At 59.6% G+C, this 57,051-nt stretch carries 51 protein-coding genes, 1 other RNA gene and 1 pseudogene (2 of these 53 cut by a window edge); 25 read left to right on the forward strand and 28 right to left on the reverse strand.

The features are described from left to right. Window positions 1–621 carry the 5' end (the start) of an ABC transporter transmembrane domain-containing protein gene (locus tag ACZRN6_RS01320; RefSeq protein ID WP_464007041.1) on the reverse strand. Its footprint begins 1,149 nt before the window's first position, so 621 of the gene's 1,770 nt are visible here — the first part of the coding sequence; its start codon is at window positions 619–621; its stop codon lies beyond the left edge, outside the window. A 256-nt stretch (window positions 622–877) separates the two neighbouring features. Here ACZRN6_RS01320 and ACZRN6_RS01325 point away from each other — a divergent pair, with 256 nt between their 5' ends. Continuing rightward, window positions 878–1,051, forward strand: coding sequence for a PA1571 family protein (locus tag ACZRN6_RS01325; protein WP_176438723.1), 174 nt, complete (start codon window positions 878–880; stop codon window positions 1,049–1,051). A 51-nt stretch (window positions 1,052–1,102) separates the two neighbouring features. Here ACZRN6_RS01325 and pdxB read toward each other — a convergent pair whose 3' ends face one another. Continuing rightward, window positions 1,103–2,245 (reverse strand): 4-phosphoerythronate dehydrogenase PdxB, encoded by a 1,143-nt coding sequence (gene pdxB, locus ACZRN6_RS01330; RefSeq protein ID WP_464007042.1) that lies wholly within the window; start codon window positions 2,243–2,245, stop codon window positions 1,103–1,105. Window positions 2,246–2,557: 312 nt separating this feature from the next. Between pdxB and ACZRN6_RS01335 the strand changes: the two genes are divergently transcribed. Beyond that, window positions 2,558–3,946, forward strand: coding sequence for an MATE family efflux transporter (locus ACZRN6_RS01335; RefSeq protein WP_464007043.1), 1,389 nt, complete (start codon window positions 2,558–2,560; stop codon window positions 3,944–3,946). Here the strand turns inward: ACZRN6_RS01335 and tusA are convergent. Both tusA and rlmM read right to left on the reverse strand, forming a co-directional pair. Beyond that, entirely contained in the window at window positions 3,943–4,194 is a 252-nt protein-coding gene (gene tusA, locus ACZRN6_RS01340) for a sulfurtransferase TusA (RefSeq protein WP_322143964.1), read from the reverse strand. The two genes, ACZRN6_RS01335 and tusA, sit on opposite strands and share 4 nt — an antisense overlap. Window positions 4,195–4,302: 108 nt before the next feature. Continuing rightward, window positions 4,303–5,376 carry a 23S rRNA (cytidine(2498)-2'-O)-methyltransferase RlmM gene (gene rlmM, locus ACZRN6_RS01345; protein WP_322143963.1) on the reverse strand — a complete coding sequence of 358 codons (1,074 nt, stop codon included), beginning with the start codon at window positions 5,374–5,376 and terminating at the stop codon, window positions 4,303–4,305. A gap of 191 nt (window positions 5,377–5,567) precedes the next feature. Here rlmM and acnA point away from each other — a divergent pair, with 191 nt between their 5' ends. Both acnA and ACZRN6_RS01355 read left to right on the forward strand, forming a co-directional pair. Continuing rightward, a complete protein-coding gene (gene acnA, locus ACZRN6_RS01350) occupies window positions 5,568–8,309 on the forward strand; it encodes an aconitate hydratase AcnA (protein WP_464007044.1) in 2,742 nt (913 codons plus the stop codon). A 111-nt stretch (window positions 8,310–8,420) separates the two neighbouring features. Then, complete coding sequence (locus ACZRN6_RS01355; RefSeq protein WP_464007045.1) at window positions 8,421–9,209, forward strand: lysostaphin resistance A-like protein; 789 nt, start codon at window positions 8,421–8,423, stop codon at window positions 9,207–9,209. 63 nt (window positions 9,210–9,272) lie between these two features. Here the strand turns inward: ACZRN6_RS01355 and ACZRN6_RS01360 are convergent, their stop codons facing one another. The 9 genes from ACZRN6_RS01360 to ACZRN6_RS01400 form a co-directional block, all read right to left on the reverse strand. Next, window positions 9,273–10,382: a glycosyltransferase family 4 protein gene (locus tag ACZRN6_RS01360; RefSeq protein ID WP_322143960.1), complete on the reverse strand. Its 1,110-nt coding sequence runs from the start codon at window positions 10,380–10,382 to the stop codon at window positions 9,273–9,275. After that, window positions 10,379–11,014, reverse strand: coding sequence for an acetyltransferase (locus ACZRN6_RS01365; protein ID WP_464007046.1), 636 nt, complete (start codon window positions 11,012–11,014; stop codon window positions 10,379–10,381). Before ACZRN6_RS01365 ends, ACZRN6_RS01360 begins: the two co-directional genes overlap by 4 nt. Window positions 11,015–11,025: 11 nt before the next feature. Further along, complete coding sequence (locus ACZRN6_RS01370; protein WP_464007047.1) at window positions 11,026–12,657, reverse strand: glycosyltransferase; 1,632 nt, start codon at window positions 12,655–12,657, stop codon at window positions 11,026–11,028. Continuing rightward, a complete protein-coding gene (locus ACZRN6_RS01375; protein WP_322143957.1) occupies window positions 12,654–14,837 on the reverse strand; it encodes a glycosyltransferase family protein in 2,184 nt (727 codons plus the stop codon). Before ACZRN6_RS01375 ends, ACZRN6_RS01370 begins: the two co-directional genes overlap by 4 nt. Before the next feature lie 98 nt (window positions 14,838–14,935). Then, window positions 14,936–15,688, reverse strand: coding sequence for an ABC transporter ATP-binding protein (locus ACZRN6_RS01380; RefSeq protein WP_322143956.1), 753 nt, complete (start codon window positions 15,686–15,688; stop codon window positions 14,936–14,938). Further along, window positions 15,685–16,467: an ABC transporter permease gene (locus ACZRN6_RS01385; RefSeq protein WP_322143955.1), complete on the reverse strand. Its 783-nt coding sequence runs from the start codon at window positions 16,465–16,467 to the stop codon at window positions 15,685–15,687. The genes ACZRN6_RS01380 and ACZRN6_RS01385 overlap by 4 nt, the downstream gene beginning before the upstream one ends. A 105-nt stretch (window positions 16,468–16,572) precedes the next feature. Then, window positions 16,573–17,658 carry a DegT/DnrJ/EryC1/StrS family aminotransferase gene (locus tag ACZRN6_RS01390; RefSeq protein WP_322143954.1) on the reverse strand — a complete coding sequence of 362 codons (1,086 nt, stop codon included), beginning with the start codon at window positions 17,656–17,658 and terminating at the stop codon, window positions 16,573–16,575. A gap of 12 nt (window positions 17,659–17,670) precedes the next feature. Beyond that, window positions 17,671–18,765, reverse strand: a complete 1,095-nt coding sequence (gene gmd, locus ACZRN6_RS01395) for a GDP-mannose 4,6-dehydratase (RefSeq protein ID WP_322143953.1) — start codon at window positions 18,763–18,765, stop codon at window positions 17,671–17,673. 137 nt (window positions 18,766–18,902) lie between these two features. After that, the gene (locus ACZRN6_RS01400; RefSeq protein WP_464007048.1) at window positions 18,903–20,345 is read right to left on the reverse strand and encodes a mannose-1-phosphate guanylyltransferase/mannose-6-phosphate isomerase; all 1,443 of its coding nucleotides are present in this window, start codon (window positions 20,343–20,345) and stop codon (window positions 18,903–18,905) included. 458 nt (window positions 20,346–20,803) lie between these two features. On the opposite strand from ACZRN6_RS01400, the gene ACZRN6_RS01405 reads away from it, so the two are divergent. Further along, on the forward strand, window positions 20,804–22,369 hold the full coding sequence (locus ACZRN6_RS01405; RefSeq protein WP_322143951.1) for a methyl-accepting chemotaxis protein: 1,566 nt from the start codon (window positions 20,804–20,806) through the stop codon (window positions 22,367–22,369). 84 nt (window positions 22,370–22,453) lie between these two features. Here ACZRN6_RS01405 and ACZRN6_RS01410 read toward each other — a convergent pair whose 3' ends face one another. Continuing rightward, on the reverse strand, window positions 22,454–23,146 hold the full coding sequence (locus ACZRN6_RS01410; protein ID WP_322143950.1) for an alpha/beta family hydrolase: 693 nt from the start codon (window positions 23,144–23,146) through the stop codon (window positions 22,454–22,456). Window positions 23,147–23,225: 79 nt separating this feature from the next. On the opposite strand from ACZRN6_RS01410, the gene ccoN (ACZRN6_RS01415) reads away from it, so the two are divergent. The 14 genes from ccoN (ACZRN6_RS01415) (at window position 23,226) to hemN (ending at window position 37,334) form a co-directional block, all read left to right on the forward strand. Further along, a complete protein-coding gene (ccoN, locus tag ACZRN6_RS01415; RefSeq protein WP_464007049.1) occupies window positions 23,226–24,650 on the forward strand; it encodes a cytochrome-c oxidase, cbb3-type subunit I in 1,425 nt (474 codons plus the stop codon). Window positions 24,651–24,660: 10 nt separating this feature from the next. Next, window positions 24,661–25,269 carry a cytochrome-c oxidase, cbb3-type subunit II gene (ccoO, locus tag ACZRN6_RS01420; RefSeq protein ID WP_010176375.1) on the forward strand — a complete coding sequence of 203 codons (609 nt, stop codon included), beginning with the start codon at window positions 24,661–24,663 and terminating at the stop codon, window positions 25,267–25,269. A gap of 3 nt (window positions 25,270–25,272) precedes the next feature. After that, window positions 25,273–25,479 (forward strand): cbb3-type cytochrome oxidase subunit 3, encoded by a 207-nt coding sequence (locus ACZRN6_RS01425; RefSeq protein ID WP_003219012.1) that lies wholly within the window; start codon window positions 25,273–25,275, stop codon window positions 25,477–25,479. Further along, a complete protein-coding gene (gene ccoP / locus ACZRN6_RS01430) occupies window positions 25,476–26,423 on the forward strand; it encodes a cytochrome-c oxidase, cbb3-type subunit III (RefSeq protein ID WP_464007050.1) in 948 nt (315 codons plus the stop codon). Before ACZRN6_RS01425 ends, ccoP (ACZRN6_RS01430) begins: the two co-directional genes overlap by 4 nt. 472 nt (window positions 26,424–26,895) lie before the next feature. Continuing rightward, window positions 26,896–28,338, forward strand: a complete 1,443-nt coding sequence (gene ccoN, locus ACZRN6_RS01435; protein ID WP_226475124.1) for a cytochrome-c oxidase, cbb3-type subunit I — start codon at window positions 26,896–26,898, stop codon at window positions 28,336–28,338. Beyond that, on the forward strand, window positions 28,338–28,946 hold the full coding sequence (gene ccoO / locus ACZRN6_RS01440) for a cytochrome-c oxidase, cbb3-type subunit II (RefSeq protein WP_464007051.1): 609 nt from the start codon (window positions 28,338–28,340) through the stop codon (window positions 28,944–28,946). Before ccoN (ACZRN6_RS01435) ends, ccoO (ACZRN6_RS01440) begins: the two co-directional genes overlap by 1 nt. A 5-nt stretch (window positions 28,947–28,951) precedes the next feature. After that, window positions 28,952–29,137, forward strand: a complete 186-nt coding sequence (locus tag ACZRN6_RS01445) for a CcoQ/FixQ family Cbb3-type cytochrome c oxidase assembly chaperone (protein WP_008437575.1) — start codon at window positions 28,952–28,954, stop codon at window positions 29,135–29,137. Continuing rightward, window positions 29,134–30,111 (forward strand): cytochrome-c oxidase, cbb3-type subunit III, encoded by a 978-nt coding sequence (ccoP, locus tag ACZRN6_RS01450; RefSeq protein ID WP_464007052.1) that lies wholly within the window; start codon window positions 29,134–29,136, stop codon window positions 30,109–30,111. The genes ACZRN6_RS01445 and ccoP (ACZRN6_RS01450) overlap by 4 nt, the downstream gene beginning before the upstream one ends. 286 nt (window positions 30,112–30,397) lie before the next feature. After that, the gene (gene ccoG / locus ACZRN6_RS01455; RefSeq protein ID WP_464007053.1) at window positions 30,398–31,813 is read left to right on the forward strand and encodes a cytochrome c oxidase accessory protein CcoG; all 1,416 of its coding nucleotides are present in this window, start codon (window positions 30,398–30,400) and stop codon (window positions 31,811–31,813) included. 14 nt (window positions 31,814–31,827) lie between these two features. Next, complete coding sequence (locus tag ACZRN6_RS01460) at window positions 31,828–32,367, forward strand: FixH family protein (protein WP_322143945.1); 540 nt, start codon at window positions 31,828–31,830, stop codon at window positions 32,365–32,367. A 113-nt stretch (window positions 32,368–32,480) separates the two neighbouring features. Then, a complete protein-coding gene (locus tag ACZRN6_RS01465; RefSeq protein ID WP_322143944.1) occupies window positions 32,481–34,931 on the forward strand; it encodes a heavy metal translocating P-type ATPase in 2,451 nt (816 codons plus the stop codon). Window positions 34,932–34,953: 22 nt separating this feature from the next. Further along, a complete protein-coding gene (ccoS, locus tag ACZRN6_RS01470) occupies window positions 34,954–35,172 on the forward strand; it encodes a cbb3-type cytochrome oxidase assembly protein CcoS (protein ID WP_322143943.1) in 219 nt (72 codons plus the stop codon). Continuing rightward, entirely contained in the window at window positions 35,165–35,848 is a 684-nt protein-coding gene (locus ACZRN6_RS01475) for a sulfite exporter TauE/SafE family protein (RefSeq protein ID WP_464007054.1), read from the forward strand. The genes ccoS and ACZRN6_RS01475 overlap by 8 nt, the downstream gene beginning before the upstream one ends. A gap of 103 nt (window positions 35,849–35,951) precedes the next feature. After that, window positions 35,952–37,334 carry an oxygen-independent coproporphyrinogen III oxidase gene (gene hemN, locus ACZRN6_RS01480; RefSeq protein ID WP_322143941.1) on the forward strand — a complete coding sequence of 461 codons (1,383 nt, stop codon included), beginning with the start codon at window positions 35,952–35,954 and terminating at the stop codon, window positions 37,332–37,334. A gap of 5 nt (window positions 37,335–37,339) precedes the next feature. Here hemN and ACZRN6_RS01485 read toward each other — a convergent pair whose 3' ends face one another. Continuing rightward, window positions 37,340–37,816, reverse strand: a complete 477-nt coding sequence (locus ACZRN6_RS01485; RefSeq protein WP_322143940.1) for a hypothetical protein — start codon at window positions 37,814–37,816, stop codon at window positions 37,340–37,342. 154 nt (window positions 37,817–37,970) lie between these two features. On the opposite strand from ACZRN6_RS01485, the gene fnr reads away from it, so the two are divergent. Continuing rightward, entirely contained in the window at window positions 37,971–38,705 is a 735-nt protein-coding gene (gene fnr, locus ACZRN6_RS01490) for a fumarate/nitrate reduction transcriptional regulator Fnr (RefSeq protein ID WP_003219044.1), read from the forward strand. A gap of 80 nt (window positions 38,706–38,785) precedes the next feature. After that, entirely contained in the window at window positions 38,786–39,334 is a 549-nt protein-coding gene (locus ACZRN6_RS01495) for an adenine phosphoribosyltransferase (protein ID WP_177045721.1), read from the forward strand. A 112-nt stretch (window positions 39,335–39,446) separates the two neighbouring features. Here the strand turns inward: ACZRN6_RS01495 and ACZRN6_RS01500 are convergent, their stop codons facing one another. The 5 genes from ACZRN6_RS01500 to dnaX form a co-directional block, all read right to left on the reverse strand. Then, the gene (locus tag ACZRN6_RS01500; RefSeq protein WP_464007055.1) at window positions 39,447–40,595 is read right to left on the reverse strand and encodes an acyl-CoA dehydrogenase family protein; all 1,149 of its coding nucleotides are present in this window, start codon (window positions 40,593–40,595) and stop codon (window positions 39,447–39,449) included. A 209-nt stretch (window positions 40,596–40,804) separates the two neighbouring features. Continuing rightward, entirely contained in the window at window positions 40,805–41,407 is a 603-nt protein-coding gene (gene recR / locus ACZRN6_RS01505; protein WP_322143938.1) for a recombination mediator RecR, read from the reverse strand. A gap of 65 nt (window positions 41,408–41,472) precedes the next feature. Continuing rightward, the gene (locus ACZRN6_RS01510) at window positions 41,473–42,507 is read right to left on the reverse strand and encodes an NADP-dependent oxidoreductase (RefSeq protein WP_322143937.1); all 1,035 of its coding nucleotides are present in this window, start codon (window positions 42,505–42,507) and stop codon (window positions 41,473–41,475) included. Window positions 42,508–42,774: 267 nt separating this feature from the next. Continuing rightward, on the reverse strand, window positions 42,775–43,113 hold the full coding sequence (locus ACZRN6_RS01515; RefSeq protein WP_322143936.1) for a YbaB/EbfC family nucleoid-associated protein: 339 nt from the start codon (window positions 43,111–43,113) through the stop codon (window positions 42,775–42,777). 46 nt (window positions 43,114–43,159) lie between these two features. Beyond that, entirely contained in the window at window positions 43,160–45,217 is a 2,058-nt protein-coding gene (dnaX, locus tag ACZRN6_RS01520) for a DNA polymerase III subunit gamma/tau (protein WP_322143935.1), read from the reverse strand. Between the two features lie 133 nt (window positions 45,218–45,350). Between dnaX and ACZRN6_RS01525 the strand changes: the two genes are divergently transcribed. Next, on the forward strand, window positions 45,351–46,100 hold the full coding sequence (locus tag ACZRN6_RS01525) for a substrate-binding periplasmic protein (protein WP_464007056.1): 750 nt from the start codon (window positions 45,351–45,353) through the stop codon (window positions 46,098–46,100). Between the two features lie 72 nt (window positions 46,101–46,172). Here the strand turns inward: ACZRN6_RS01525 and ACZRN6_RS01530 are convergent, their stop codons facing one another. The 3 genes and pseudogenes from ACZRN6_RS01530 to ACZRN6_RS01540 form a co-directional block, all read right to left on the reverse strand. Then, a complete protein-coding gene (locus tag ACZRN6_RS01530) occupies window positions 46,173–47,864 on the reverse strand; it encodes a putative bifunctional diguanylate cyclase/phosphodiesterase (RefSeq protein WP_322143933.1) in 1,692 nt (563 codons plus the stop codon). 18 nt (window positions 47,865–47,882) lie between these two features. Then, window positions 47,883–49,124 carry a methyl-accepting chemotaxis protein gene (locus ACZRN6_RS01535; protein WP_464007163.1) on the reverse strand — a complete coding sequence of 414 codons (1,242 nt, stop codon included), beginning with the start codon at window positions 49,122–49,124 and terminating at the stop codon, window positions 47,883–47,885. Next, a pseudogene (locus tag ACZRN6_RS01540) lies at window positions 49,122–49,715 on the reverse strand (PAS domain-containing protein); the annotation flags it as partial. The gene ACZRN6_RS01535 and the pseudogene ACZRN6_RS01540, both read right to left, overlap by 3 nt. A 192-nt stretch (window positions 49,716–49,907) precedes the next feature. On the opposite strand from ACZRN6_RS01540, the gene ACZRN6_RS01545 reads away from it, so the two are divergent. Then, a complete protein-coding gene (locus ACZRN6_RS01545) occupies window positions 49,908–50,222 on the forward strand; it encodes a helix-turn-helix domain-containing protein (protein ID WP_003219061.1) in 315 nt (104 codons plus the stop codon). A gap of 147 nt (window positions 50,223–50,369) precedes the next feature. Continuing rightward, a complete protein-coding gene (locus ACZRN6_RS01550) occupies window positions 50,370–50,741 on the forward strand; it encodes a VOC family protein (RefSeq protein WP_464007057.1) in 372 nt (123 codons plus the stop codon). On the opposite strand, the gene ACZRN6_RS01555 is transcribed toward ACZRN6_RS01550, so the two are convergent. Further along, on the reverse strand, window positions 50,655–51,623 hold the full coding sequence (locus tag ACZRN6_RS01555; protein WP_464007058.1) for a DMT family transporter: 969 nt from the start codon (window positions 51,621–51,623) through the stop codon (window positions 50,655–50,657). The genes ACZRN6_RS01550 and ACZRN6_RS01555 overlap by 87 nt on opposite strands. A gap of 97 nt (window positions 51,624–51,720) precedes the next feature. Here ACZRN6_RS01555 and ACZRN6_RS01560 point away from each other — a divergent pair, with 97 nt between their 5' ends. Beyond that, on the forward strand, window positions 51,721–52,584 hold the full coding sequence (locus tag ACZRN6_RS01560; protein WP_322143930.1) for a LysR family transcriptional regulator: 864 nt from the start codon (window positions 51,721–51,723) through the stop codon (window positions 52,582–52,584). 201 nt (window positions 52,585–52,785) lie between these two features. Here the strand turns inward: ACZRN6_RS01560 and ffs are convergent. The 4 genes from ffs to zipA form a co-directional block, all read right to left on the reverse strand. Then, window positions 52,786–52,882: signal recognition particle sRNA small type (gene ffs, locus ACZRN6_RS01565), an RNA gene on the reverse strand. A 210-nt stretch (window positions 52,883–53,092) separates the two neighbouring features. Continuing rightward, complete coding sequence (locus ACZRN6_RS01570; protein ID WP_322143929.1) at window positions 53,093–54,256, reverse strand: zinc-binding metallopeptidase family protein; 1,164 nt, start codon at window positions 54,254–54,256, stop codon at window positions 53,093–53,095. A gap of 138 nt (window positions 54,257–54,394) precedes the next feature. Next, window positions 54,395–56,764, reverse strand: coding sequence for an NAD-dependent DNA ligase LigA (gene ligA, locus ACZRN6_RS01575; protein ID WP_464007059.1), 2,370 nt, complete (start codon window positions 56,762–56,764; stop codon window positions 54,395–54,397). Window positions 56,765–56,851: 87 nt separating this feature from the next. Next, window positions 56,852–57,051, reverse strand: partial view of a cell division protein ZipA gene (gene zipA / locus ACZRN6_RS01580; RefSeq protein WP_322143927.1) — the final stretch only. The gene runs 652 nt beyond the window's last position; 200 of the gene's 852 nt are visible here — the last part of the coding sequence; its start codon lies off the right edge, out of view — the gene reads right to left on this strand; the stop codon is at window positions 56,852–56,854.

The raw sequence follows: 57,051 nt of genomic DNA on the forward strand, positions 1-57,051 counted from the left end.
TGTCTCGGACACATAGCTGCCCACGTCGGCGATACGGTCCTGGCTCAAGCGCGACAAGCTCCGTACCCGGCGGCCGAAGATTAAAATCGGCGCCAGCACCAAGGGCAAGGCTACGACGACAATGCTGGTGAGCTTGGGGTTGGTGATGAATAGCAGCACAATCCCGCCGATCACCATCAAACCGTTGCGCAGGAACAGCGACAACGAGGAGCCGATGACTGATTGCAACAAGGTGCTGTCGGTGGTCAGGCGCGACTGGATTTCCGAGCTGCGGTTGTTTTCGTAAAAGCCCGGGTGCAGGTAAATCAAGTGATTGAAGACTTGCCGCCGGATGTCCGCCACCACCCGCTCGCCGATCCACGACACCAGGTAGAAGCGCGCAAAAGTACCCGCGGCCAGGCCCAGCACCAATACCATGAACAGCCCGATAGACTGATTGAGCAAATGCGGCGACCGGGTCATGAACCCCTGGTCCACCAGCAGGCGAATGCCTTGCCCCATGGACAAGGTGATGCCGGCGGTGACGATCAACGCCAACAATGCCCCCAAGGCCTGCCAGCGGTAGGGAGAGATGAAGCGGCTGGCCAGGCGGATCGCGCGGCGTTGGCGGGCTGAGAACATGAAAGGTTTCACCTGAGGTGTTGGAGACGGGAGCCTACACAGCTACATGGGGGGAACTTGGATGAATCACAATGAGTCAGGTTAATTATGCTTGCCGAACCTGGCACCTAGAGGCTATCGGTCTAAAGCCCGGCTGGAAATTTGTATCGGTTTCTGCTGGACTGGGCATTCGATCCGCCGACCGTGTATGGAGTTGTAACAACGCGGTCACGCGGGGATTTTAGAGTAGGTACACAACCTGATGAGGAGACGGGCCATGTCCTTGCAAAACAGCAGCAACGCCAAAATTGAAGTGATCCGCCAACCGCAGCAGTTGCCATGCTCATACATCGACGCTCAAGGCCGCGAAGTGCAAATCACCGAAGAAATGATCCAGAGCGCATGCGCCGAACTGGAGCAGAAATTGGTCAAGCCCGCCAAGCAAGGCTGATTCGCCCACGCTCTTTTAAACCCGGCCTTGATGGCCGGGTTTTTTATGGGCTCAGATTGCTTGTGCGCCCAAGGCCGCGACGATGCTCGACAGCGCGGCAGACTCACCGTTGATCCGCACCTTCAAGCCATCGATCTCACGCCGCTGCGGGTAGTGTTTGCGCAGCAGGTCGAATGCCTTGCGCTGCTCATCCACAGTTCCTACCAGGCTGCGGCGAAAATCCGCATCATCCCGGCGCGGGTCGTACACGCTGCGGCACAGGGTCGCCAAGGCCCAGGCCGGATCGGTATTGGCATTGAAGCTGACTTCGGCAAGCCAGGGTGCCGGGAGCAGGTCGCTCAACTGAACAGTAGGGTCCTGACCAAGATGCCGGCAAAACGCCTGATAGATCTGCGCCGTGCCGCGTTGCTTGCCGTCCAGACTGTAGCCGGCGATATGCGGTGTGGCCAGTACACACAAGTCGGCCAGGTCGACGTCCACCTGAGGCTCGCCTTCCCACACATCCAGCACGGCCTGCAAGTCTTCGCGTTCCAGCAGCACGTCCCTGAGGGCGGCGTTGTCCACCACCGGGCCACGGCTGGCGTTGATCAGCCAGGCGCCGGCCTTGAGCTGGTTGAGGCGCTCACGGTCAAACAAGTGCCAGGTCGAGCCGTTACCGGATTTGTTCAACGGCGTGTGCAGGCTGATCACATCGCACTGCTCGACGATCTGCTCCAGGCTGACGTAATCGCCGTCCTCGGCGATCTGCCGGGGCGGGTCGCACACCAGCACATTCCAGCCCAAAGCCTTGAGCACCTTGACCAGTCGCCCGCCGACTTCACCGGCGCCCACCACGCCGTAGGTGCGCTGGGCCAGGTCGGCGCCTTCGATCTCTGCCAGGGTCAGCAGGCTACCCAGTACATAGTCGACCACGCCGCGGGCATTGCAGCCGGGAGCACTGGACCACTGGATGCCGGCGCGCTGGAAGTAATCGAGGTCGAGGTGGTCGGTGCCGATGGTGCAGGTACCGACAAACCGGACTGGCGTGCCTTCGAGCAAGGCCCGGTTGACGTTGGTCACCGAGCGCACCAGCAGCACATCGGCCTGCTCGAGGGTCGCGCGGTCGATGGAGCGGCCCGGAACCCGGCGAATCTCGCCAAATCCTTCGAAGAATGCATCGAGCAGCGGGATATTTTCGTCGGCAACAATCAGCATGGCAGGCTCCTTTTCGCGGATCAGCAGTGTACAGCGGTTTTCCGTGTGGCGAGGGAGCTTGCTCCCGCTGGAGTGCGGAGCGCTCCCGAATGCAGCGCCGTGTTTTTTTCAGGTACACAGCGGTTGCCCGTTTTGGGGCTGCTGCGCAGCCCAGCGGGAGCAAGCTCCCTCGCCACAGCAAGCTCGCTCGCTACAAGAAGCAATTTGTGCACTGTGAAGCGCTTACAAATCCACAACACAGGTTTTTTCCTGACCAACACGTCAGGGCGTAGAATGCGCCGTCCTGCGCTCCCCCTTATCGGACATCTGTACGTGAACACTGCCGCAACCACCACCGCCCTCTCCCGCCCCGCCCGCGTCAGCCTTGAGGTACGCAACCTGCTGACCCTTGCGCTGCCGATCATGATCGGGCAACTGGCGACTACCGCCATGGGTTTTGTCGATGCGGTGATGGCCGGGCGTGTCAGCTCCCGGGACCTGGCGGCGGTGGCCCTGGGCAACTCCATCTGGATCCCGGTGTACCTGCTGATGACCGGCACCCTGCTGGCCACCACGCCAAAGGTCGCCCAGCGCTTTGGCGCCGGCACCCACGGCGAAATCGGCCCGCTGGTGCGCCAGTCGATGTGGCTGGCGCTGGTGGTGGGGATTACCGCGCTGCTGTTGCTGATCAGCGCCGAACCGATCCTGCACCTGATGAACGTCGATCCCGAGCTGATCAAGCCGTGCATGGGCTACCTGCACGGCATCGCCTCGGGTATGCCGGCGATCGCGCTGTATTACGTGCTGCGCTGCTTCAGCGACGGCCTGGGCCGCACACGGCCAAGCATGGTCATGGGCCTGTGCGGGCTGGCGCTGAATATTCCGCTGAACTATGTGTTCATCTACGGCCACTTCGGCGTGCCGGCCATGGGCGGCATCGGTTGTGGCTGGGCCACGTCGATCGTGATGTGGGTGATGATGCTCGGCCTGGCTGCCTGGACCCGCTGGGCGCCGGTGTATCAGAGCAGCGAGCTGTTCAAGCGCTTCGACTGGCCGCAGTGGTCGGTGATCAAGCGCGTATTGGGCATTGGCTTGCCGATCGGGATTGCGGTGTTTGCCGAATCGAGCATCTTCGCGGTAATCGCGCTGCTGATCGGCAGCCTCGGCGCCACGGTGGTGGCCGGGCACCAGATTGCGCTGAACTTCAGCTCGCTGGTGTTCATGATCCCCTACTCCCTGAGCATGGCCGTGACCGTGCGCGTCGGCCAGGCCCTGGGCCGTGGCGAACCGCGTGAAGCGCGCTTCGCCGCCGGTGTGGGGATGGGCACCGCGCTGGTTTACGCCTGCCTGTCCTGCAGCCTGATGCTGCTGTTTCGCGAACACATCGCCACCCTCTACACCTCAGACCCACTGGTGATCCAGGTGGCGGCGATGCTGATTGTGTTTGCGGCGCTGTTTCAGTTTTCGGACGCGATCCAGGTCACGGCTGCCGGCGCGTTGCGCGGTTACCAGGACACACGGGTGACCATGGTGCTGACGCTGTTTGCGTATTGGGGCGTGGGCTTGCCGGTGGGCTATGCACTGGGGCTGACCGACTGGCTGGGCCAGGCCCGCGGCCCGAGCGGGTTGTGGCAGGGGTTGATCGTGGGCCTGAGCTGTGCGGCAGCGATGCTGGTGATCCGCCTGGTGCGCAGTGCACGCAAGCGGAATCGCCGGGCTTAAGCCGTCTTCTTGCGGATCCAGTACAGGTAAGTGCCTGCCTGTTCCTGCTGGTCGACCAGTTCATGGTCAAGGAACACGCAGAACTTGGGGATATCGCGACGGGTCGACGGATCCGTCGCAATCACCTTGAGCAAGCCACCGGGCGCCAGGTCACGGATGTGCTGGTGCAGCATCATCACCGGTTCCGGGCAGTTGAGGCCGGTGGCGTCGAGGACAGCATCGACGGGTAAATCAGGGGTCAGGCTCATGGTTTACTCCTAAACAGGCCGGCATTTTAACGGTAACGCGGGGCGCCAGGTAGCCAGCGGCGCCCTCTGGTTTTTCGCGAGCCAGCTCGCTCCTACCTGAAGCAGCGTTTACCGGGCCTTTGGCTTCTTAACATCCAACCGGCGCAAATGGCAGGTCACTTCTTCACGGTCGTGGTACAGCTGTTTGCAGCCGATCTCTACCCGGATGCCTCGCTCCTTGAAGCCTTCCGCGATGCGTTCGAGCAAGCGCTTCACTTCGGCATAACGCTGCTTCATCGGCAGTTTCAGGTTGACCACCGCCTCACGGCAATGTCCCTCGCCAATCCAGGTTTCCAGCAGGGCTGCGTTGCGCGCCGGTTTCTCGACGATGTCGCACACCATCCAGTCTACCGGCTGCTTGGGGGTGTAGATGAAACCGTCGGCCATCAGGTGCTGCACCAGGCCGGTGTCCATCAGGCTTTCGGCCATCGGGCCGTTGTCGATGGCGGTCACCAGCATGCCACGGTTGACCAACTGCCAGGTCCAGCCGCCGGGCGCCGCGCCGAGGTCGACGCCGGTCATGTCACTGTGCAGGCGCTCGTCCCACTGGTCACGAGGGATAAAGTGGTGCCAGGCCTCTTCCAGTTTCAAGGTCGAGCGGCTTGGCGCGTCACGCGGGAATTTAAGGCGCGGAATGCCCATCGGCCACATCGCCGAGTTGTTCGACTCGGCCAGGCCCATGAACACTTCGCGGCCACTCTTGAAGGTCAGCAACAGGCGCGGTTTGGTAGCGTCTTCCACCAGCTTGCCGGCAGCCATCAGCGCCTTGCGCAGGTGCACTTCGAATTTCTTGCAGAAGTTCGACAGTTCTTTGCCATCGTTGGTGTCGACCATTTCCAGCCACAGGCTGCCGCACACCGGGAAATCGCGCAGGTGCGCCAGGATCACGCTGATTCGGTCGGTTTCCGGCAAATCGATGAACACCCCACGCGCCCACTGCCTTGGGAAGATCAGCTCGGCAAAGCGTTGGCCGCGCATCAGGCGCTGGGCGCCGTCTTCTTCGGTGCACACGAATTCGGCGCAGGCGCTGCCGGTCTTGGCCTTGGCGTAGCCCGAAACGTTCAGGCGTGCGGCGTGTTCCGCGATCTCGGAACAGACTTCGCCTTCAAAACCCGGGCGGCAGTGCATAAAAAGGGTGTTCATCAACTCTCCTGGATCACGGGCTTGCTATAGCGCAATGCCTGTCATGAAAACGCGCGCATGATAGCCGAGTTCGGAACCTTGGACTTGCCCATAGAGTCCAGTAATTAGCCAGCTACTTAAAACAGGGCTAATTTGTAAGCTCTGTTCGTCCCGTCAGGTCCGTAGCCGTGCGGACCATAAGGAGTCATGTAATGTCATCCCTTGATAGCCTGAGAACCCTTAAAACCTTACAGATCGACGACAAGACCTATCACTACTTCAGCCTGCCCGAAGCCGCCAAGAGCCTGGGTGACCTGGACAAGCTGCCAATGTCGCTCAAGGTGCTGCTGGAAAACCTGCTGCGTTGGGAAGACGAAAAGACCGTTACCGGCGCCGACCTCAAGGCCATTGCTGCCTGGCTCAAGGAGCGCCGCTCCGACCGCGAGATCCAGTACCGCCCCGCTCGTGTGCTGATGCAAGACTTTACCGGCGTGCCCGCCGTGGTTGACCTGGCCGCCATGCGCGCCGCCGTGGCCAAGGCCGGCGGTGACCCGCAGCGCATCAACCCGCTCTCACCGGTGGACCTTGTGATCGACCACTCGGTGATGGTCGACAAGTTCGCCACCACCGGCGCCTTCCAGGAAAACGTCGACATCGAAATGCAGCGCAACGGCGAACGCTACGCCTTCCTGCGCTGGGGCCAGAGCGCCTTCGACAACTTCAGCGTGGTACCACCGGGCACCGGCATCTGCCACCAGGTCAACCTGGAATACCTCGGCCGCACCGTGTGGACCAAAGATGAAGACGGCCGCACCTACGCCTTCCCCGACACGCTTGTAGGCACCGACTCCCACACCACCATGATCAACGGCCTCGGCGTACTGGGCTGGGGCGTGGGCGGGATCGAAGCGGAAGCCGCGATGCTCGGCCAGCCAGTGTCGATGCTGATCCCGGAAGTGATCGGCTTCAAGCTCACCGGCAAACTGAAAGAAGGCATCACCGCCACCGACCTGGTGCTGACTGTCACGCAAATGCTGCGTAAAAAGGGTGTGGTCGGCAAATTCGTCGAATTCTATGGGGACGGCCTGGCCGAGTTGCCGCTGGCAGACCGCGCCACCATCGCCAACATGGCTCCGGAATACGGCGCCACCTGCGGCTTCTTCCCAGTGGACGAAGTGACTTTGGACTACCTGCGCCTGTCGGGCCGTCCTACGGAAAGCGTCAAACTGGTAGAGGCTTACACCAAGGCCCAGGGCCTGTGGCGCAATGCCGGGCAGGAACCCATCTTCACTGACAGCCTGGCGCTGGACATGGGCACCGTCGAAGCCAGCCTGGCCGGGCCGAAACGCCCGCAAGACCGCGTCTCGCTGCCGAACGTTGGCCAAGCCTTCAGCGACTTCCTCGACCTGCAATTCAAACCGACCAACAAGGAAGAAGGCCGCCTGGAAAGCGAAGGCGGTGGCGGTGTGGCAGTAGGTAATGCTGACCTGATCGGTGAAGCCGACTACGACTTCGAAGGCCAGACCTATCGCCTGAAAAACGGCGCCGTGGTGATAGCGGCGATTACCTCCTGCACCAACACCTCCAACCCGAGCGTGATGATGGCGGCGGGCCTGGTGGCGAAAAAGGCGGTAGAGAAAGGACTGAAGAGCAAGCCGTGGGTGAAAACCTCCCTGGCGCCTGGCTCCAAGGTGGTCACCGACTATTACAAAGCCGCGGGCTTGACCCAATACCTCGACGCGCTGGGTTTCGCGCTGGTGGGTTATGGCTGCACCACCTGTATCGGCAATTCCGGGCCGCTGCCCGAGCCGATCGAAAAAGCCATCCAGAAAGCCGACCTGTCTGTAGCCTCGGTGCTCTCGGGCAACCGCAACTTCGAAGGCCGGGTGCACCCACTGGTGAAAACCAACTGGCTGGCCTCCCCGCCACTCGTTGTGGCCTATGCACTGGCCGGCACCGTACGCATGGACATCAGCAGCGAACCACTGGGCAACGGCGCCGACGGAAAACCGGTATACCTGCGGGACATCTGGCCCAGCAGCAAGGAAATTGCCGACGCCGTCGCGCAAGTCAGCACCGGCATGTTCCACAAGGAATACGCCGAAGTGTTTGCCGGCGACGAACAATGGCAAGCCATCGAAGTGCCGCAGGCCGCAACCTACGTGTGGCAGAAGGATTCCACCTATATCCAGCATCCGCCGTTCTTTGACGACATCGGCGGGCCACTGCCGGTGATCGAGGACGTCAAGGGCGCCAACGTGCTGGCCCTGCTGGGGGATTCGGTGACCACCGACCACATCTCCCCCGCCGGCAACATCAAGACCGACAGCCCGGCCGGCAAATACCTGCGCGAGCAAGGCGTCGAACCACGGGACTTCAACTCCTACGGCTCACGTCGCGGCAACCACGAAGTGATGATGCGCGGCACCTTCGCCAACATCCGCATCCGCAACGAAATGCTCGGCGGTGAAGAAGGCGGCAACACGATCTACATTCCCACCGGCGAGAAAATGCCGATCTACGATGCCGCCATGAAATACCAGGCCTCGGGCACCCCGTTGGTGGTGATTGCCGGCCAGGAATACGGCACCGGCTCAAGCCGCGACTGGGCCGCCAAAGGCACCAACTTGCTGGGAGTGAAGGCGGTGATCGCCGAGAGCTTTGAGCGGATCCACCGCTCCAACCTGGTGGGCATGGGCGTGCTGCCACTGCAGTTCAAGCTGGACCAGAACCGCAAGGCGTTGAAGCTGACCGGCAAGGAGAAGGTCGACATCCTCGGCCTGACCCAGGCCGAGATCGAGCCACGCATGAACCTGACCCTGGTAATCACTCGTGAAGATGGCAGCAGCGAGAAGGTTGAAGTGCTGTGCCGCATCGATACCCTGAATGAAGTCGAGTACTTCAAGGCGGGCGGGATCCTGCACTACGTGCTGCGACAGTTGATTGCCTCGTAACTAACACGCGCTACATAAAACACCGCCCTTGCAGGCGGTGTTTTCATTTTTACCGGGGGTGACGCTCGTTATACTGCCGCCTTCAGATTTTGACAGTCACAAGGATTCCCCATGCTCGCGTTGCCATGGCTGTACCTGGCGCTTCTTTCCATCGGCTATGTACTTGCCTTGAGCTACGGGCAATTGGGATTGATGGCGGCGCTGTCCGTCGGCATGCTGCTGTTGGCCGGGTTTGCCGTGCGCCAGCAGCGAAACCCTTGGGTGCGTTATCTGGGACACGGGTTGTTTATCGTACTGGCGCTGGGGTTGGCGATGCATTGGCTGCCGGGGTTCTACAACGGACGCGGGATCGCCCCGCAGCGTTTTACAGACGACGCCGTGCCGTTCTCGATGTATTTGAACCAGGATAAGCCGCTGATCGGCTTCTGGTTGCTGCTGGCCTGCCCGTGGATCGTTGCCCGCCGCTCGCTGCGCCTGTCGATCTATGCCACCGCCCTGGCATTGACCCTGACAGCAATTGCCGCACTCGGCGGCGCTGCATTGCTGGGCATCATCAGTTGGGCGCCGAAGTGGCCGGAACAGGCGTGGTTGTGGGTGTTGAATAATTTGCTGCTGGTAACACTGGTGGAGGAAGCGTTGTTTCGCGGGTATGTGCAAGGGGGGTTGAGTCGGCGGTTCAGGCAGTTGCCGTACGGGGAAAATTTGGCGCTGATGTTGGCAGCGCTGTTGTTTGGGCTGGTGCACCTGGGGGCAGGTTGGCAGTGGACACTGCTGGCGACCATCGCTGGCCTCGGCTACGGCCTGGCGTATCGCTTTGGCGGGCTGGGTGCGGCGATTGTTACGCACTTTGGCTTGAACCTGCTGCATTTCGGGCTGTTTACGTACCCAATGCTGGCTTGACTGGCGGAGCACGCAGCAGACTAGACCGTCAGGAAGCCGGTATCCGGCTGGCTTCCTTGCACCTCACCGCAACAACGAACGGTAGACGTCTGCATAACTTTCAACCATTCGATCCGCCGCAAATACCTGCTCAAACCGCAGTGCCGCCCGCGCGCCCATCTCACTGGCCAATTCTGGATGCTCCCACAGCGTCACCATCGCGTTCGCCAATGCATCTACGTCAGAGGGCGGGATGACCAGCCCGGTTTCCCCGGCAATATTGATGTACGTTGTACCCGTTCCGATCTCACACGAAATAAGCGGTTTACCGAACATCGCGGCTTCAAGAAGTGAAATACCAAACGCTTCAGAACGAAGATGAGAAGGAAACACCATCGCATAACACAGCATCAATAGCGCCGTCTTGTCATCGTCGCCCAAGCCGCCAAGAAAATAGACATGTGAAAGCCCCAACTTCTTGGCCTTGGCCTTCAGCTCAACCTCCATCGGCCCCTGCCCCAGAATGACGATTGGAAACCGAGCCGTACACGCCGCGTCAAGTAAGTATTCCAATCCTTTATAGTAGCGCAGGGCTCCAATAAACAGAAAAAAGCGCCCTCCAAACATCCTCCGCCAATAACTTAACTTCTCGGGCAATACGTGAGGGTAAGTATTCCTGTCCAAACCGAGCGGTATGACTGTCAACTTATCCTGAAATTTCTTCAGTATCGGACTGCTCTCTACATACTTCGGCGACGACGCAACTATGCGATCGACACTGTTCAAAAAACTGTACATCAGCGGCTGGTAAAACTTCAGCAGCATCTTTTGCTTAACGATGTCCGAATGATAGCTGACGACCGTTGGCTTACGCACACGCGATGCAAAATGAACCAGATCCATGAATGGCCATGGGAAGTGATAGTGAATAATGTCAACTTCCCTGGCCAGCGCCGAAAAGTCCCTGAAAGCTGATAACGAAAACCCCGTGGAGGCGATGTGCAAGTCGAGTTTCGAGGTGTGGGCCAGGTGTTCACCCACCTTGACGTTACGTGTATTGCCGTCAGCACTCAGGGATAATACTTGCGCGTCAACCCCCAGCTTCCGGCCGCCTTCTGCCAGCTGGAAGATGACTTGCTCAATCCCGCCCATCGTTTGCGGATGATAGGTTTTAAAGAAATGAAGGACTTTCAAACTGGCGATTTCCCTGTCATTTTCCTCGCCGGCACGCCGACATAAATGCCGGCCTCGTCCAGATCACGGTGTGCACACGCACCGCCGCCCAACGTTATACCGTCGTTAACCCTGATGCCATCTATGACAGTGGAACCTGCACCGATAAAACAAAGCCGTCCGATATGGCATCTTCCTGCGACAGCCGCATTGATAGAGATATGCGTAAAATCGCCTATCAGGCACTCGTGCTCGACAATTGCACCGGTATTTACAATGCACCCCGTCCCTACCGAGGCCATGGGCCCGACATGAGCGTGATGCCCGATAAAGGTTCCAGGCCCCACCGTCGCACCAAAACCTACCGTAGCCGTTGGCGAAATAAGCGTAGCCAGGGCCCAGCCGCGCTTCGTTGCCCAATCACACTGTGCTTCCCGGCCGAGACCATCTCCTGAAGCGGGCATGACAGACCAGCCAGCCGAGGGTGCTTCATCCCAACTGGGCAAAACTGGAAACGGCCCGAACGTTTCATTCGGGCGTGCATTAACGTCGATAAAGCGCAGTTCCTTGATACCCGACGTCAATGCGACGTCGGCCACAGCACGGGCGTGACCACCGAAGCCAAGGATCAGTAAACCAGAAGGAGACGTCATGGGCCCTGCTCCTATCGAGAAATGGCTTGGCTCGAAATTTTATCCAATATATCAATGTGCTCGTTTACAACATCTGTCCAGTTGCGCATGGAAAGCAACTCATAGGCGCCTTTCTGAACAGTCAGTAACGCCTCACGATTTTGTATCCCCCACTGAATCCGATCGGCAATATCTTTCCAATCATACGGATTGAAAAAAGTCAGCCGCTGCAACTCAGCGTCCACCAAGACTTCTTCCGTGACGGGTATCCGCGCCATCACCACTGGCGTGTCAACGGACAATGCCTCAGTAAACGTGAAGGGGCACCCTCCTTCACTCAAGCTCGGGTTAACCGCGAGATCCGCCAGCGAGTAACAGGCTGCCAATTCCTGGACGGTCAACCCGTGCACACAAAGAACATCATTCTCCAGATGATGATCACGGATAAAATCCTTCACGATCGCAAAGCCGCTTACATGCCCGGTCAAGATTAACTTGTGATGAATAAAGTCATTGCGTAACAGGTAGGTATACGCCTTCAGCAAAGAAACAACATTTTTATTTGGCCGAAACTGGCTGGCATAGAATATGAATTTTGCGTCGCCGTTGAAAAACGTCGATGAATACGAATAGTTTGATGCTTTCTTCAACGCTCTCTTGAACAGGGTAGAACAGTAGTTTTTCGTGGCTGACGCCGCGTCCGACAAGCCAATAATAGCGACATTACTGCTCAGGTCATTCGGCGCATGATAGACCACTGAAATACGAGAGGGCTTCAGCGCGTATCTCTCTACCAGCGTTTCCCACTTAACACTTTTACTGTACGTCACAAAGTGTTCCCCGCCGTGGATGGCAGCCTCGACCCGTTCATAGACTTTAAGGAACCGCTCCCCACCCACTTGAGAGAAGCCAATAGGAAAGTCTGAAAGAACTACATCGGGCACACACATCAAGCGTGGCGCCTGGATTTTATTAAACTCCGGCCAGAACGCCGTGGGGCTATACCAGGCTTTCACGTCCGGCAAATTCTTAATAATGTTCAACATGCGGTCGGACTCAACCTGCTCCAGCCGCTGATATAACCGAAGTACAAAGGCATCCTCCTTGGGAGCCCCCACGGCCGTCCGCAAGCGGTTAACCACTCGCTTCACCGGTCGTAACATACGGCGCACAAAAATTTTCAACTTCAACAAAACAGCATAAATCGGAATCAGGATCAGCAAAGGGCTGAGGAGCACGCCCACTAAAAATAACGCGACCGCTTCAATCCCCAGGCGAAAGACGCCCGCGTAGGAATCGACCGTAATCAAACGCTGCTCAATTTCATTGACCAGCAGGGCTTTCCAATGAAACAGTTTCTTCGCCACTCTTTGCCTGAGCGTCATTTTCTTCAGTTTCTTTTTCCTGGCGATATATTCTTCGTAGCACCGCAAGATCATAGGAACACTTGAAGGAGAAACGATCTCGAACACGTCTTGCTGAACACCTTCACTCAAAAACAGTTCGTGAAGTGCTTTTTTCGTCCAACTTGGACATACCAACGTAAATTTAACGTCGTCTCGTCCGGCGGCGCCTTTAAGGAACGCCGCAAGGTACCGACCCAGGCCTTCGTGCCGTAGGTCCAGCCCAGGAGCATAGGCCAGGTAAATTCCGAATCTTTTCATAGGCACTCCCTAACCACTTGCCAATACGCGCTCGCGAGTTTCTCTACACTTTGCTCTGCCAGCACTTCGCCAGACGGCAGGGTGTTGCGACGCTCCAAGTAGGCAAGCTCCATTTCCTTAATCTGACTTGCCATTTGTTTAGGCTTGTCAGATTTCATCCAACTTAATGTCAAGGAGAACTGTTTATCGATTTCTCTCATCGCGGGGTAGTCACTGCTCAACGAGGGCACACCAAGACCCGCCGCCTCGATGACGCTGAACGTACCGTTGTCTATCGCGCCCGCATGCCATAAAAACGCGGCGCCAGCCAATAGACTCTGGTAATTGCGATCGGGCAACTCACCCAGCAGCTTGATATTTTTCTTTAATGGCCGGCTTTTAGCGACTGTCTCAGCCAACGGTTTGAGGTGTTTCAAGTGACTTTTGAACAAGTTCTTGGTTTCTACACCCGTAATCCTGCATTCCAGTACGCCGCCGAGTTCCTCATAATAAAACTTCAGTGCGTTCAAAGCGTTAACATGATTTTTGTGAATCGCGGTATTCGTGGTCCATAAAAAATAACTGGAACTCTCGGCAAAACTGCCTTTGAGTTGGGAAAAATCAGGCGCCAGCATGGGTAATTTAAAGACCTTGTCGGCCGATACGCCTGCGTAGTTCAGAGCATCTTCCCTGGCGAAATCCGTCGTCACCAGTACTTTTGACGCTTTTCTCGCCGCGTCCAGAAATGGCTGATCCGCGCCGAATGGAAGTATGGGCACATACCGCTGCAGGTAATCGTAGACCATCAGTACCGAGGGCCGCATCGGCAGCAAGGGTCCGCCCAGGCGATCCGATATAACGAGCCAGATGTCACAGTCCTGGAGATTATTTATCCCATCATCGACAACCCAATAATGGGAGCTTTTAGGCTCCCAACCTTCGTGGCCGGAATAGCGCATGGCCCTGCGCGCGGGTGCGGCCTCCAGCACATTCCATTTATAGGGACGAATCAAGATTTCGCGTTCAAGGTCCGTGAACTCTTCAGCAGAGTAACTTTCTGAACTGTCCAGATGAAGAAACACAACGTCGACGGGTTCGCCCGCTTGCCGACTACCGTGGTAAAGGGCGTTTGCTATCAACTTGGCGCCCCGCAGGCTTCCGCCTCTGTATTCGACAGGAACGATGACGGCGATACGCTTGCGACGCACTGGACGATCGACACTTTCCTTTTTCACTGCCTCAAGCTCGGCCAGTACTTTTTTGAAACCGCTCTGCCAGGCCTGCTCGCAGTTTTTTGCTTTCATCGGTTCAAGCAGAACCATCTGGGAAGTACGGATGCTTTGAATCAGCGTCTGATCGTTATTCATCAGTTGTTTTGCTTTGGCTTTCGCCTCCGCGACCGTCTTGCAACGACCTGGCAAGCCTATGCCGCCCATTTTATCCAGCATGCCGCCGGCCATGAACAGCAGAGGCATGCCCGCTCGGATGGCTTCAAAAGGGTGATAATGAATATGGTTGGGTTCGGTTGAATGATAGAACATCATTCGGTGCTGTTTCATATTGTATGAATGTTCTTCCCCGGAGACAAAACCAAGGACGTTCTTATCCGACACCGCAATAGGCTGCGCGCCACCTATCGTGTATTCGAAATCAGAAAAATCACGAACGAAATCTTTATAGATCGTTTCAAAATAAGGAGACGATCCAATCCGGGGGCACACAAACAGAATTTTGCTGAGTTTGCCTTCCCAGCGTTCGGGTGCCGAGTCGCCTTTTAAGCCGACTGGCAGAAAACACTCCCTGCTTGAAAGGAAGTTTTGCTCAACGTCTTTCAAATGTTCATAGCCTGCTCCAAACCAGAAGCGCGACCCAATCGACTTGATATTACGGACCAGCCCCTCTTCTGCCTCTTCATAAAACAATTGCGAATACGAGTAGCCTTTCGACAACCCAAAGACCCGTAATATGATCGCACCGCCAAAATGGCGCACCGTGCTTCTTATTTGCAGTGGAAAGAACCCAATGATTGCGACGTCAAAGTAAAGGTTGGCAATTCGCCACGCTTCCTCACTTGGACTTGCATACCAATCTTGCGCGTTAAGAATATCCAGTTCCGGCTTGGGTATTGTCAGCTCGGCGTCAAAACGGTAATCGACACTCGCCGACAGGTTTCCCTCATCATAAGGAAAGCTTTTAGGCATGAATATCTCGTTCACGCCTAATGCTTTCAGCTGGTCAGCTTCGAACTCTCTTAACGTAGTGTGATTGAGTAACCAAAGGACTCTAAGCGTTTTCAAGATTATTTCAGTCCATTTATTATTGTGTATTCTGCCACTGCCTGATCACAGCTGCCGTCAAAAACCAACTCGCCATGATGGAAAACCAGCCCGCGATTGCATATCGAACGCAACGCGCTGAAATCGTGTGTTGCCAGCACCAGGATTTCTGCCTGCTCAATGAGGCCTGTAATACGCTCCCTGGCTTTCGCCATGAAATTTGCGTCCCCTGCGCCAATCACCTCATCGAGCAGCAAGATATCTCCGCCTACCGTCGTGGAGATCGCGAACGCCAGCCTCACCTGCATACCCGCCGAATAGGTTTTTATCGGATAGTCGATAAATTCACCGAGCCCGGCGAACTCAACAATTTCCTCAGCTTTTTCGCGCATGAATTTTGGTGAAAGCCCCAGCAACAAGCCGCGGTAAAGGATATTTTCCCTACCTGTTGCATCCGGCTCGAAACCAAGGCTCAGGTCAAACAGCGAACGCACCTGGCCTTCAACCCTGAGGCTGCCGCTTGAGACGGGGTAAAGCCCGGCGACAGTTTTCAGAAAGGTACTTTTGCCAGCACCGTTGTGCCCGAGCAGCCCAACACGCTCACCACTGTTTATCTCGACACTGATATTTTTCAGTGCGTGAATATCGGCAATATTTGACTTGCTCTTTTTTTTGTTAAACGCATTGGCCATGAGCGACTTTAAAGAGCGCTCTTTATAAGCAACCGAGGCATAATGAAGGTTGACTTCTTCAAGTACAATTCGATTATTTTTCATAGATAAAAAATCACTTTCCGTTCAACCTTGCTGCCAATGATAATCGCCAATACGCCAAAGACGACTGCAGTACCAATACTGAACGCATAGTTTTGCCACGTCGGCCATTGACCTTGAAGCAACGGCGCGCGTATTAACTGCAAGATGTGATAAATCGGGTTGTAATCGACTAATGCGTGGAGCCCGCTGTTCTTGAACATTTTAGCTTCAAAATACACCGGGGAGACAAACCACAGCGACTGCATGATCAACCCCAGTGCATGGGGAATGTCTCGAAAACGCGTACTTACATAAGCCAGCAGTGTAGACACTGGCCATGCAATCAGCGCAAGAATTGGGAAAATTGTCAATGACGCCAACCAACTCCAGCCGAAGTTATGCGGGAGTACTACCGCCACCCAGCCATACAACGAGACACTTGCCAACATTAAGACAATGATGCTGCCGACGACGTTTCGAAGCGTGTAGATAGCCAATGGATGGTTGCATTGTTTTATATAAGCGTCTGCTTGGACAAACGACAACGACCCTGAAACAGTATTCGCCGATATACACTCCCAAACAATAATGCCGGACAGGATATAGGGCGCATACGTCACGATATCAGCGTTGAACAGCCTGCTGAATACCAGTGTGAGCAATAAAGTCAATCCCAATGGCTGGATTATCGACCATGCCATCCCAAAAAAAGACCTTCTCCATCGTGACCTGAGATCAGCCAATGATAGATGAACCCAAAAATAGCGAGCATCCCAAACACGAGAAAAATAAGAAACCATCACTTCACCTGAGTAAATAATTTAAATTCAAAAATTCAGTGTCACTTGATTTTCTGAATTCTACTTGGCCATCGGGGCAAGCGTTCTACCCTGACGTCCTTCGTTTTAACCGGCGAAGTAGCGTCGAATCTCCCCTGCTATCCGTTGCACCTGTTCTCGGCTCAATGTCGGATAACTTGGAAGGTTCATGCCTCGGGAGCTAAGGTCCTGCGCTATGGGAAAATCTTCATCCGTCCTGCAATGCGGCATGTTATGGGCTGGCGCGAACAACGGGCGGGTTTCTATGCCGTTACTTTTTAAATGATCACGTAACGCCTGGCGCTGGCCGGGGTCATTCAACAGTACCGAGCACATCCAATAGGAATGGCGGGTGCCCGGCTGCTCTGCATGCATCTGCAACGCAAGCCCCTCGAGTTCCTCACGATACCAGCCCGCAATCTGCCGTTTAAGCGCGATGATCTCGTCTGCACGCTCCAGCTGGGCAAGCCCAATGGCGGCGCAAATGTTGGTCATACGGTAGTTGAATGCCAACTCGTCATGCCAGTACTCACGGGTTTTCGATACCCCCTGGCTTTTCAGGTGACAAGCTTTCTCGTGAACAGCCTTGTTTTTCGAGACCACCATTCCTCCCTCACCGGTAGTAATGGTCTTGTTTCCAAAAAAGCTGAATGTGGCGACATCACCAAATGTCCCTACGTGTTGACCGTTGTACAGAGAGCCAAAAGCCTCGGCACAGTCTTCGATCAACAACAGATCGTGCTCTTTACACAGGGCAACGACCTCATCCATGTCACACGCCAGGCCATATAAATGTACGACCATGACCGCTTTGGTCCTGGGCGTTACGCGGCTGCGAATGTCCGCAACACTGACGTTCCAGGTGTCTGCCCGGGACTCGGCGTAAACAACACTGGCCCCGGTTTGCATAATGGTGTTGACCGACGCCACGTAAGTAAGCGTTGGAACGATCACTTCATCACCGGGGCCCAGCCCCAGGGCGGCCATTGCCAGGTGCAAGGCTACCGTGCCATTGCTCACTGTCGTTGCATGTTCAGCGCCGATGTATCGGGCAAACTCGCCCTCGAAGCGAGATATGAATTCTCCGCGGGAGGAGATCCAGGTCGAATCAAGGCACTGGTTTACGTACTCTTTTTCGCGTCCACCCAAGAAGGGCTGATATACCGGTATCATCCACGCCGCCCCTTATTCCTGGCCTTTGAAATATTTGTATCCGTTAGCCTGCACCAGTTGATCGCGCTCGGCCTCACGCATGTCTTCACGCATCATTTCCTCGACCAGCTCGGCGAAGGTCGTCGTCGGCACCCAGCCCAGCTTGGCCTTGGCTTTGCTCGGGTCACCCAGCAGCGTTTCAACTTCCGCAGGTCGGAAGTAACGCGGGTCTACCGAGACGATGCATTTATTGGTCTCAAGGTCATAGCCTTTTTCATCTACGCCGGTACCTTCCCAGCGAACTTTGATCCCGATTTCGTTCGCGGCAAGCTCGACGAACTCGCGCACGGAGTGCTGTTCGCCCGTTGCGATCACGTAGTCTTCAGCTACGTCCTGCTGCAGCATCAGCCACTGCATTTCCACGTAGTCACGGGCATGGCCCCAGTCGCGCAGCGCGTTCATGTTTCCGAGGTACAGGCAGTCTTGCAGCCCCAGTTTGATACGCGCCAGGGCGCGAGTGATCTTGCGGGTTACAAACGTCTCGCCACGGATAGGAGATTCGTGGTTGAACAAGATGCCGTTGCAGGCATAAATGCCATAAGACTCGCGATAGTTCACGGTCATCCAGTAGGCATAGAGTTTGGCGACGGCATACGGGGAACGCGGGTAGAACGGTGTGGTTTCTTTCTGTGGGGTTTCCTGAACCAGGCCGTAAAGCTCGGAAGTCGACGCCTGATAGAAACGCGTTTTCTTTTCCAACCCGGCGATACGGATAGCTTCAAGCAGGCGCAAAGCCCCCAAGGCATCGGAATTCGCGGTGTACTCGGGCTCTTCAAATGAAACAGCAACGTGGCTTTGCGCCGCCAGGTTGTAAATCTCGTCGGGCTGAACTTCCTGAACGATACGAATTAAGCTGCTTGAGTCGGTCAGGTCGCCATGGTGCAAAGTCAGATCGTAACCTGTCGCATTCGGGTCGTGATACAGGTGGTCAATGCGTGCTGTATTGAACATAGAGCTGCGACGCTTGATGCCGTGTACCGAATAGCCCTTTTTAAGCAGGAATTCGGCAAGGTAAGCACCATCCTGACCAGTAATACCCGTAATCAACGCAACTTTCTTGTCGCTCATTTGTTCACCAGTTTAATTTAGCCAATCGAACAGTAGGTTGCTCTCAGAGAGCAGACGTTCGCTTCTATCGCGCTTTTTTGCGCAAGCAAGCCCATTTCTTGATGCGGCACACGGATCGTTCCGCACTGCCTCAAACGTTAACCTCCAACGCGACCGTAGATATCCTCGAACCGGACGATATCGTTTTCACCCAAGTAATCACCGCTCTGTACTTCGATCAATACCAAGTCGATCACACCCGGGTTTTCCAGGCGATGGGTGTGCCCGGCGGGGATGAACGTCGACTCATTGGTGTTCAACAGGAACTCACGGTCGTTGTTCAACACACGGGCCATCCCACTGACCACAATCCAGTGTTCACTGCGATGGTGATGCATCTGCAGCGACAGCGAACCCTGCGGTTTGACCACAATACGCTTGATCTTGAAGCGCGTACCCTCTTCCAGAGTGGTGTAGGCCCCCCAGGGACGCTGCACAGTGGTGTGGTCGAGGTGCGAACAATGGCCGTTTTTCTTCAACTGCGCGGTGATCACCTTGATGTCCTGTGCATGGTCTTTATGGGCGACCAACAAGGCATCCGGAGTGTCGACAACGATAAGGTCTTCAACGCCGACCAACGCCGTCAAGCGCCGTTGGCTGCGTACATAGTTGTTATGGGAGTCGTGGATGATGGCTTCGCCTTCGATGCGGTTACCCTGCTCATCGGCCGGGGACAGTTCACTCATGGCGTTCCACGAGCCGATGTCGCTCCAGCCGATATCACAAGGAATCGTCGCCACTTTTTCTGAACGCTCCATCAGCGCAAAGTCGATGGAGATATCCGGAACCTTGGCGAAACTGACAGCATCCAGATGCAGGCTGAGATGCCTGCTGCCTTGCATCTCCCCCGAGCTGGCAAGACAAAGGTCAACGGCACTGGAAACATCCGGGGCACAGAGCGCCATTTCTTCAATTAACGTGCCCGCACGAAAACAGAACATCCCCGAGTTCCAGTAGTACTCTGCGCAATCCAGGTAGCCCTGCGCCGTTTCCAGGCTTGGCTTCTCGACGAACCGTTTTACCTTGAAGCCATTCCCCAACGGCACATCGGTATCTTTTTGAATATAGCCGTAGCCCGTTTCCGGGTATTCAGGCTTCACGCCGAAGGTTACCAGCCAGCCTTGTTGGGCCAGTTGCGTGGCAGACTCAACCGCAGCCGCGAATGCTGCGTGATTGTCGATCAGGTGGTCTGCCGGCATCACCAGCATCAGGGCGTCTGGACCATGGGTTCGGGAAACTTCTTGCGCCGCCAAAGCCACTGCCGCAGCCGTATTACGTCCGAACGGTTCCAGGACGAAACCCAGGTTGGTGAAGTGCGGAGCGCTTGCACCATATTCATCAAGGGTTTTGAAATACAGATCACGATTTGTAATGGTTAAAACTTCTACCACGTCATTCAACGCCAAGGCGCGGCTGTAGGTTTTCTGTATCAAATTGCCACCACCTGGCAAATCGATAAACGGCTTCGGGTGTGCCGTGCGTGAAACAGGCCAAAGACGACTGCCTGAACCGCCACTGATAATGACTGGAACGAGTGTCAAGCTCTACTCCCTTTAATGAGGTACCACATCATTTTCGAACCGAGGTTTGTGCCAGCTCAAAGCGGCAGGCTCGCGCAAATGTGACTCAGGGCCTCCCTGGCCCCCAACGCGCCCAAACGCAAGGGCGCAAAGTTATCTAGCAGAAAACCATGTCAATTTTCTTACCAGCGTAGTCGTAGATTTGTCAGCTGATGGTATTTATGTGTGAAACGACACTCGTTCAGATGGAAAACCATCCGGCCCATGAAAGTTGGCTTATCGTATTGAATACAGACACATCGACTTACAAATAGTGCAATCAACCCGCTTACTTTTTTAGCCTCGGTATGCAAGTGCTTTCAACGCCCTTTTGCACCAAAAAAGAGCCATGGCCAATCACCCCCTCAATTGGAAAAATTTACTTCAATAATTTCCGAATGCGGCCGACAACCCATCAAAGCCTTGCGGATTGAAAACTCATGCGTAATAACCAACCCGTTACCCAGCGCGAACGTACCTTCCCCGCTCAGCAACGGTTGATCTCCACCACGGATGCCAAAGGCGTGATCACCTACTGCAACGACGCCTTCGTCGAAATCAGCGGGTTTTCCCATGACGAACTGTTGCGTGCCCCGCACAATCTGGTTCGTCATCCGGATGTTCCGGCGGCAGTGTTCGCACACATGTGGTCCACGCTCAAACAAGGCTTGCCATGGATGGGCATCGTCAAGAACCGCTGCAAGAGCGGTGATCACTATTGGGTCAACGCCTATGTGACACCGGTCTTCGACGGCAATCAGGTGATCGGCTATGAGTCGGTGCGGGTCAAGCCCACCGCCGAGCAGATCCGCCGTGCCGAGGCGCTCTACCAACGCATCAACCAGGGCAAGTCGGCCATCCCGAGCAGTGACAAGTGGCTGCCGGTGTTGCAGGACTGGCTGCCGTTTATCCTGGTCAGCCAGTTGGGCTTCCTGATCGGTGTATGGCTGGACTCGCACTGGGGCTTTGCCTTGGCCGCCGCGCTGTCGGTGCCGCTGGGCCTGCTCGGCCTGAGCTGGCAACAGCGCGGGCTCAAGCGTTTGCTGCGCCTGGCAGAGCAGACCACGTCCGACCCGTTGATCGCACAGATGTACACCGACAGCCGCGGCGCCCAGGCGCGCCTGGAGATGTCGATCCTCAGCCAGGAGGCACGCTTGAAGACGTGCCTGACGCGCCTGCAGGACACGGCCGAACACCTCAACGCCCAGGCGGCGCAGTCCAATACCCTGGCGCACAACAGCTCCAGCGGTCTTGAGCGCCAGCGTGTCGAGACCGAGCAAGTGGCCACGGCAGTCAATCAAATGGCCGCGACGACTCAGGAAGTCGCCAGCCACGTGCAACGTACTGCCGATGCCACCCAGGAAGCCAATCGCCTGACCGGGCGCGGCCGTGATATCGCTGGCGAAACCCGCGAGGCGATTCAGCGCCTGTCGGTGGCCGTGGGCGAAACCGGCGCGACCGTGACCCAACTGGCCAAGGACAGTGACGAAATCGGCGGTGTGGTGGATGTGATCAAGGGCATCGCCGACCAGACCAACCTGCTGGCACTGAACGCGGCCATTGAAGCGGCCCGTGCCGGTGAGATGGGCCGTGGGTTTGCGGTGGTGGCAGACGAAGTGCGGCAATTGGCCCAGCGCACCAGCGAGTCTACCGGGCAGATTCACGCACTGATCGCCAAGCTGCAGCAGACGGCCAATGCCGCCGTACAAACCATGGACGCCGGGCACCGCCAGGCGGAAGAAGGTGTGGCGCGGGTAATGGAAGCGGACCAGGCACTGGTGGGGATCAGTGAGGCGGTGGCGCACATCACCGACATGACGGCGCAGATCGCGGCGGCGACCGAAGAGCAAAGCTCGGTGGCCGAAGAGATCAGCCGTAACATCAGCACGATTGCGCTGCTGGCGGATCAGACGTCGGAACAGGCGTTGAACTCGGCGCAGTTGAGTGAAGAGCTGACGCACACGGCCAATACCCAGTATTCGCTGGTAGAGCGGTTTAACCGATAGATCGCTATCGCAGGCAAGCCAGCTCCCACATTCGACGGTGTTCACACATCAAAATGTGGGAGCTGGCTTGCCTGCGATGAGGCCCTAAAGGCCAGCAAGAAAGCTTGAGACCTTCACCGCCGCAGCCTCCAGATGCTGCTCATGACTGAACCCCGAAGCCTTCAACGGCTTCAAGTCGTGATCCCCCGCCACCAGCCACAGCACCTCGATGGCCTGCGACAACACATACCCTTGCACCGCCGCCCGATTGCCCAGCGCATCCCGTTCGCCCTGCACGATCAACGTCGGCGTCTTCAACCCCGCCAAGTGCTCAGTCCTTGGTTTCTCCGGTTTGCCCACCGCATAGAACGGATAACCCAGGCACACCAGCGCGTCCGCGCCCAATTCATCCGCCACTAAACTGGCCATTCGCCCGCCCATCGACTTGCCGCCAACCGCCAGTTTCCCAGCGACATGACGTCGCACCTGGGCATACACCTCACGCCAGCAATCCAGCAGTTTCGGAGCTGGGTTCGGCGGACGTTTGCCGCCGTCCACACGGCGCTGGGCCATGTACGCAAATTCGAAGCGCAACACGTTCACGCCATGCCCGGCAAGGCGTGCAGCCATGTCGCTCATAAATCCAGAGTCCATCGGCGCACCCGCACCGTGGGCCAGGATCAGTGTCACGGGCGTACGCGCGATAGACCCTGTGGCGACATCCCACAACCAGCCGTGTTCCCGCACACACTGCGCCCATTGATCCCCGTCAATACTGGCCTTGTGCTCTTTGCCCATGCTTGCCTCGCTTTTTAGTCTGCCTATAACTCCAGCCCAAGTGCCGCATTTGCTTGGGTTGAACCGTGGATGGGGAACCATGAACACTACTTTAAGTACCGCCTATAACTACAAGGTGGTCCGCCAATTCGCCATTATGACGGTGGTGTGGGGCATCGTCGGCATGGGGCTCGGGGTTTTTCTCGCTGCCCAGTTGGTATGGCCCGAACTCAACTTCAATTTGCCCTGGACCAGTTTCGGCCGCTTGCGCCCGCTGCACACCAACGCGGTGATCTTCGCCTTTGGCGGTTGCGCACTGTTTGCCAGCTCCTTCTACTCGGTGCAACGCACCTGCCAGACGCAACTGTTTGCACCCAGGATCGCCCAGTTCTGCTTCTGGGGCTGGCAATTGGTGATTGTGCTGGCCGCGATCAGTTTGCCGCTGGGCTACACCACCTCCAAGGAATACGCCGAGCTGGAATGGCCGATCGCCATCCTCATCGCCGTCGTCTGGGTGGCCTACGGCGTGGTGTTCTTTGGCACGGTGATGAAGCGCAAGACCAAGCACATCTACGTGGGTAACTGGTTTTTCGGTGCATTCATCATCACCGTGGCCATTCTGCACATTGTCAACCACGCGTCCCTGCCGGTGAGCTGGACCAAGTCCTACTCGGCCTACGGCGGTGCGACAGATGCCATGGTGCAGTGGTGGTATGGGCATAACGCGGTAGGCTTTTTCCTCACCGCAGGCTTCCTCGGGATGATGTACTACTTCGTGCCAAAACAGGCCGAACGCCCGGTGTATTCCTATCGCCTGTCCATCGTGCACTTCTGGGCACTGATTACCCTGTACATCTGGGCCGGCCCACACCACTTGCACTACACCGCGTTGCCGGACTGGGCGCAGTCGTTGGGCATGGTGATGTCGCTGGTGCTGCTGGCGCCGAGCTGGGGCGGGATGATCAACGGCATGATGACCTTGTCGGGTGCCTGGCATAAGTTGCGCAGCGACCCGATCCTGCGCTTTTTGGTGGTGTCCCTGGCGTTCTACGGCATGTCGACCTTCGAAGGGCCGATGATGGCCATCAAGACGGTCAACGCGCTCTCCCACTACACCGACTGGACCATCGGCCACGTACACGCCGGGGCGCTGGGTTGGGTGGCGATGATTTCCATCGGCGCGCTGTACCACATGATCCCGAAAATCTTCGGTCGCGAGCAGATGTACAGCCTCGGCCTGATCAACGCGCACTTCTGGCTGGCCACCATCGGCACCGTGCTCTACATCGCCTCGATGTGGGTCAACGGCATCGCCCAGGGCCTGATGTGGCGTGCAATCAACGAAGACGGCACCTTGACCTACTCCTTCGTCGAAACCCTGGTGGCCAGCCACCCAGGCTTCATCGTGCGGCTGGTAGGCGGGGCGATCTTCCTCAGCGGCATGCTCCTGATGGCTTACAACACTTGGCGCACCGTGCGTTCGGCGCAGCCTGCCGAAGTTGCCACCGCCGCGCAGATGGCCTGAGGAGTCGATGATGAAACACGAAACCATTGAAAAGAACGTCGGCCTGCTGATGCTGCTGATGGTGCTCGCCGTGAGCATCGGCGGCCTGACCCAGATCGTGCCACTGTTCTTCCAGGACGTGACCAACAAGCCGGTGGAAGGCATGAAGCCCTACACCGCGCTGCAACTGGAAGGCCGCGACATTTACATCCGCGAAGGCTGCGTACAGTGCCACTCGCAGATGATCCGCCCGTTCCGCGCCGAAACCGAGCGCTACGGCCACTACTCGGTGGCCGGTGAAAGCGTATGGGATCACCCGTTCCTGTGGGGTTCCAAGCGCACCGGGCCGGACCTGGCCCGTGTTGGTGCACGCTACTCGGACGACTGGCACCGCGCGCACTTGTACAACCCGCGCAATGTGGTGCCGGAATCGAAGATGCCGGCGTACCCATGGCTGGTCACCGCCCCGGTCGACAGCAGCCACACCGAGACCAAGCTTAAGGTGATGCGCACCCTGGGCGTGCCGTACACCGATGACGACATCGCCGGCGCCGTGGCCACCCTCAAGGGCAAGACCGAGATGGACGCGCTGGTTTCTTACCTGCAAGTGCTCGGCACTGCCATCAAGAGCAAGAGGTGAGCCATGGGATTTGAATTCGATGCTGGAACCATCCGCGGCCTCGGCACGCTGGTCGTGGCCATCGCCTTTATCGGCCTGTCGCTGTGGGTGTTCAACTCCCGGCGCAATGCGGAGTTCGCCGAGGCGTGCCTGCTGCCGTTTGCCGATGAGCCACTACCGCCCACCCCCGACGCTCAAGAAGAGCCTGCAACAAGGAGCAACCGGCCATGACTACCTTTTGGAGTACATGGATCTGTGTACTGACCCTGGGCAGCCTGATCGGCCTGACCTGGCTGTTGATCGGCACCCGCAAGGGCGAGACCAAGGGCAGCGTCGACCAGACGATGGGCCACGCCTTCGACGGGATCGAGGAATACGACAACCCGCTGCCGCAATGGTGGTTCATGCTGTTCGCCGGCACGCTGGTGTTTGCCGTCGGCTACCTTATCCTCTACCCGGGCCTGGGCAACTGGAAAGGCGTGCTGCCGGGCTATGAAGACGGCTGGACCTCGGCCAAGGAGTGGGACAAGGAAATGGCCAAGGCCGACACCAAGTTCGGGCCGATCTTCGCCAAATTCGCGGCCATGCCCGTGGAAGAAGTGGCCAGGGACCCGCAAGCGCTGAAAATGGGCGGACGCCTGTTTGCCTCCAACTGCGCGGTGTGCCACGGCTCGGATGCCAAGGGCGCCTATGGCTTCCCGAACCTGGCGGACAACATCTGGCGCTGGGGCGGTTCGGCCGATGCAATCAAGATGACCATCATGAATGGCCGTCATGCAGCGATGCCGGCCTGGGGTGAGATCCTCGGTGAGGACGGTGTGAAGAACGTCGCCGCCTACGTGCGCCATGAACTGGCAGGCCTGCCGTTACCGGCTGACAGCACCGCCGATGTCGCGGCGGGCCAAGTGGCATTCAACACGACCTGCGTAGCGTGCCACGGCCCCCAAGGCCATGGGATGGAAGCCATGGGTGCGCCGAACCTCACGCAGCCAGGCGGTTTTATCTACGGCACCAGCCTGGCGCAGTTGCAGCAAACCATACGTCATGGCCGCCAAGGCCAGATGCCAGCGCAGGAGGTGCTGCAGGGCAATGACAAGGTGCACCTGCTGGCCGCGTACGTTTACAGCCTGTCCCATAACGCCGACGGCGCAACGCCCGACAGCCGAACCGAGTAATCGCGCACCACCCAAAAGCCGCGCCTGATTCAGGCGCGGCTTTTTTGCGACCCATTGTCGCACCCATCCGATCGTTGACTTTCCCCTCCTGCCATTCGGGTCTACGCTTGTTTTCACAGTGGGCCGGCATGGGCCGGTCGACGGCCGACTTGCACTCGATGGGTTGAAACATTTCTGCTCGATGACAGGCGCAAAGGCAGGTACTTACCGGCTGTCGTGCCACTGACCATTCGTCGTCCGGGCCACTTGTTTACACACACCTAGTTACAAGTACCTTCGACCCCTCTAAAATCCTGTCCAAGTCGTCAGCTTTTAACCCTGTATTTTGTCCTTACGCCAAACATGGAAAGGGCGCAGAATCTGGTGTGGAACGCATTGACGCAGGTCACCTTGCGTTGCAATGGAATCTTGCTTTCTCCATACTTGCGACCGATTTTCACCCTATAAAAAAACTAAACCGTGGAACCTTAGAATGAGCACAGCAATCAGTCCGACTGCTTATAACTATAAGGTAGTCCGCCAGTTCGCCATCATGACGGTGGTCTGGGGGATCCTTGGCATGGGGCTCGGCGTTTTCATTGCCTCGCAACTGGTTTGGCCAGAGTTGAATTTTGGCCTGCCATGGACGACCTTTGGACGCCTGCGCCCGTTGCACACCAACCTGGTGATTTTCGCCTTCGGTGGATGTGCATTGTTTGCCACTTCTTACTACGTCGTGCAGCGAACCTGCCAAACGCGACTGATTTCCGATGCATTGGCGGCCTTTACCTTCTGGGGCTGGCAAGCGGTCATCGTTGGCGCGATCATCACCCTGCCGCTGGGCTACACCACCACCAAGGAATACGCCGAGCTGGAATGGCCGATCGCCATTTTGCTGGCGATTGTCTGGGTGACCTACGCCGTGGTGTTCTTCGGCACCATCGTCAAGCGCAAGACCAAGCACATCTACGTCGGCAACTGGTTCTACGGGGCATTTATCCTGGTGACGGCGATGCTGCACATCGTCAACCACGCGTCCTTGCCGGTGAGCTTCTTCAAGTCCTACTCGGCCTACGCCGGCGCGACGGACGCAATGATCCAGTGGTGGTACGGCCACAACGCCGTGGGCTTCTTCCTCACCACCGGCTTCCTGGGGATGATGTACTACTTCGTGCCGAAACAGGCCGAGCGTCCGATCTACTCCTATCGCCTGTCCATCGTGCACTTCTGGGCGCTGATCACCCTGTACATCTGGGCCGGCCCGCACCACCTGCACTACACCGCATTGCCGGACTGGGCCCAGTCGTTGGGCATGGCGATGTCGATCATCCTGCTGGCCCCGAGCTGGGGCGGCATGATCAACGGCATGATGACCCTCTCGGGCGCCTGGCATAAATTGCGCACCGACCCGATCCTGCGCTTCCTCGTGGTTTCGCTGGCGTTCTACGGCATGTCGACCTTTGAAGGCCCGATGATGGCCATCAAGACGGTCAACTCGCTGTCCCACTACACCGACTGGACCATCGGCCACGTACACGCCGGGGCGCTGGGCTGGGTGGCGATGATCTCCATCGGCGCGCTGTACCACATGATCCCGAAACTCTTCGGCCGTGCGCAGATGCACAGCGTCAGCCTGATCAACACGCACTTCTGGCTGGCCACCATCGGCACCGTGCTCTACATCGCCTCGATGTGGGTCAACGGCATCACCCAGGGCCTGATGTGGCGTGCGATCAACGATGACGGCACCCTCACCTACTCCTTCGTCGAAGGGCTGCAAGCCAGCCATCCGGGTTACATCGTGCGCGCCCTGGGCGGTGCGATCTTTGCCAGCGGCATGCTGTTCATGGCCTACAACGTGTGGCGCACGGTGCGTGCGTCCGACCCTGTAGAAGCCGAAGCCGCTACCAAGATCGCCGTTGTGGGAGCTCACTGATGAAGCATGAAGTAGTCGAGAAGAATATCGGCCTGCTGGCCTTCTTCATGGTCATCGCCGTGAGTATCGGTGGCCTGACCCAGATCGTTCCGCTGTTTTTCCAGGACGTGACCAACAAGCCGGTGGAAGGCATGAAGCCGCGCACCGCCCTTGAACTGGAAGGCCGCGACGTCTACATCGCCAACGGTTGTGTGGGCTGCCACTCGCAGATGATCCGCCCGTTCCGTGCCGAAACCGAACGCTACGGCCACTACTCGGTCGCCGGCGAAAGCGTGTGGGACCACCCGTTCCTGTGGGGTTCCAAGCGTACCGGCCCGGACCTGGCCCGGGTGGGCGGGCGTTACTCCGATGACTGGCAGCGTGCGCACTTGTACAACCCGCGCAACGTGGTGCCCGAGTCGAAAATGCCGGCGTACCCGTTCCTGGTCGAAAACAAGCTCGACGGCAAGGACACCGCCAAGAAGATGGAAGTCTTGCGCAACCTCGGCGTGCCTTACACCGACGAAGACATCGCCGGCGCGGCAGCGGCCGTGAAGGGCAAGACCGAAATGGACGCACTGGTGGCCTACTTGCAAGGCCTTGGCACCATCATCAAAAGCAAACGGTGATCTGGATGGATATCGGGATGATTCGAGGCCTGGGCACCGTTGTCGTGATGGTGGCCTTTATCGGCCTGGCGTTGTGGGTGTTCAGCCCCAAGCGCAAGTCGGAGTTTGAAGACGCGACCTTGCTGCCCTTCGCGGATGATCCCGAAGCCATCAAGCACGTCGTAGAAGCGTCTAGGAGTAACAAAGAATGACTACGTTCTGGAGTCTGTACGTCACAGTCCTCAGTCTGGGTACCATTTTCGCCCTGACCTGGCTGCTGCTGTCGACCCGCAAGGGCCAGCGCGCCGAGCAAACCGACGAAACCGTTGGCCACTCGTTCGACGGCATCGAGGAGTACGACAACCCGCTGCCCAAATGGTGGTTCATGCTGTTTGTCGGCACCATCATCTTCGCCCTCGGTTACCTGGCGCTGTACCCCGGCCTGGGCAATTGGAAAGGCCTGCTGCCGGGCTACAACTACCTCGACAACGACAAGCAAACCCCGTTTGCCAACGGCCAGACCGGCTGGACCGGCGTGCACGAATGGGAAAAGGAAATGGCCAAGTCAGACGCCCGGTTCGGGCCGATCTTCGCCAAGTTCGCCGCGATGCCGATTGAGGACGTAGCCAAAGACCCGCAAGCCTTGAAGATGGGTGGCCGCCTGTTCGCCTCCAACTGCTCGGTGTGCCACGGTTCCGACGCCAAGGGAGCCTACGGCTTCCCCAACCTGACCGACGCCGACTGGCGCTGGGGCGGTGAGCCGGCCACCATCAAGGAAACCATCATGAAAGGCCGCCATGCGGTGATGCCGGCGTGGGCCGAAGTCATTGGCGAGCAAGGCGTGGCCGATGTGGCCGGTTTTGTGGTGACCAACCTCGATGGCCGCAAACTGCCCGAAGGCGCCAAGGCAGACGTGGCCAACGGCGAGAAACTGTTCGCCGCCAACTGCGTGGCGTGCCATGGCCCGCAGGGTAAAGGCACGCCAGCCATGGGCGCACCTGACCTGACCCACCCGGGCGCGTTCATCTACGGTTCGAGCTTCGCGCAACTGCAGCAGACCATCCGTTATGGCCGTCAGGGCCAGATGCCTGCGCAGGAGCAGTTGCAGGGCAATGACAAGGTGCACTTGCTGGCGGCGTATGTTTACAGCTTGTCCCATGGGGATAAGGCGGCTGAGGCCGAGTAAGGCAAAGCGGCAATAAAAAACGGCCCCGCCAGTGAAGATTGGCGAGGCCGTTTTTGATTAGAGGGGCGAGCGAGTTTGGCGCCTCATCCCGGAAAAACCGTCCATACTTCACAAGTCAATTGACCCAGGTCACGTACACCATCAATTGATTTCCCCCAACGCGACCAAAGGTCGCACCCGTTGAGAGGGATCAGGGGCGTATCATTGCGCCACTGCAACACCCCCAATTTGACCCCGGCTGGCACGTACTGGCCGAGGCAAATCTCCACCGCCGTGGGATGCAATGATGAGCAACCAGATACCGGTACAGAACGTTACCCCGCCTGCCAAAAACTCGAATAACAGCGTCGATCTCTACGCATCGCGAGAGAAAATCTACACCCGCGCCTTCACCGGGTTGTTCCGCAATTTGCGGATGCTCGGCGGTGCCGGTTTGTTCCTCCTTTACTTCGGCACCGTGTGGCTGAATTGGGGTGGCCACCAGGCCGTGTGGTGGAACCTGCCGGAGCGTAAATTCTTCATTTTTGGCGCGACCTTCTGGCCCCAGGATTTCATCCTGCTCTCGGGCATCCTTATCGTCGCCGCGTTTGGCCTGTTCTTCATCACCGTGTATGCCGGGCGCGTCTGGTGCGGCTACACCTGCCCGCAGAGCGTGTGGACGTGGATTTTCATGTGGTGTGAAAAGGTCACCGAAGGCGACCGCAACCAGCGCATCAAGCTGGACAAGGCGCCGATGAGTGCCAACAAATTCCTGCGCAAACTCAGCAAACACAGCCTGTGGCTGATCATCGGGTTTGTCACCGGCATGACGTTCGTCGGCTACTTTTCACCGATTCGTGAGCTGGTGTTCGACTTTTTCACCGGCCAGGCCGATGGCTGGTCGTACTTCTGGGTCGGGTTCTTCACCCTCGCCACCTACGGCAACGCCGGCTGGCTGCGTGAGCAAGTATGTATCTACATGTGCCCGTATGCGCGGTTCCAGAGCGTGATGTTCGACAAGGACACGATGATCGTTTCCTACGACCCGCGCCGTGGCGAAGTTCGTGGCCCGCGTAAAAAAGGCATCGACTATAAGGCCGAGGGCCTGGGCGATTGCATCGACTGCACGATGTGCGTGCAGGTGTGCCCCACCGGCATCGACATCCGCGACGGCTTGCAAATCGAATGCATCGGCTGCGCGGCCTGCATCGACGCCTGCGACAACATCATGGACAAGATGGAATACCCCCGCGGCCTGATCAGCTATACCACCGAGCACAATTTATCGGGGCAGAAAACCCACAAGCTGCGCCCGCGCCTGATCGGTTATGCCTTGGTGCTGCTGGCGATGATGGGCCTGCTCGCAGGCGCGTTTTTGATGCGCTCGCTGGTGGGTTTCGACGTGAGCAAGGACCGCGTGCTGTACCGCGAAAACGCCGAGGGCCGGATCGAAAACGTCTACAGCCTGAAGATCATGAACAAGGACCAGCGCGACCACACTTACCTGCTCGACGCCTCGGGCCTGCCGGACCTCAAGCTGCAAGGCCGGCGCGAGATCAAGGTGGCTGCCGGGGAAATTTTCAGCATGCCGGTCGAGCTGTCGAGCGCACCGGAACAACTTCCGTCGAGTACCAACGAGGTGAAATTCACCCTCAAGGATGCCGATGACGACAGCGTCCACATTGAAGCCAAGAGCCGATTCATCGGCCCTCAAATTCGCTAACAGAGAGCACAACAATGCCCGCAGCAACTGCCGCAAGCCCCTGGTACAAGCACCTCTGGCCCTGGATCATCATTGGGATCCTGGCCTGCTCGGTGACGTTGACCTTGTCCATGGTGACCATCGCGGTGAACAACCCCGACAACCTGGTCAACGATAACTACTACGAGGCCGGCAAAGGCATCAACCGCTCCCTGGACCGCGAACTGCTGGCGCAGACCCTGCAACTGCGCGCCAAGGTGCACCTGGATGAGCTGACCGGCGAAGTCGAACTGCACCTGAGCGGCAACAGCGGGCCAGGCACCCTGGAACTGAACCTGATTTCACCCACCCAGCCGGAGAAGGACCGCAAGATCATCCTGACCCGCAGCGACAGCGAACCGGGCCGCTATATTGGCCAGGTGACCGACAAGGTCGAAGGCCGCCGCTTCGTCGAACTGCTGGGCGTGGAAGGCGACCGGACCTGGCGCATGTTTGAAGAAGAACAGGTCAGCCATGACAAGGACTTGCTGCTGGGCGACGAGCCGTTGCAGGGTGCTGAAGACCTGAAAAAGTAAACGCAGCGCTTCGCGCATCGCGGGCAAGCCCGCTCCCACGTTTGGAATGCATTTCCCTGTGGGAGCGGGCTTGCCCGCGATGAGGCCCTTCCAGCCGACACAGATCCAAAACCATGACCACCCCAACGCCCTGCTACCACTGCGCCCTGCCCGTCCCGTCCGGCAGCCGGTTCACCGCCGTGATCCTCGCAGAGCCCCGCGAACTGTGCTGCCCGGGTTGCCAGGCGGTGGCCGAGGCGATTGTCGCCGGTGGCCTGGAAAGCTATTACCAGCACCGCAGCGAAGCCTCGGCCAACCCCGAGGAATTGCCGGTGCAACTGGCTGATGAGCTGGCGCTGTATGACCGTGCGGACGTGCAAAAGCCCTTCGTACGCCACGACGGTGACCTGTCGGAAACCACGCTGTTGATGGAAGGCATCAGCTGCGCCGCCTGTGGCTGGCTGATCGAAAAACACCTGCGCAGCCTGCCCGCCGTGGCTGAGGCGCGCCTGAACCTGTCCAACCACCGCCTGCACGTGCGCTGGGCCGACGGGCAGCTGCCACTGAGCCAACTGCTCGGCGAGTTGCGCCACATCGGCTACGCCGCCCACCCGTATCAAGCCGACCGGGCCGCCGAGCAACTGGCCAGCGAAAACCGCCGGGCCTTGCGTCAACTGGGCGTGGCGGGACTGCTGTGGTTCCAGGCGATGATGGCCACCATGGCCACCTGGCCGGAATTCAACATCGACCTGAGCCCGGAGCTGCACGTGATCCTGCGCTGGGTCGCGATGTTTCTTACAACGCCCATCGTGTTCTACAGCTGCGCGCCATTCTTCAAAGGTGCGCTGCGCGACCTGCGCACCCGCCACCTGACCATGGATATTTCGGTGTCGCTGGCGATTGGCGGCGCCTACCTGGCCGGGATCTGGACCGCCATCACCGGCACCGGCGAGCTGTATTTCGATGCGGTCGGCATGTTTGCCCTGTTCCTGCTGGCCGGTCGCTACCTGGAGCGCCGCGCCCGGGAACGCACTGCGGCGGCCACTGCGCAGTTGGTCAACCTGTTGCCTGCGTCGTGCCTGCGCATGAGTGCCGATGGCCAAAGTGAACGTATCCTGCTCAACGAACTGGCCCTGGGCGACCGGGTGCTGGTGCATCCGGGCGCGGTGCTGCCGGCAGACGGCATCATCCTCGATGGCCAGTCGAGCATCGACGAATCCCTGCTGACCGGCGAGTACCTGCCGCAACCGCGACAGGTCGGTGATGCCGTCACCGCCGGTACCTTGAATGTGGAAGGTGCGCTGACTGTAGAAGTTCGCGCTTTGGGCCACGACACGCGCCTGTCGGCCATCGTGCGCCTGCTGGAGCGGGCCCAGGCGGAGAAACCCCGGCTGGCGGAAATTGCCGACCGCGCCGCCCAATGGTTCCTGTTGTGCTCGTTGATCGCCGCGGCGGTAATCGGCCTGGTGTGGTGGGAGCTGGACGCTACGCGGGCGTTCTGGATTGTGTTGGCGATGCTGGTTGCAACCTGCCCTTGCGCCTTGTCCCTGGCGACGCCAACTGCCCTGACGGCGGCCACTGGCACCCTGCACAAACTCGGCCTGCTGCTGACCCGCGGCCATGTGCTGGAAGGCCTGAACCAGATCGACACGGTGATTTTCGACAAGACCGGCACTCTCACCGAAGGCCGCCTGGCCTTGCGCGCTATCCGTGCGCTGGGCGTGCTGGGCAGCGATGAATGCCTGAGCCTTGCGGCTGCGCTCGAGCAACGTTCGGAACATCCGATTGCACGTGCCTTTGGCCGTGCACCGCTGGCGGCGCATGAGGTGCTCAGTACCCCGGGTTTGGGGTTGGAAGGCACCGTTGGCAAACGCCGCTTGCGCATTGGCCAGCCGGGTTTTGTCTGCGAACTGAGCGGCTGCGCCCTCCCCGCCTCGCCGAAGGAAGCCGGCCAATGGCTGCTGCTGGGCGACACCGAGGGCGCCCTGGCCTGGTTTGTCCTGGATGACCGCCTGCGCAGTGACGCACCCGCCCTACTCGCCGCCTGCAAGGCGCGCGGCTGGCGCACCTTGTTGCTGTCGGGCGACAGTTCGCCGATGGTCGCCAGTGTCGCCTGCGAGCTGGGCATCGACGAAGCCCATGGCGGCCTGCGCCCCGACGACAAGCTGCAAATGCTGCAACAGTTGCACAAGGAAGGCCGCAAGGTGCTGATGCTCGGCGATGGGGTCAACGACGTGCCAGTGCTGGCTGCCGCCGACATCAGCGTGGCCATGGGCTCGGCCACCGACCTGGCCAAGACCAGCGCCGACGCGGTGCTGCTGTCGAACCGCCTGGACGCCCTGGTACAAGCCTTTAGCCTGGCTCGGCGCACCCGCCGGGTAATCATTGAAAACCTGCTGTGGGCCGGGCTGTACAATGGCCTGATGTTGCCGTTTGCCGCCCTCGGCTGGATCACCCCGATCTGGGCGGCGATCGGCATGTCCCTCAGTTCGTTGACCGTGGTGCTCAACGCCCTGCGCCTGACTCGCATGCCGAGCACGCCAGCCGCGAGCACCGCGCCCGTAACCCGCCCGCTGCCGGCATGAGCCGCGCGAGCATGGAGTGCAGATGCCAGCTCTTTACGTGATGATTCCGGCGGCGCTGCTGTTAGTGGGCGTTGCGATTTACATCTTCTTCTGGGCGGTAGACAGCGGCCAGTATGACGATTTGGACGGCCCGGCCCACAGCGTGCTGTTTGACGACCAGGACCCCAATCACCTGGCCGCCGTCGATGAAGCCAACGGCCCTGAGCAACCGCCCAAGCCAAAAGACCCACCCCATGTTTGAACTGGCGCCCCTGCTCGCCTCCGCGGTGATCCTCGGCCTGCTCGGCGGCGGCCATTGCCTGGGCATGTGCGGCGGCTTGATGGGCGCGCTCACCCTGGCGATTCCCAAGGAGCAACGCAGCCGGCGCTTTCGCCTGCTGCTGGCCTATAACCTGGGACGTATCCTCAGCTACGCCACCGCCGGGCTGCTGATTGGCCTGGCCGGCTGGGCGGTGGCCAACAGCCCGGCGGCGATGTTCATGCGCGTCCTCGCCGGGCTGCTGCTGATCTGCATGGGCTTGTACCTGGCCGGTTGGTGGAGCGGCCTGACCCGTATCGAAAGCCTCGGGCGCGGCCTGTGGCGCCATATCCAGCCGGTCGCCAACCGTTTGCTGCCGGTGTCCAGCCTGCCCCGGGCGTTGCTGCTGGGCGCGCTCTGGGGCTGGTTGCCGTGCGGGCTGGTCTACAGCACTCTGCTGTGGGCGGCCAGCCAGGGCAATGCGCTGGACAGTGCGCTGCTGATGCTCGCGTTCGGCCTCGGCACCTGGCCGGTGCTGCTGGCCACGGGGCTGGCGGCCGAGCGTGTCACCGCGCTGTTGCGTATGCGCAGCGTACGCATGGCCGGTGGCCTGCTGGTAATTGTGTTTGGCCTGTGGACGCTGCCAGGCCCGCACCAGCACTGGTTAATGGGCCATTAAAAGGCCATGTGGCATAGCGCCGCTCCCCGTTGATGCAAATCAAGATGCCCCCTGCACGCAGCCCCTAGACTCGGCCCACTAGCCTATCCGGGGGAACGCCCGCATGCTCGACGCCATTCGTTGGGACACTGATCTGATTCACCGCTACGACCTGGCGGGGCCGCGCTATACCTCGTACCCCACCGCCGTACAATTCGACAGCCAGGTCGGCACCTTCGACCTGCTCCACGCCCTGCGCGAAAGCCGCAAGGCCGCACGCCCCCTGTCGCTGTATGTGCATGTGCCGTTCTGCGCGAACATTTGCTACTACTGCGCCTGCAACAAGGTCATCACCAAGGACCGTGGCCGCGCCCATGCCTACCTGCAACGCCTGGAGCAGGAAATCCAGCTGGTGGCCTGCCACCTCGACCCCAGGCAGGCGGTGGAACAACTGCATTTTGGCGGCGGCACCCCGACCTTTCTCAGCCACGACGAGTTGCGCCAGGTCATGGGCCGGCTGCGCCAGCATTTCAACCTGCTGGACGACGACTCCGGCGACTACGGGATTGAAATCGACCCACGGGAGGCCGACTGGGCGACCATGGGCCTGCTGCGTGAGCTGGGCTTCAACCGCGTCAGCATCGGCGTGCAGGACCTGGACCCCGACGTACAGCGCGCAGTGAACCGCCTGCAAAGCCTGGAAGAAACCCGGGCGGTGATCGACGCGGCGCGTACCCTGCAATTTCGCTCGATCAATATCGACCTGATCTACGGCCTGCCCAAGCAGTCGCCGCTGAACTTCGCGCGTACCGTGGAGGAAGTGATCAAACTGCAGCCGGATCGCCTGTCGGTGTTCAACTATGCACACCTGCCGGAGCGGTTCATGCCCCAGCGGCGGATCAATACCGACGATTTGCCCTCCCCGGCCGAAAAACTGCTGATGCTGCAAACCACCATCGAACAGTTGACCCAGGCCGGCTACCGCTACATCGGCATGGACCACTTTGCCCTGCCGGATGACGAGTTGGCCATCGCCCAGGAAGAAGGCACCCTGCAACGCAACTTCCAGGGCTACACCACCCACGGGCACTGCGACTTGATCGGGCTTGGGGTGTCGGCGATCAGCCAGATTGGCGATTTGTACTGCCAGAACAGCAGCGACCTGAACCACTACCAGAACGCCCTCGCCGGCGCGCAACTGGCCACCAGCCGTGGCTTGTTATGCACCACCGATGACCGGCTGCGACGGGAAGTGATCCAGCAGTTGATCTGCAATTTCAGCCTGGCATTCGAAAAGATCGAACAGGCCTTCAATATCGATTTTCGCGGGTATTTCGACGAAATCTGGCCGCAGTTGCAGGCGATGACAGAGGACGGCCTGATCGAACTCAACCCGCAGGGCATCCGCGTCTTGCCGGCGGGGCGCCTGCTGGTGCGCTCGGTGTGCATGGTGTTCGATGCCTATCTGGAGCACCAGAACCGGCAGCGATTTTCGCGAGTGATCTGAGCCTGTTACTTCGCCAGCAGGGCCATCGCTTCCATCTGGGACTCAGGCGACTCGTTTTTCAAGGCCTTGGTCAACTGCGATTGGGCAGTCATCAAGCCGGACTGCAATGCAGCCACATCGCTCTGCAGGGAGGCTACTTTGGCGCGCCGAGCCTGGGGGCTCATGGCAGTGTCGGCCATGGCAGCAGAGAGTTGAGCCATCTTCTCGGCGAGCTGCTTTTTCATCTCGCGAATCATTTTCAACAGCTGCTTGATGTTGTCTTTCAGGTTGCTGTCGTCAATATCCTTGTTGGAGTTGGTGCTCGCCTTGGAGGCTTTCAGCCCCGCCCCGGAGATGTCCACCACTAAACCCTGGGGTTTGGTGTTGGTGGCCGGATCGGTAACAGACGCTGTATCTTTATCGTCTACGGCAGTGTCTTTCTTCGCATCAGGCACGGTCAGCGAAGAAACGATGGCAGGGTTGGTTGCGCCAATGGAAAGCATGATCTGAGCCTCCGGCTCGTGGGGTGACAACCTTGTATCGGCCTCGACACAACTTCCTTTATACCGTTGCTGCTTTTTTGTACATGCTGGTCGGATCATCCCCCAGTGCGGTACCCTTACGTCTTATGTGTGTTTTCCCACAAGGATTTAAGAAATGTCCGAGCCAGTTAAACTGCGCGCTCATAGCCAGGCTCATTGCAAGGATTGCAGCCTGGCCCCCCTCTGCCTGCCACTTTCGTTGAATTTGGAAGACATGGAAGCGCTGGACGAGATCGTTAAACGCGGTCGCCCGCTGAAAAAAGGCGAGTTCCTGTTTCGCCAGGGCGACAAGTTCGACTCCGTTTATGCAGTACGCTCTGGCGCGTTGAAAACCTTTAGCCTGAGCGATGGCGGCGAAGAGCAGATCACCGGTTTCCACCTGCCGAGCGAGTTGGTAGGGCTGTCGGGCATGGACACCGAGATTCACCCGGTATCGGCCCAGGCCCTGGAAACCACCTCGGTGTGTGAGATCCCGTTCGAGCGCCTGGATGAATTGGCCCTGCAGTTGCCGCAATTGCGCCGCCAGTTGATGCGCGTGATGAGCCGTGAGATTCGTGACGACCAGCAGATGATGCTGCTGCTGTCGAAGAAAACCGCCGATGAGCGGATCGCCACCTTCCTGGTCAACCTCTCCGCGCGCTTTCGTGCCCGAGGGTTCTCGGCCAACCAGTTTCGCCTGAGCATGTCGCGCAACGAAATCGGTAACTACCTGGGCCTGGCGGTAGAAACCGTGTCCCGGGTGTTCACCCGCTTCCAGCAGAACGAGTTGATTGCGGCCGAAGGCAAGGAAGTGCACATCCTCGACCCGATCCAGCTCTGCGCACTCGCTGGCGGCTCGCTCGACGGTTGATCCAGACGCTTGCGGCCGAGCCAATCGGCTGGGCCGCAGGTATACTTGGAGTCCGTTTCCCGCCCCAGGACTCTTCGACGATGGTCTTCGATTCGTTCGACATCAAATCCCTGATTCGCCCAGTCATCGACTTCCCCAAGCCTGGGGTGATCTTTCGCGATATCACACCGCTGTTCCAGTCGCCCAAGGCCTTGCGCCTGGTAGCCGACACCTTCGTTCATCGCTACGTCGAAGCCGAATTCACCCACATTGGTGCGATGGATGCGCGGGGCTTTTTGATCGGTTCGATCATTGCCTATCAATTGAACAAGCCGCTGATCCTGTTCCGCAAGCAAGGCAAATTGCCGGCCGATGTGCTGGCCGAGGGTTATCAGACCGAGTACGGCGAAGCCTTCCTGGAAGTGCACGCCGACAGCCTGTGCGAAGGTGATTCGGTGCTGATGTTCGATGACCTGATCGCCACCGGCGGTACGTTGATCGCGGCGGCCAACCTGGCGCGACGTATGGGCGCACGGATTTTCGAAGCGGCGGCGATCATTGACCTGCCGGAGCTGGGCGGGTCCCGGCGCCTGGAAGACATGGGCATTCCAACGTTCTGCCTGACGCAGTTTGCCTTAACCGATCAGTAATTTGAGGCGAACGGTCCGGCCCCATCGCGGGCAAGCCCGACTCCCACACTGGAATACGATCAAATGTGGGAGCCGGGCTTGCCCGCGATGGGGCCGGAGAAAGCGACACACTTCACAAGCCCATCTGCTTGCTGATGATCTCGTTCATCACTTCCCGAGTCCCGCCACCGATGGACAGGATACGGTTGTCGCGGTACAGCCGCTCCACCAGGTTGCCGCGCATGTAACCCTGGCCGCCGAGGATCTGCACCGCATCAAAGGTCACGCGGTCGGCAGTGTCGGTGGCGAGGTTCTTGGCCATGGAAATCTCCTTGATCACACTCTTGCCGGCGGCCATCTTGGCGGCCTGGCGGTAGGTGAATTCCCGGGAAACTTCCACCGCCGTGGCCATCTCCGCCAGGCGATGCTTGAGTACCTGGAACTTGCCGATGGGTTTGCCGAAGGCTTCGCGCCGGGCCGCCCACTTCAGGCTTTCCTCCAGGGCCATCTGCGCGGTCATGTTGGCCATCAAGGCCAGGGCCAGCCGCTCGCTCTGGAAGTTGCCCATGATGCAGGCAAAGCCCATGTTCTCGGCGCCAATCAGATTTCCCACCGGCACGCGGCAATTGTCAAAGAACAGTTCGGCTGTGTCTGAGGCCCACCAGCCCATTTTCTTCAGCGGGGTGCCGGTGGTGAAGCCGGGCGTGTCCTTTTCGATCAGCAACAGGCTGATACCGGCAAAGCCTGGCCCACCGGTGCGTACCGCAACGGTGTAGACGTCGGCACGCTGGCCGCTGGTGATAAAGGTTTTGCTGCCGCTGACCCGGTAATGGTCGCCGTCGCGCACGGCGCGGGTTTGCAGGCTGGCCACATCGGAGCCGCCACCGGGCTCGGTGACGGCCAGGGCGGCGATCTTTTCGCCGGACAACACCCGTGGCACCACACGATCACGCACGTCAGGCCGGGCCCACTTAACGATGGGCGGCAAACCGATATCCAGTGAGCCCAACCCCGCCACCACACCGCCGGAGCCGCAGCGCATCAGCTCTTCGCTGGCCGCGACCTTGGCGAACAGGTCGCCTTCGTGGCTGCCGCCCAGGGCTTCGGGATAACCGATCCCCAGAATCCCCGCCGCCCCGGCCTTGAGGTACAACTCCCGGGGAAAGCTCTCGGCTTCCTCCCACTGCTCGATGCCCGGCAACAGCTCGCGCTCGACGAAACGTCGCACACTGTCACGGACCAATTGGTGGCTGGGGTCGAAGTATTCCTGATAGGCAGACATCGGCAAGCTCCACGGGAAGGTGGAGCGAACTTACCAAGCGCTTGCTCGGTTATCAAGACACAGGGCAAGCTTGTCGACGGCCTGACAAACAGTAGAAATCAAATGTGGGAGCTGGCTTGCCTGCGATGCAAACAATTCGGTCTTTCAGCCAGACCGAGGTGATGCTACCGCAGGCAAGCCAGCTCCCACATGTCGTTCTGCGGTGTTTGTTACAGGGCGATCGGCTTACGCCCGGCGAACGAGTGCGCCAACGTCCCGCCATCCACCAGTTCCAACTCGCCACCCAGCGGTACGCCGTGGGCAATACGCGAGGTGATCAGGCCTTTGTTGGCCAGCAACTGGGCGATGTAATGGGCCGTCGCTTCGCCTTCCACCGTAGGGTTGGTGGCCAGGATCACCTCGACGAAGGTGCCCTGCTCTTCGATACGCGTCACCAATTGCGGAATGCCGATAGCCTCAGGCCCCAAGCCATCGAGCGGCGACAGATGCCCCTTGAGCACAAAGTAGCGCCCGCGATAACCAGTCTGCTCCACCGCATAAACGTCCATCGGCCCTTCGACCACGCACAGCAGCGTGTCATCGCGACGCGGGTCGGCGCATTGCGGGCACAGTTCTTCCTCGGTCAGGGTACGGCACTGGCGGCAGTGGCCTACCCCTTCCATGGCCTGGCTCAGGGCCAGGGCCAGCCGGGAGCCGCCGCTGCGATCACGCTCCAGCAGTTGCAGCGCCATGCGCTGGGCGGTTTTCTGGCCCACGCCCGGCAAAGTGCGCAGGGCGTCGATCAGTTGACGAATCAGGGGGCTGAAGCTCATGGGTAAAGGTCCGACAAAACAACGAGACGCGGTTTATACCCGCGCCCCGGATTAGCGTCAAATGCTCAATCTTGTGCGACGCGCACCACCAACTTGCCGAAGTTGCGCCCCTCCAGCAAACCGATAAAGGCTTCAGGCGCCTGTTCCAGGCCTTCCACCACGTCCTCGCGAAACTTGATCTTGCCGTCGCGCACCCATGGCGCCATGGCACTGAGGAATTCCGGCTGGCGATCACCGTAGTCGTCGAACACGATAAAGCCCTGGATCCGCACACGCTTGGTCAGCAAGGTGCGTTGCAGCGCAGGCAGCCGGTCGGGGCCGCTGGGGGCTTCATGCGCGTTGTAACCGGCGATCAGGCCACACAACGGAATACGCGCCTTGGCATTCAGCAACGGCACAACCGCGTCGAATACCTTGCCGCCGACGTTTTCAAAGTAGATATCGATGCCCTTGGGGCAAGCCTGGGCCAGTTCCTCGGCAAAGTTGTCGCTCTTATGGTCGACGCAGGCATCAAAGCCCAGTTCGTCCACCACATAACGGCACTTGTCGGCGCCGCCCGCCACACCGACCACCCGCAGACCCTTGATCTTCGCCACCTGGCCGACCACCGAGCCCACCGCGCCGGAAGCCGCCGCCACCACCAGGGTTTCCCCGGACTGGGGTTGGCCGATATCCGTGAGGCCCATATACGCAGTCATGCCGGGCATGCCCAACACACCCAGGGCCATGGATGGGCTGGCCAGGCCCTTGGGCACCGGTATCAGGTTGCGCCCATCGGAAATGCTGTGGCTCTGCCAGCCGGTGGAACCCACCACCAGATCACCCACCTCAAATTTTGGATTTCGTGATTGCTCGATACGGCTCACAGCGCCGCCGGTCATTACTTCGTCGATTTCCACGGGGGCAGCGTAGGACGGCGCGTCACTCATGCGCCCGCGCATGTAGGGATCCAGCGACAGGTAGAGGGTTTTCAGCAGGACCTGGCCGTCGGCCAGCTCCGGCAGCGCGACACGCTCCAGGCGAAAGTTTTCCGGCACCGGTGCGCCATGGGGGCGTGAGACCAGCACGATGCGCTGGTTGAGGGTCAATGCTTCGGACATCAGCGAGGCTCCTTCTATCGGTGATTGAATTCAACGGTATAGGGTGCAGACCCCAAAACAGGGCCCAGGGTTCGACAAAACTCCCGTAGCAGTTGTCGAGCGCCAGCGAGGCTACGTTAGCCGCACCGCTGCTTTCATGCCAGACGTGGGACCGAGTCGCTGCCGACGCAGCCTCGCTGGCGCTCGACAGCTGCTACGGGTATGGAAAAACCCGGCCAAAAAAATGCCAGGCGCGGGGCCTGGCATTTTCGGTGCTGCGCTTGCCGATCAGAACGGCAGCTTCATACCCGGCGGCAGTTGCATGCCAGCGGTCACGCCAGACATCTTGTCCTGGCTATTGGCTTCGATCTTGCGCACAGCGTCGTTGACGGCCGCGGCAAACAGCGCCTCGAGCATTTCCAGGTCGTCTTCGCCCACACCTGGCAATACGCTTGGGTCGATGCTCACGCGCTTGATGTCGTGACGACCGGTCATCACCACGCTGACCATATCGCCACCGGCTTTACCGGTGACTTCGGCGTTGGCCAGTTCTTCCTGCATCTTGGCCATCTTGTCCTGCATCTGCTGCGCCTGCTTCATCAGGCCGGCCATGCCACCTTTCATCATGGGAATCACCTCAAAAGTACGTGGATCAATTATTGGCCCCGGCGTGTTACGCCTGAACCGGGGCTTCTACAGGTTCGATAGTATCGTGACGTACCACCGCGCCAAACTGCTGCATCATTTGCTGGATGAGCGGATCACCGTGGATCGACTCTTCAGCCTCGCGCTGGCGGTTGACCCGGCGACGGGACGCCGCCTGGGCCGGGGTTTCCTGCTCGGGCTTGATCAGCTCGATGCTGATGGTCAGGGTGCGCTCGTGGAACTGGTTCAGGGCATCGTTAAGCCGGCGCTGCTGGGTTGCGTTGAACAGCGCGCTGTGGGCCGGGTCCAGGTGCAGCAGCCAATGATCGCCCTCCACGGCAATCAGCGTGCAGTTGGCGGCGATGCTGCCGGTCATGCCGGAGATCGGCAGTTTCGGGAACAGCTCCAGCCATTGCAATGCCAGGCCGGTGGCCGGCATCGCAGCCGGTTCTGGCTCAGGTTCCGGGGCGGGCTCGGCAGCGTGCTCACTGGCCAGCTCGTCCAGGTAGCTGTAGGCCGAGTCCATATCCGGCTCGATGTAGTCTTCGTCCAGCGGCGGCTCGTCGTCGAGGTCGGTGCCCGGGGTGGCGGCATCAACTTGGGCGACAGTCGGCTCCGGCACCGGGGCCGAAACCCACTCTGGGGCATCCGGCACCACGCTGTCGGGAGTGGGCGTGGGCATTGGCGTCAGCTCGGGCTGCTCGCCGGCGGTTTCGAGCACCGGCTCCACGGCTGGCTGCTGCTCGGCTTCGACTTCAGCCTCTGCCGGGGCATTCCAAGGCAGGTCGACTTCGGGCACTGGCGCAGGCTCGATAACCGGCTCAGGCACAACCGCAGGTGCCGCAGGCTCTGCCACAACGGGCGCAGGTGCCGGAGCAACAGCCACCGGCGGCGTAACCACTGGCGCGACAACAGCCGGGCCAGCCACTGGTTTGGCGGAATCAACTGTGGCCTGGCTGATCCCCACTGGCTTTAGCGGCTGTCTCGGCGCATCCGCCGTGTCGGCGGGCCTGAAGGCCAGCATCCGCAGCAGGACCATTTCAAAGCCGCCACGCGGGTCAGGCGCCAACGGCAAGTCACGCCGGCCAATCAGGCCCATCTGGTAGTAGAACTGCACGTCTTCGGCCGGCAACGCCTGGGCCAGGGCCAACACGCGGTCGCGGTCGCCATGCCCGTTGTCGACGCCCTCAGGCAACGCCTGGGCGATAGCAACGCGGTGCAGCACATTAAGGATTTCCGAGAGCACGCCATTCCAGTCCGGGCCTTGCTCGGACAGGTGACGCACGGCTTCGAGCAACGCCTTGGCATCGCCTTCGATCAGCGCGTGCAGCACGTCGAACACCTGGCCGTGGTCCAGGGTACCGAGCATCGCCCGCACGTCGGCGGCCATGACCTTGCCTTCACCGAAGGCGATGGCCTGGTCGGTGAGGCTCATGGCGTCACGCATCGAGCCGTCGGCAGCGCGGCCCAGCAACCACAGCGCGTCGTCTTCGAACGGTACGTTCTCGACCCCCAGCACGTGGGTCAAATGCTCGACCACGCGTTCCGGGGTCATGTTTTTCAGGGAGAACTGCAGGCACCGCGACAGAATCGTTGCAGGAAGTTTCTGCGGGTCGGTGGTGGCCAGGATGAATTTGACATAGGGCGGCGGCTCTTCCAGGGTTTTCAACAGCGCGTTGAAGGAGTGGCTGGACAGCATGTGCACTTCGTCGATCAGGTAGACCTTGAAGCGGCCACGGCTCGGCGCGTACTGCACGTTGTCGAGCAGCTCACGGGTGTCTTCGACCTTGGTGCGGCTCGCGGCGTCGATCTCGATCAGGTCGACAAAGCGCCCTTCATCGATCTCCCGGCACACCGAGCACGTACCGCACGGCGTCGAGGTGATGCCGGTTTCACAGTTCAGGCACTTGGCGATGATACGGGCAATGGTGGTCTTGCCCACACCGCGGGTACCGGTGAACAGGTAGGCGTGGTGCAGCCGCTGGCTGTCCAAGGCATTGATCAGAGCCTTGAGCACATGGGTCTGGCCGACCATTTCGCGGAACGAGCGCGGGCGCCATTTACGTGCAAGAACCTGATAACTCATCGAAAACCGTCGCAACTGGGAAGCGGAAGCGGGTAATGCTAGCGGAGCAAGGGGGAAATTGCATCCGGCACGCTCGTCTAATCTGACTAAGCTGGTCTAACCAAGCCTATAAAAGGCTGAACCCGGAGAGTTTATGCGCGCAGTCCTGGGCGCCTTGTGGATGATTGCCACGGTCAGCCTGGCGGCGCCCGCACCTCTGCGTTTCTCCATTTCCGACAGCTGGACCATGCCCATGGTGCAACTCGACCAGGGCCAACCGACCCAGGGCATTTTGTATGACCTGATGTTGAGCCTGGCGACCAAGGTTGGGCGCCCCGCGAAATTCCATGTACTGCCCCGTGCACGCATCGACACCGCCATGGAGCGCGGCGCCGTGGACGTACGCTGCTACGTGACACCCGCGTGGCTGAATAACCTGTCGGGCGACTACACCTGGAGCATCCCGCTGATGGTGCAACGCAATGTGCTGGCTACTGCACACGTGCCGCCGCTGTCAGTGCGGCTGGACAGCCTTGCCCCGCAACACATCGGCACGGTGCTCGGGTATAGCTACCCGACCCTGGAGCAGCGCTTCGCCAGCAGCCAGCTTGCTCGCGACGACAGTCGCAGTGAAGAACAGGTGCTGCAAAAGCTTGCGGCCGGGCGTTTCAAGTACGCGGTGATCAACGAATGGATCCTCGACCGTTTCAATCAGCAATTACCGCCTACACAGCGCCTGCACACGGTGGCCGTGATCGAGGAGCAGAGCCTGGGTTGTTACGTGCGCAATGACCCGCAGGTGCCGGGGCAGCAGATCCTGCGCACGTTATTAAGGATGAAAATGTCCGGCGAGATTGATGAAATCATCCAGCTGTATATCGGGAATAGCGCGCCCTCCCCTTAAGATCATCTGATGTACTCTGTGGTGAGGGAGCTTGCTCCCTCACCACAGCAAGCTCCCTCACCACAGTAAACATCACTCGAGCTTTTGCCACTGCAGCGGCGGTGCAAATCCCTCCACCCAACCCGGCACATCCCTCGCCGGCATCGGCCGGGCGATGAAATAGCCTTGCGCCACTTCACACCCCATGCGCATCAACAGCTGGCCGTGCTCCAGGGTTTCCAGGCCCTCGGCGATCACTTCGCGGCCAAATGCCCGGGCCAGGCCAATCACCGCCTTGGTCAGCGCCAGGTCGTCCTTGTCGTGCAGGATGTCGCGCACAAACGACTTGTCGATCTTGATGGTCTGGGTCGGCAGACGCTTGAGGTAGCTCAGGGAGGAATAGCCGGTGCCAAAATCATCCAGGGAGAACTGCACGCCCAGCGCCTGGCAGGCCTCCAGGTGCTGGGTGACGCGCTGGATATTGTCGATGGCCACCGACTCGGCGATTTCCAGGTCCAGCCGGTGCGGCTCCACCTGCGGGTATTGCGCCAGCAAGCCTTGCAGCCGTTCAACAAAATCCTCGCGCTGGAAATGCCGCGCCGCGATGTTCACGCTCACCGACCACCAGTGCCCATGCAGTTGCCAGCGGTGCATCTGCGCCAGCACCTGGGCGATCACCCACTCGCCAATGTCGACGATCAGGTCGGTCTGCTCGATCAGCGGCAGGAAGTCCCCCGGCGTCACCAGGCCACGCTCGGGATGCTGCCAGCGCAACAACGCCTCGAACCCCACTACCGTGCCACAGCGCAAGTTGACCTTGGGCTGGTAATGCAGGCACAACTGGCCAGCGGCCAGAGCCTGGCGGATCTGCTCTACGGTCTGGTGGCTGGCCTTGACCTCCTGCTCCAGGGACACATCAAACAACTGGTAACGGTTGCGTCCGCTCTGCTTGGCCACATACATCGCCTGGTCGGCATGGCGCAGCAAGGTGTCGGCGTCCTCGTCATCCAGGGGAAACAACGTGACGCCGATGCTGGCGAACACGTTCAGCTCCGCGCCCTGGATCGAGTACGGCTCCGAGATCGCCTTGAGAATGCGCAGCAAGGCGCCGTTAAGCTCATCGATATCGCGCACGTAACGCAGAATCAGCACAAATTCATCACCAGCGAGCCGGGCGACTACGTCCTCGCCGCGAATGATCTCCCGCAATCGCGTGGCCACCTCCACCAACAACAAATCACCACAGGCATGCCCGTAGCCATCGTTGACCGCCTTGAAGCCGTCCAGGTCCAGCATGCACAGCGCCAGCGGGATGTCTTCGCTGCGGGAGAACTCCAGGGATTGGTTGAGCAACTCGGACAGATAGGCACGGTTGGGCAAGCCGGTCAGCACGTCGTGGCCGACCCGCCATTGCAGGGTGTGCAACAACTGGCGTTTTTCGCTGACATCAAAGCGGATCGACACATACTTCTGCACCTGCCCGGTCTGTTCATCGAGCAGCGGCACCATGGTGCTGTCCACCCAGTACAGGGTGCCATCCTTGGCCCGGTTGCAGATTTCCCCACGCCACACCCGGCCTTCGCTGATGGCTTGCCACATGCCCTGGAAAAACGCCTCAGGGTGCAGCCCGGAACTGAGGATCCGGTGGTTTTTCCCCAGCAACTCGTCACGCCCGTAGCCGGACACGCCGCAGAACTGGTCATTGACATACGTGATGCAGCCCGCCAAGTCCGTCTCGGAGAAAATGGCGGCTGCATCCACGGCCCTGCGGTATTTCTCGTCCATGAGTCAGGCTCACTTTGGCTAGCGGTTGAACCGCTCGACCAGGGCGCGCAACCCGGAAGAGATGCTTTCGAGTTCCCGGCCACGGGTGACTGCAGCGTTGGCAGTGCCCGCTGTCTTTTGCACCGTGGCGGCAACGTTATTGATCTGTTGTGAAACGTCCTCGGCGACGTGGGATTGCTCCTGCGAGGCGGCAGCCATTTGCTGACTCATGTCGGTAATACGCTCCACCGCCTGGCGAATGCCTTGCAGCGCCTGTTGGGCCTCAAGCACGTGTTGCACGCCCTGCTCGGCTTCGTGAATCCCCAGGCTCGCGATCTCGACCGCCTCATCGGCGCCGGCCCGCAGGTTCTGGATGATGCCCTGGATCTGCTGGGTCGACTCCCGCGTCTTGCCCGCCAGCGCGCGTACCTCATCAGCCACCACCGCAAAGCCGCGGCCCTGTTCGCCGGCACGGGCCGCTTCAATGGCCGCGTTAAGGGCCAGCAGGTTGGTCTGGTCGGCGATCGCCTGGATCATGCTCGCGGCCACCTGGATCTGCTGGGTCTGCCCGGCGAGGTTGCCCACCGCCTGGTTGATCTGGGTGACGGTGCCGGCCAGCAATTGGATCGCCTCACGGGAAGTGCCGGCCACCTGGCTGCCCTGCTCGGCGAGGGTGTTGGCGGTGTGGGCTTCACTGGCGGTTTGTTGCACGTGCACCGCCACTTCGGCGATGGACGCGGCCATCTCGGTCATGGCGGCGGCGGTCATGTCGGTCTCGGCACGCTGGTCCAGCAGCGCCGATTCGGTGGTGCTCGACAGCACGCTGGAATGAGCGGCAGCTTCAGCCATCTGACTGGCCAGGTCGCTGAGTCGCGTAAGGGCGGTTTTAAGCCGCGCTTCTTCGCTGATCAGGATCATTTCCAACTGCGCGGCCGGCCCTAGCGCGTCGCTGTAGGTCATGGCGCTGATAGGGTCGGAAAAGGTGTTGGGTGTGCCCTGCACAATGCGCTTGAGCTGCAGGCCCAAGCGTTGATGGCCCCAAACGCCCACACCGAGAAACAAGCCGACGGTCAACGCTTGGGCCCACACGCCGGGAATCAATTGGAAGGCAGCGAGGCTGGCGGCGGCGGCCACCAGTGGCAAAGCCATGACCTGGGCCGCACACGCCAGGCGCCGCACCGGCGAGACCGCCGCGCCGCCGGCCTGCAAGCGCGCGTACAGCGCTTCGGCTCGCCGCACCTGTTCGCGAGTGGGCTTGACCCGCACCGACTCGTAGCCCATCAACCGTCCGTCTTCAAGAATCGGCGTCACATAAGCACTGACCCAATAATAATTGCCATTCTTGCAGCGGTTCTTCACCACGCCCATCCAGCTGTGCCCGGCCTTGAGGTAGCTCCACATCAACTGGAATACGGCGGGCGGCATGTCGGGGTGGCGCACCAGGTTATGGGTGCTGCCGATCAGCTCCGCCTGGGTAAAGCCGCTCATGGCGGCAAACTCGGCGTTGCAGTAGGTAATGTGGCTATTGATGTCAGTCGCGGAAATTAGCCGTTGCTGCTCCCCAAAAGTCTGTTCAACAGCAGTGACCGGCAAATTGAGACGCACGTTAAAGCTCCATGGACAGCATTCGATCACGCGCTTGGCCACCGGGTAGGCAGGGCGGGCGGATTCGTATTTCCAGTCGGGCTGCGCCGTCGATCGGCTGGTTGGCCGCAAAGGTACGCAACCCACGATTTTGCACAGCAATTCATCATCCGTTCGGTGATGATCAACTAGGCTTGAATTCGGGTATCCGGCACGTGGGGCGCAGTGATGCGTGGCACTGACGAGCGACATTTCAGTCCCTGCCAAGCGTCCGTTTTTTGGGCACATTTATGAGAGCAAGGAGAAAGCAATGATTTCCTGTTTCATAAACCTGCCGCCTGAAACGAGACCACCAAATACTTGTCCTAGATGCCAATTCTACGAATTACATCACATTTTGCAAGAAAAGGTGATGGTACATGCGGTTGTCTAATTTCAAGATTTATCGTTAAGTTCTTGATTCTAAATGGGAATTGAGCGATGCACATTTCAAGTTTGGGTCCAGCCATCAGACGTTACCGCAAGGTCGCAGGGCTTACTCAGGCTGAACTAGGTGAAAAAACCGGTTTTGACCCTAAAACCATCAGCCGCTTCGAAACCGGCACCTATACACCCAGCGTCGAGGCTCTGTTCTTGTTCGCAGAGGCGCTGGGAGTGAAGCTCAAAGTCTTTTTCGCAGACCTGGTCGACGAAGAGGAGCAGCGCGCTTATCTGTTCGGTGTCATTCATAAAGCCACCCCGAAGGATCTGGGAAAGCTGATCGCAGCGGTAGACCAGGCCTTGTCCAAGCCTTAGAGCTCGCAACATTGGTGCACGCAATAAAAAGAGCAGACAGCGAAACTGTCTGCTCTTTGCTTGATGACTCCTGACATGAACTGACAGGACAGCCCCTTAGACTTGGGACTGAGCCGCGCCATTGCCGCGTACTATCAGGGAGTCATCATGAATAGCATTGCCCAGTATTTTTTGTTGTACGTCGACAGCCCCGCCACCAGCGCCAACCTCTACAGCCACCTGCTGGACAAGCCGCCTGTGGAGCTGGGGCCGACCTTTGCGTTGTTTATCCTCGACAACGGCGTGAAACTCGGCCTGTGGTCGCGCCACACCGTAGAGCCTGCGGCCCAGGCTACGGTTGGTGGTGGCGAGGTGGGATTCTGCGTCGCTGACGTGGCAACGGTCGATGAGTTGCACGCGCGCTGGGGCGAACTCGGGTTGAGTATCATCCAATCACCGGTCGAGGCGGATTTCGGTTACACCTTTGTCGCCCAGGACCCCGACGGTCACCGCCTGCGGGTGTTCACCGCGACCCCCTGAAGGTTTGCGGCGCCAGCGCCCTTCCAGGCTGATGGCGCCGACACTGGCCAGCACGATCAGGCCCCCCAGCACCACGCGCAGCGAAACCTGCTCGCCCAGCAGTGTGGCGGCCATCACCATCGCCACCGGCGGCACCAGGTACAACGCCACTGAAGCGCGGCTGACCTCCACATGCCGCAACACATAGGCCCAGGCCAGGTACGCCAGAGCGCTGGGGAAGGCGCCGAGCAGCAGCACCGCCAGGTTGGCTTGGGTTGATGCCTGCGACACCACTGCCGGCAAGCCCGGCAAGTAGACACACAGCAGCAAAGTGCCCGACCACACGGTGTAGCACACGGTAGTCAGCGGGCTGTAGCGCCGCGAATAGTGTTTCTGAATCGTGAAGTAAAAGCTCCACGACAACGCCGCCACCAGGATCATCAAGCCACGGGGATCGATCTCGCCCAGGCCATGCTCGCCCCAGATCACCACCAACACCCCGCTCAATCCCAGCAGTACGCAACCCCAGCGCCAGCCGGTGACCCGCTCCTTCAAGGCAAAAAACGCCACCATCACGGTAAACAGCGGAACCGACTGCGCCAGCACACTGGAGGCGGCGGCCGTGACAAATTGCTGGCCGAAGTTAATGGTCAGGTGGTGCAGGAAAATCCCGAAGAACCCCAGCACCAACAACCACGGCAGGTCCCGCAGGCGTGGCCGCTCGATTTTCATGACCAACGCGACGCCGGCCATCAATACCGAAGCAATCAGGAACCGCCCCAAGGCCAACTGGCCAGGGCTGTAGCTGTGCAAGGCCATATGCACACCAATCGGCGAATACGCCCAACAGAGGATGACGCTGGCAGTGACTAGCGTAAGCTTTACGGGTGACGGGGCTTTCATGAACGGCGTCCAGCAGTGGGAATGCTGCCAGTCTTGGCCCCGGCAAGACGCAGGACAATTAACCGTTTCTGACTTCTGTAATCACTGGAACTGAGCAATGGAACTGGCCCAACTGAAAATGGTGAAAGCCGTGGCGCAAACCGGCAGCGTGGCCCAGGCCGCCCTGCAATTGCACTGCGTGCCGTCCAACATCACCACGCGCATCAAGCAATTGGAAAGCGAGTTGGGCACCCCGCTGTTCATTCGTGCCGGGCGCGGGTTGGCGATCAGTGCTGCCGGTGAAGTATTTCTGGACTACTGCGAACGCATCCTGGCGTTGGTGGAAGAGTCCAAGCGTGCCGTCGACAGCAACGCGATCCCCCGCGGCAAGCTGCGCATCGGTGCGGTAGAGTCCAGCGCCAGCGGGCGCCTGCCACCGTTGCTGGCTGAATACCATCGACGCTATCCGCAGGTAGAACTGGAACTGGTAACCGGCGCGTGGGCCCAGCTACTGGACGACCTGCAACACCACCGCATCGATGCCGCATTGGTGGCCGCCGGCGGCAAACGCCCGAAGCTCGAACAAAGCGTGGTCTACAGCGAGCGCCTGGTACTGATCGCCAGCGCCTCCAGCGCGCCCATCGAAGATGCCCGGGACCTGGCCGGCCGCACGCTGCTGGTCTGGCCGCTTGGCTGCCCGTATCGCGCCGCCCTGGAAAACTGGCTCAAGCCCCACGACATCAAGCCGGCCATCGCCAGCTACGCCAGCTGGGGCACGATCATAGGCTGCGTCAGCGCGGGGATTGGGGTGGCGCTGGCGCCGGAAGGCATCCTGGCGCGCTACGAGCAGGCCAACCAATTGACGTCCTACCGCTTCGACGAATTGGCGGCGGTGGATAACCTGCTGTTCTGGCACAAAGACACCCAACGCCACCTGGCGCGGGATGCATTTGCGGGGCTGTTGCGGGAGACGTTCGGATGAGGCTCATGCATAGATAAAACCAGGCATCGTGCCAGTATGCAGATAACTACCCATTAAACTCTCCAGCCCGATTGTTGATGCGCAGCAGAAAACGCTTCGCAGTCAAGGGACAGGAAGGCAGCGATATATTTTGGGTTTGTTTCGACCGATTCAGTCGTACAGGATATTTGTCGAACGACAAATAAAGCGTTATGGAGGCAACCCCACCAGCCACACCCCGGCACACAATGTTCCCGCTGTGGCTGCTGCCTTCCGGCTCTGACCAGGTTCACGGGTAATCGTTGCGGGGGGACCGATGGGGTCACCATAACGACGCTCGCCTCTCGGCAAGCGGGGCCATTGTACCGATCTCATCGGAAGTTACAACCGTTGGCGCGGGATTAAAAATATCTGATGGTTCAAGCACTTGCCTGTGCACGAGTGAGCTTGTTCGCGAAGGACGCCAAGACGCCGCGTTCATTCACGATAGGCGCGTTATCGTTGACGACCTTCGCGAGCAAGCTTGCTCCTACAAGAGCACCACCTCATCCGCCCGGCCGCCCTCTTGCTGGATCACCAGGTGAATGAAGTGCAGCTTGGCAATCACCGCCGGCGGCAGGACGAACGGGTAGAAATCCGGCTGGCCCATGCTGCGGGACAGTTCGTTGAGCATGCCGGCCAGTTCGATCCAGGCATTGACGAATGACAGGAACGCCGCGCCGCCCGGATGTTCAGGGTCATACAGCGTGCTGAGGGGGAACGGCTGGTAATCCAGGTCCATCTCCCGGGCGCTCATGCCGAAGCCCAGCGCGGTGTCGACGGCGTCCATCATGTGCAGGTAATGCGCCCAGGTTTCCGCCCAGTCTTCCCACGGGTGCATGGTGGCGTAGGCGCTGACGCAGGTTTGCTGCCAGTCTGGCCGCGGGCCGTTCTGGTAGTGCTGCTCAAGGGCGTCCGCGTAGCTGGCGCGCTCATCGCCAAACAGGCTGCGGAACGGCTCCAGCCAGTGGCTGCTGGCGATCAGGCGGTCCCAGTAGTAATGGCCGACCTCATGGCGAAAATGGCCGAGCAACGTGCGGTAAGGCTCGCGCATCTGTACGCGGATTTTCTCGCGATGGGCGTCGTCGGCTTCCTTGATGTCGAGGGTGACCAGGCCATTGGCGTGGCCGGTGGTGGGTGCGTTGCCTTCCAGGTCGATGCCGACAAAATCGAAGGCCAGGCCAGTGTCTTCATCGACGGTCTTGGGAACCACCTGCAAACCCAGGCTGATCAGTTGCGCCACCAGCCGGCGCTTGGCGGTTTCGACCTTGCGCCAGCGTTCGGGGTTTTCCGGGATCGACAGGTCGGGAATGGTGCGGTTCAGGCTGCAGGCTACGCACAAGGTCTGGCCATTGTCGGCGGGCAGCAGCCAATTGCAGGCGGCGGGCGTGTCGAGGTTGGCGCAGCGGCGAAATGCGCCGGCTTCAGGGTCGGCGTCCAGCAGCCAGGTGTCGGCGTATGGACCGGGCTGCAGGGATGACAGGCGACTCTGCTCCGGCTGATAGCCCAGCAGCGCCGAGCAGGCCAGGCACTGGCTGTTGCGAAAGAACAGCGACTGCCCACAGCGGCACTGCCAGACCTTGCTGTTGCGCGAGGTCTCGGCCATGAACGGTGCGGCAATGCGCGAACTGAGTTGTTCGAAGAAGCGGTACATGGCGATCTCTCCCTGGGCTGCCCAAGACTAGATCATTTCCTGAAGATGATCGTTCCCATCAATTGCAGGAGCCGGCTTGCCGGCGATGGCGATCTTGAAACCGCCATCGCCGGCAAGCCGGCTCCTACAGGATCAGCGTCAGGCAACGGTTATGCCGTGCTGGTTGAGGAAGGCCACGAACGCCTCTTCATCCAGCACTTTCAGGCCCAACTCACTGGCCTTGGCCAGCTTCGAACCCGCGCCCGGCCCAGCCACCACGCAGTGGGTTTTCGCCGACACCGAGCCCGCTACCTTGGCGCCCAGGCTTTCGAGTTTTTCCTTGGCGACATCGCGGCTCATCAGTTCCAGGGAGCCGGTGAGCACCCAAGTGTGACCGGCCTCGGGCAGGCCTTCGACGACCTTCTTCTCACTCTGCCAGTGCATGCCGAAGTCCTTGAGCTGTTGCTCGATGGCCAGTGCGCGCCGGGCGTTTTCTTCGATATCGAAGAAATCCCGCACCGCCTTGGCCTGCTTCTCTGGCAACGCTTGGCGCATGTCGAGCCAATCGGCCTTGATCACCCCTTCAAGCGAGCCAAACTTGTCGGCCAGCTTCTGCGCGGCGCCCGGGCCAACGGACGGCACGTGCAACTTGTCGAGCAAGCCGCCCAGCGTGGTGCTGGCCGCAAACTCGGGGCTCAGGTCGCCCTGCTCCTGCAACGTCAGGCCGCACTCGTCTTTGGAGATCAAGGCACCAATCACTTGCTGGTTATGGCTGTCTTCAAAGAAGCTGTGTATCTCGTGCGCCACCTCCAAGCCAACGTCCGGCAAGTACGTCAGCACTTCCGGCAAGGCCTGCTGCACACGCTCCAGGGACGCCAGCGAGCGCGCCAGCACCTTGGCGGTCTCCTCGCCTACATCGGGAATGCCGAGGGCGTAGATAAACCGTGCGAGGGTCGGTGTCTTGCTGTTTTCAATGGCGGTGATCAGCTTCTTGCTTGAGACATCGGCAAAACCTTCCAGGTCGATGATCTGCTCGTACTTGAGCTTGTAGAGATCAGCCGGCGAGCCGATGAGTTTTTCGTCCACCAGTTGCTCGATGGTCTTGTCGCCAAGCCCGTCAATGTCCATGGCCCGGCGCGAGACGAAATGAATGATCGCCTGCTTGAGTTGAGCACCACAGGCCAGGCGCCCGACGCAGCGATACACAGCGCCTTCGCTGACAGTTTCCTTGCCCTTGCTGCGCTTGACCAGTTGCGTGCGTTCAACGTGAGAGCCGCACACCGGGCAGCTCTCGGGGATCTGCACCGCACGGGCGTTTTCCGGGCGGCGCTCGGTCACCACCGACACCACCTGCGGGATCACATCACCGGCGCGGCGGATGATCACGGTGTCGCCGATCATCAGGCCCAGGCGCGCCACTTCGTCCATGTTATGCAGGGTGGCGTTGGACACGGTCACACCCGCGACCTTGACCGGTTTCAACCGTGCCACGGGCGTTACCGCGCCGGTGCGGCCGACCTGGAACTCAACGTCCAGCAGTTCAGTCAGTTCTTCCATGGCCGGGAATTTATGGGCAATTGCCCAACGCGGTTCACGGGCACGAAAGCCCAATTCGCGTTGGTAGGCAATGCTATTGACCTTGAACACCACACCGTCGATTTCATACGGCAAGGCGTTGCGCCGCTCGCCGATATCACGGTAGTAATCCAGGCATTCCTGAATGCCCTTGGCCAGTTTCAGCTCGTGGCTGATGGGCATGCCCCACTTCTGCAATTGCTGCAGGTTGCCGATATGGGTATCGCTAATGTCAGCGGTCACTTGGCCAATGCCATAACAGCAGAATTCCAGCGGACGGCTTGCCGTAATCTTCGAGTCCAGCTGGCGCAGGCTACCCGCAGCGGCGTTGCGCGGGTTGGCAAAGGTTTTGCCGCCGACTTCCAGTTGCGTGGCATTCAGCCGCTCGAAACCGGCCTTGGACATGAACACTTCGCCGCGCACTTCCAGGGTCGCCGGCCAGCCGCTGCCGTGTAGTTTCAGCGGAATATTGCGCACGGTGCGCACGTTGACGCTGATGTCTTCGCCGGTGGTGCCATCGCCGCGCGTGGCGCCACGCACCAACTCACCGTCCTGATACAGCAGGCTGACCGCCAGGCCATCAAGCTTCGGCTCGCAGCTGTATTCCACCGCCGCGCCAGCGCCAAACAGATCGCCCACTGGCAGGTCCAGGCCTTCGGTTACCCGGCGATCGAATTCAAGCATCGTGCTTTCATCGAAAGCGTTACCAAGACTGAGCATCGGGATTTCATGACGCACCTGAGTAAACGCAGACAATGCCGCGCTGCCGACCCGCTGCGTCGGTGAATCACGGGTGACCAGGTCCGGGTGCTCGGCTTCAAGCGCCTTGAGCTCGTGGAACAACCGGTCGTACTCGGCGTCCGGAATGCTCGGTTCGTCGAGGACGTGGTAGCGGTAGTTGTGCTGATCCAGTTCAGCGCGCAGTTCGAGGATGCGGGTGTGGGCGGCGGTCATGGGTGTTCTCTCATAAAGCAAAAGAGCAGCCGAAGCTGCTCAATATGTTAGTGCATGGATTCTACAGGCAACGCTTAAGATTGGACCTTAGCGCTTCTGTGTCAGGGCGCGACGCTCGAACTCGACGATGCGCTGACGGTAGTGCTCGATGGTCTGGGCGGTCAGGACGCTGCGTTGATCGTCCTTGAGTTCGCCATTGAGTTCCTGGGACAGCTTGCGGGCTGCGGCCACCATCACGTCGAATGCTTGTTTCGGGTGACGCGGGCCTGGCAAGCCGAGGAAGAAAC

It is taken from the genome of Pseudomonas sp. A125, assembly GCF_055409485.1.

Bases quoted from the DNA above. Each gene is read 5' to 3' on its own strand.
- ACZRN6_RS01515 (WP_322143936.1), bottom strand. From the start codon at position 43,113: ATGATGAAAGGTGGCATGGCCGGCCTGATGAAGCAGGCGCAGCAGATG.
- ACZRN6_RS01560 (WP_322143930.1), top strand. From the start codon at position 51,721: ATGGAACTGGCCCAACTGAAAATGGTGAAAGCCGTGGCGCAAACCGGC.
- ccoP (WP_464007050.1), top strand. From the start codon at position 25,476: ATGACTACCTTTTGGAGTACATGGATCTGTGTACTGACCCTGGGCAGC.
- ACZRN6_RS01460 (WP_322143945.1), top strand. From the start codon at position 31,828: ATGCCCGCAGCAACTGCCGCAAGCCCCTGGTACAAGCACCTCTGGCCC.
- ACZRN6_RS01385 (WP_322143955.1), bottom strand. From the start codon at position 16,467: ATGGTTTCTTATTTTTCTCGTGTTTGGGATGCTCGCTATTTTTGGGTT.
- dnaX (WP_322143935.1), bottom strand. From the start codon at position 45,217: ATGAGTTATCAGGTTCTTGCACGTAAATGGCGCCCGCGCTCGTTCCGC.
- ACZRN6_RS01535 (WP_464007163.1), bottom strand. From the start codon at position 49,124: ATGGGCTACGAGTCGGTGCGGGTCAAGCCCACTCGCGAACAGGTGCGG.
- pdxB (WP_464007042.1), bottom strand. From the start codon at position 2,245: ATGCTGATTGTTGCCGACGAAAATATCCCGCTGCTCGATGCATTCTTC.
- ccoN (WP_464007049.1), top strand. From the start codon at position 23,226: ATGAACACTACTTTAAGTACCGCCTATAACTACAAGGTGGTCCGCCAA.
- ccoN (WP_226475124.1), top strand. From the start codon at position 26,896: ATGAGCACAGCAATCAGTCCGACTGCTTATAACTATAAGGTAGTCCGC.
- fnr (WP_003219044.1), top strand. From the start codon at position 37,971: ATGTCCGAGCCAGTTAAACTGCGCGCTCATAGCCAGGCTCATTGCAAG.
- ACZRN6_RS01355 (WP_464007045.1), top strand. From the start codon at position 8,421: ATGCTCGCGTTGCCATGGCTGTACCTGGCGCTTCTTTCCATCGGCTAT.
- ACZRN6_RS01550 (WP_464007057.1), top strand. From the start codon at position 50,370: ATGAATAGCATTGCCCAGTATTTTTTGTTGTACGTCGACAGCCCCGCC.
- ACZRN6_RS01325 (WP_176438723.1), top strand. From the start codon at position 878: ATGTCCTTGCAAAACAGCAGCAACGCCAAAATTGAAGTGATCCGCCAA.
- ACZRN6_RS01425 (WP_003219012.1), top strand. From the start codon at position 25,273: ATGGGATTTGAATTCGATGCTGGAACCATCCGCGGCCTCGGCACGCTG.
- ACZRN6_RS01510 (WP_322143937.1), bottom strand. From the start codon at position 42,507: ATGTCCGAAGCATTGACCCTCAACCAGCGCATCGTGCTGGTCTCACGC.
- ACZRN6_RS01485 (WP_322143940.1), bottom strand. From the start codon at position 37,816: ATGCTTTCCATTGGCGCAACCAACCCTGCCATCGTTTCTTCGCTGACC.
- ACZRN6_RS01445 (WP_008437575.1), top strand. From the start codon at position 28,952: ATGGATATCGGGATGATTCGAGGCCTGGGCACCGTTGTCGTGATGGTG.
- tusA (WP_322143964.1), bottom strand. From the start codon at position 4,194: ATGAGCCTGACCCCTGATTTACCCGTCGATGCTGTCCTCGACGCCACC.
- ACZRN6_RS01500 (WP_464007055.1), bottom strand. From the start codon at position 40,595: ATGTCTGCCTATCAGGAATACTTCGACCCCAGCCACCAATTGGTCCGT.
- ACZRN6_RS01390 (WP_322143954.1), bottom strand. From the start codon at position 17,658: ATGATACCGGTATATCAGCCCTTCTTGGGTGGACGCGAAAAAGAGTAC.
- ccoO (WP_010176375.1), top strand. From the start codon at position 24,661: ATGAAACACGAAACCATTGAAAAGAACGTCGGCCTGCTGATGCTGCTG.
- ACZRN6_RS01370 (WP_464007047.1), bottom strand. From the start codon at position 12,657: ATGAAAAGATTCGGAATTTACCTGGCCTATGCTCCTGGGCTGGACCTA.
- ACZRN6_RS01410 (WP_322143950.1), bottom strand. From the start codon at position 23,146: ATGGGCAAAGAGCACAAGGCCAGTATTGACGGGGATCAATGGGCGCAG.
- ligA (WP_464007059.1), bottom strand. From the start codon at position 56,764: ATGACCGCCGCCCACACCCGCATCCTCGAACTGCGCGCTGAACTGGAT.
- ACZRN6_RS01570 (WP_322143929.1), bottom strand. From the start codon at position 54,256: ATGTACCGCTTCTTCGAACAACTCAGTTCGCGCATTGCCGCACCGTTC.
- ACZRN6_RS01375 (WP_322143957.1), bottom strand. From the start codon at position 14,837: ATGCCTAAAAGCTTTCCTTATGATGAGGGAAACCTGTCGGCGAGTGTC.
- acnA (WP_464007044.1), top strand. From the start codon at position 5,568: ATGTCATCCCTTGATAGCCTGAGAACCCTTAAAACCTTACAGATCGAC.
- recR (WP_322143938.1), bottom strand. From the start codon at position 41,407: ATGAGCTTCAGCCCCCTGATTCGTCAACTGATCGACGCCCTGCGCACT.
- gmd (WP_322143953.1), bottom strand. From the start codon at position 18,765: ATGAGCGACAAGAAAGTTGCGTTGATTACGGGTATTACTGGTCAGGAT.
- ACZRN6_RS01405 (WP_322143951.1), top strand. From the start codon at position 20,804: ATGCGTAATAACCAACCCGTTACCCAGCGCGAACGTACCTTCCCCGCT.
- ccoP (WP_464007052.1), top strand. From the start codon at position 29,134: ATGACTACGTTCTGGAGTCTGTACGTCACAGTCCTCAGTCTGGGTACC.
- ACZRN6_RS01530 (WP_322143933.1), bottom strand. From the start codon at position 47,864: ATGGACGAGAAATACCGCAGGGCCGTGGATGCAGCCGCCATTTTCTCC.
- ccoS (WP_322143943.1), top strand. From the start codon at position 34,954: ATGCCAGCTCTTTACGTGATGATTCCGGCGGCGCTGCTGTTAGTGGGC.
- hemN (WP_322143941.1), top strand. From the start codon at position 35,952: ATGCTCGACGCCATTCGTTGGGACACTGATCTGATTCACCGCTACGAC.
- ACZRN6_RS01555 (WP_464007058.1), bottom strand. From the start codon at position 51,623: ATGAAAGCCCCGTCACCCGTAAAGCTTACGCTAGTCACTGCCAGCGTC.
- ACZRN6_RS01365 (WP_464007046.1), bottom strand. From the start codon at position 11,014: ATGACGTCTCCTTCTGGTTTACTGATCCTTGGCTTCGGTGGTCACGCC.
- ACZRN6_RS01545 (WP_003219061.1), top strand. From the start codon at position 49,908: ATGCACATTTCAAGTTTGGGTCCAGCCATCAGACGTTACCGCAAGGTC.
- ACZRN6_RS01475 (WP_464007054.1), top strand. From the start codon at position 35,165: ATGTTTGAACTGGCGCCCCTGCTCGCCTCCGCGGTGATCCTCGGCCTG.
- ACZRN6_RS01465 (WP_322143944.1), top strand. From the start codon at position 32,481: ATGACCACCCCAACGCCCTGCTACCACTGCGCCCTGCCCGTCCCGTCC.
- ccoG (WP_464007053.1), top strand. From the start codon at position 30,398: ATGAGCAACCAGATACCGGTACAGAACGTTACCCCGCCTGCCAAAAAC.
- ACZRN6_RS01525 (WP_464007056.1), top strand. From the start codon at position 45,351: ATGCGCGCAGTCCTGGGCGCCTTGTGGATGATTGCCACGGTCAGCCTG.
- rlmM (WP_322143963.1), bottom strand. From the start codon at position 5,376: ATGAACACCCTTTTTATGCACTGCCGCCCGGGTTTTGAAGGCGAAGTC.
- ccoO (WP_464007051.1), top strand. From the start codon at position 28,338: ATGAAGCATGAAGTAGTCGAGAAGAATATCGGCCTGCTGGCCTTCTTC.
- ACZRN6_RS01495 (WP_177045721.1), top strand. From the start codon at position 38,786: ATGGTCTTCGATTCGTTCGACATCAAATCCCTGATTCGCCCAGTCATC.
- ACZRN6_RS01380 (WP_322143956.1), bottom strand. From the start codon at position 15,688: ATGAAAAATAATCGAATTGTACTTGAAGAAGTCAACCTTCATTATGCC.